Source organism: Clostridium sp. RTP31139st1_H3_RTP31139_211217, assembly GCF_040227035.1.
In the GTDB taxonomy this organism is placed as follows: domain Bacteria; phylum Bacillota; class Clostridia; order Clostridiales; family Clostridiaceae; genus Clostridium; species Clostridium saudiense.
On sequence record NZ_JBCOAB010000028.1, the window covers coordinates 1 to 50,535 of the forward strand.

The following is a 50,535-nucleotide window of genomic DNA, read 5'->3' on the forward strand; positions in this document are numbered from 1 at the left end:
GTTTCTTATATATATTTATAATGTCTTCTTTTGATAAATCAAAAATATTAGTTACAAAAGTAATTGCTTCATCATTCTCATCAAAACACATAATTTCTCTATATTTATTAAAGGTTAAATTTCCGCCGGGCGTTGAGCCCATTATTACCTCAGTATCATAAATATCTTCATTTATATTTGAGTCTAAAAATTTTTCCTCCATTACTATTGAGTTTTTGACTCCACGAGTAACAAATTTAAATCCATTTTCAGTAAGTTTATCATACCATCTATAATCGTAATATCCCCTATCAAACACATATATACAATCTTTGTCTCTAAACATATTATCAACACATTTTCTATCATTAATATTACCTTTAACTATATTTATGTGTTCAGGATATTCGCCATTAAACATTGTACTAATTTTCATTACTGATTTTTCGTCATCAAATTTAAGTGATGGAGCTAATTTTAATGCTGTTACGATTACGCTTGAATCTATGATTCTAAGCGGAGGAAAATCTTTAATTAGTTTATATTCTCCAAAACGCTTTTTAGCTTTAGATATAAGATAATAAAATATATCTTCAAAAATCCGACTATCTCTAGATGCATTCTTTCTACTAAATTGAGAAACACTTGGTATAATAATAAATTTTTTCAATTTATTATTATGAGATATTTGAGTTTGTAACTCTCTTAAACTTTTACAGTTCATAAAATTAGAATAAAGTAATGCATATAAATGTGATTTGGTATCAAAATGCTGACTTCTAAAATTTCCATCATATTTTGAAATAACTCTTTCTAGAAAAGTTCCTTGAATTTCCGCTATTAATTTATTAAAAACTAATTTATTATTAGTATTGGACATAATAAAAAACCTCCATGTGAATAGTTTATAGCAAGACTATTAAATCACATGGGGGTTTATTTTTTTAGTTGTAAATTATTCCTTAGACATAGTACATTCGTGTCAACAAGTAAGTTTTACTTAGATGCAACACTAAAAATAATTTAACACCTAATGAATATAGAAAAAAGTATGCAAAATAAGCAGCTAAAAATAGCTGCTTATCTTATCAAAACCAATTTATCTTTTATAATTCTTCACCATTGCTGCCAATTACTTTTTTGTACCAATAGAAACTCTTCTTTCTTGATCTATCTAAAGTTCCAGTACCATCATTATTCTTATCAACATAGATAAATCCATATCTCTTTTTCATTTCTCCAGTTCCTGCACTTACTAAATCAATGCATCCCCATGGAGTGTATCCCCATAATTCAACCCCATCTCCAATTGCTTCCTTCATTTGTTCAATATGAGCTTTTAAGTAATTAATTCTATAATCATCATTAATAGAACCATCAGCTTCTACTGTATCTACTGCACCTAATCCATTTTCAACAACCATCATTGGAATTTGATATCTGTTATAAATTTCATTTAAAGTAGTTCTTAATCCTACTGGGTCAATTTGCCATCCCCAATCACTAGCTTCTAAGTATGGATTCTTTAATCCCATTGATAAATTTCCACCTGTAGTTTCAACATCTGGATTGTTACTTACACAGTTTGTCATATAGTAACTAAATGTATAGAAGTCTACTGTTCCATTTTTAAGAGTTTCTAAATCGCCTTCTTCCATTTTAATTTCTACATTATTTTCTCTAAAGAAACGTTTAGCAAATCCTGAATATGCACCTCTAACTTGTACATCTCCACATAAGTAATTTGAAAACTCTTCTTGTTGTTGTGCTAATAAAACATCTTCAGGACTACAAGTATATGGATATAATTTTCCAAATGCAATCATACATCCTATTTTAAAATCTGGATTTATTGAATGTCCTAATTGAACAGCTTTAGCACTTGCAACAAATTGATGATGTAAAGCTTGGAAACATTCTTGATAGTGATTATTTTCAGATGCGCCAAATTTTAATTCTCTTATATCATCAAACATTACTCCAGCACCCATAAATGCTGCTGCAGGTCCATGAGTTAAAATATTTATTTCATTAAATGTTAACCAATACTTAACTACATCCTTATATCTATTAAATATAGTTTCACAATATCTTAAATAGCAATCTATACTTTCTCTTCCTAACCATCCATTCCATTTTTTTGTTAATCCAAATGGTGTTTCATAATGTGATATTGTTACTAATGGTTCTATATTATATTTTTTTAATTCAGCAAATACATCATCATAGAATTTTAAGCCTTCTTCATTTGGTTCTAATTCATCTCCATTAGGGAATATTCTTGTCCAATTTATAGATAATCTAAAAGTCTTGAATCCCATTTCTGCAAATAGTGCTATATCTTCTTTATATCTATGATAAAAATCAATTGCCTCATGGCTTGGATAATATGTTCCTTCTTCAAGTTCAGGAGTTATTCTTCTTGCTGTAGTATGTGTTCCTCCTGTCATAACGTCAGATGTACTTAAACCTTTTCCACCTTCTCTATATCCACCTTCAAATTGGTTTGCAGCAGTAGCTCCTCCCCATAAAAAGTTTTCTGGAAATTTAATATTACTCATAAATAATTCCTCCCTTTATTCCACTCATTAATTAATTTATTTATTCTCTACGATCTTATTTTATTCATATATTGAACTTTTGTCAATACAATAATTCACATTCAGTTCATAATAAGAATCATTTCCACACTTAGAATTCAAATGGTTCATTCTGAATTCTGAATTTATCTATACCTTATTCCCGCTAAAAAACTTATATTTCTCATATTTTTTGCACAAAAAAAAGCTGATAAATCAGCTTTTCATATTTATCTAATATATTATTTTTGCTTTTCCTTCTTCAAACTTAATTTCTGAATTTGTTATAATTGTAGCTTCTGTAAAATCACCATAGGTGTAGAATTTTCTTACATTGAACTTTGATTTATCAGCTAATATATAGCACTTATCTGATGATTTTATAACTGCCTTTTTAACTTCTCCGTCTTCTAACATCATTGTAGTAAATCCACTTCTTGCATCTATTCCCATAGTCCCTAAAAAGGCTTTATCAAAGTTCATAACACTTATCTTATTTACCATATCTTCGCCCATAATTAAGTTCTTTTCTGGCTTTGCATAACCACCTAAAATATAAGTATTTATCCCTTTTGCCATAAGCTTTTGAATATGCATTATTCCATTTGTAACAACTGTTATCTCTTTAGCTTTTATATAATCAATCATATAAAAACATGTTGATCCTGAATCTATAAATATTACATCATTATCTTGTATTAAACTTGCTGCTTTTTTAGCAATTATTATTTTATCTTCCTTATTTGCATTAAATACTTCTTGAAAATCCATTGGAAGTATTGCATCTACTTCTTCTATTGCCTCAGCTCCACCACGAACTCTCTTTAATAGCTTTTTTTCTTCCATAGCTATTAAAGTACGTCTTACTGTAGATCTTGATAATTGAAATTTTTCCATTATTTCATCTATTGAAGCATATTTTTTTTCTTTTACAAACTCTGAAATTTCTATCCATCTATCTATAAGTACCATTTTATTCACCTTACTTATTTTTTATTCAAACTGTTCACTATATGAACAAAATGGTAACATTCTTTCATTTAGATGTCAATACACTTATTGTCTATGATTTTTTAACTACTTAATAAGTACATTATACCATAGCCTTATCTTTTCAAACTTCATACTTTTGTCCTTTTAAATTAATTATTTAAATATTATTCTCTATCATATCTTAAAGATAATATAAAAATACTGCCCACATTTTATAACCGTGAACAGTATTTTATAGCTATTTACTACTTAAATCCTCATGCATCTCTATAATCTCAATAGCTAAATCCTTTATAGTTTCAGCACTAATTAATTGATCCTCAGCATGCATAATTATTAAAGAAAATTCTAATTTTTCTCCAGCTGCTTCTTTTTGTATTAAGCTTGTATGACTATGATGTCCTTGTAATAAAAACTCTTTTGCTTCTTCAATTTTTTTATTAGCCTCTTCATAATTACCTTTTCTAGCTTCTCTAATAGCTTCAATGGCCAATGATTTTCCCATTCCTACGTTACTTATTATTTCAAATGCTACTAATTCTAAACTTTCCATTTAAACTCCACTCCATTACTATAATTATTTAATTAATTCTAAAGCACTTTCAAGAACTCCTTTTCCATTCATAGTTCCATAAAATCTCATATCAATAACCTCTACTGGAATTCTTCCATTAGCCATTGCTTCTATTTGTGGCTTTTGGAATCTAACTTGTGGCCCAAGTAAAACTATATCCACTGTATCTATTACATTTTTACATTCTGCAACTGGTAAAGCTTTAATATTAACTTCCACTCCCATTCCCTTTGCTGCCTCATTCATTTTATTAACTAAAAAACTTGTTGACATTCCTGCATTACATACTAATAATATATTTTTCATTTTCAATTCCTCCATTTATCTATCAATTTAATTTAAAACCTTTTCAGCTTCAAAAGCTGCTTCTTCTTTACATAATCCTCTATCAGCCATCTTAACAAATGGTATCCATATTAAAGTTACTGTAACCAATAAAACTAATTGTAATAATGCCCCTCTAATGCTACCTGTAACTAAATACCCACTTATTATAGGTGGAGTTGTCCAAGGTAATTGTGCTAAACCTGTTGGCAGTGGTACAAGGTTTGTTACAAATGCAAAGTATGCAATAATAGTTGATATAGCTGGCGTTATTACTAATGGTATAAAATATATTGGATTTAACATAAGTGGAATACCAAATAATGTTGGCTCTCCTATATTAAACGCATATGGTACTGCTGCTATTTTACCAACTTCTCTATACTGCTTACTTTTTGCTACTATTACCAATGCTATTATTGCTCCAATAACACCAATAGATGCAAATGAATTTCTAAAACTTAAACTTATTATATTTGGAGGAACTTCTCCTGCTATTGATGCTACTCTATTTGCATCTTCTAAAACTGTCCAAATTGGATTCATAGCTCCTTGTGATACAATCGCTCCCCCATGAATTCCAAAGAACCATAAAAGTTGTTCAAATAATAATGCTATTACCATTCCTGGTAAAGTTCCACCTAATAGTAATAGTGGTTTACCTACAATTGTATTTATTACTGTAAACAAATCTGAACTCATTGTAATTTCAAGTATTAATCTAACTATATAAAATAACGTTATAGATATAAATGCTGGAATAATTGATGCAAATGGCTTTGCCACTGCTGGTGGAACTGCTGCTGGCATCTTTATAACTATTCCTTTTTGTTCTATTTTTCTATATACCTCTACTGAAACTATAGAAACAATAATTGCTAAAAACATTGCTTGTGCTCCAACTTTAGTCATTGGAATATTTCCACCATTATCCCCGAATACATATGGTGTTACTACTAAAAATGCTGCAAGCGATGTAAGTGTAGCTTGTAATTTATCAGTATTATAATATTTAGCTAAACTATACGTTGCTGCAATTAAAACATATAATGCTCCAACATCCATTGTTGCATTAGAAACATAAATAAGCTTACCTTGCCATACTCCTGCATTTTCAACATTTAATATACTAGTTATAAAATTTTCATATGCTGGAATTGGTATATATGCAATAATTAAAAATACAGATGCTATTATAGTAAATGGAACATATGCTAACATTCCGTCTTTCACTGCAGCTAAATGTCTCTGCTTACCTATTTTATCAGCTACAGGCATTAATTTACTTTCAAGAACTTCTGAAAACTTTCTAAAAAACTCTTTCATTTTATTTCCCCACTTTCCTTTTTTTGTTTAATTTATTTATTTTTTAAAATCATATAAAAGTCTCCATTGTTTCCTTCTATATAATTCGTTTGTAAAGTAATATACTTATCTGAAACTATTACTTGGCAGTTATCTACCCCTTTTGGTATACTAAAACACCATCTTATTTCATCTTTTTCTCTACTCCAACTACTTTTTATTTCTCCACTATATGATTTAAAACTGCATTCATATCTATCTATTAATTCTGAAAAATAAGGATTTAGAATTATTTTATTTGACTTTTTTGCTTCATCAAGAACCCTAATACCACCTAACCCTTCATAATACCAAGATGTATAACTAGATAGCATCGCATGATTATATGAACAGTTTTTCATATTAAATTGTTCTGAAAGTGCTGTTTTGCCACATTTAATCATATATCCTATACTCGGAAAATCATCTTTAAACAACCATTTTTCTATAACTTCGTTATATCCATATTTATTTAATACATCATAAGTCATCATTAACCCAAAAATCCCTGATGTTAAGTGATAATCATTTTTCTTTATGTTTTCTACAAACAGCCTACTTAACTTTTCTGGATTTTCGCAAATTCCCGAAAAAATAGCAAATGCATATCCACTTTGTGTTTTATCTCCATAAGTTCCATCTTGATTCCTGAACTTATCATCAATAATTTTTTTTAATTTAATTAATTCTTCTTCATATTTTTCATAAATCAAATCATCCATTAATTTTGCAAAATATATATTGTATTTTAAGAATAAAACATAAGTACAATGTGCAATTAATTTTTTATCTGGTGTTCCTACCTTAAAATTTTCATAAGTTTCAGGACTACCATGATCCCCTAAACATTTATCTTCTAAACCATCTATCCCAATATTAATTAAATAGTTCATTTGCTTTTTTAAATATTCATATTCATTAACTAATAATTCTTTATCTCCATAATATTGATAACATTTATATACTATATAAGGATAAACAAACTGCCATAATATTGGACCTTCCCCTTGTCCTGTTCCATTAGACTGAATTCCCATATAAGGTGCAGTTTCAGGTATTCCACCATTTTCAGTTTGATCCTGCCTAAAATCTAACATTATCTTTTTATAAAGATCTCTTAAGTCAAACATATATAAATTAGATGGTGCCAATGCAACTATATCACCACCATAACCTAATCTTTCCCTTGCACAATCTTCAAATATTGAATGAATATTATTTAACTTAGTTTTTTGCGCAATATCATATAAGGTATTTAGCCATTCACTTGATGTATTTATATCACCTATAATCTCTACATCTGAATAAACATAAGTTGCTTCAATATCTATTAAATCTTCTTTTGATAATCCACTTATTTCAACATATCTAAATGAATGATAAGTAAATTTATTAGTATATTGATTTAGTCCAGATATAGCTATTATTTCGTCTTGTTGAGCTGCCATTTTAGGTGCTCCAGCTCCACCAGTAAATGTTATATCTGCTTCTTTTAAATACATACCAACATGTCCAACTAATGTAGAAGTACAATCAACCTCATTGCTATCGTTTACATCTTCAGCATAAATAAGTTTAATATGTTTTCCTTCTATGCCTTTAAATGCTATATTAATGACTCCTGATAAAGTTTCTGTAAAATCAACTAGTAAATTTCCTCTACAATTTTCTATAATGCTTGTGGGTTTTAACGTTCTTTTTCTTTTTATTTTAGGAATATGACTTAAAACTAATTCACCCTTTTTGCTATTATCTATAATTGCTTGAGTCCAATCATCATCATCGAAATCAACTAAATTCCAATTTTCTTTGTATAGTCTATTATCTATTCTTTCTCCTAAATATAAGTTATTAAATATTAATGGACCATCTCCAACCTTCCAACTTTCATCAGTTGATACTATAATTTCATCTTCATTATTTTGTATGTTGGCTATTATTTTGGGTTCACCAATTCCTCTTAGTTTATCTCTCAAATTATATTTTCCAAATAACTTTAATGGTGATGGATTATACATTCCATTCCCTAACTCAATTGCTATTATATTATCTCCATTAGTTAATAAATCTGTAACGTCATACTTATCGTAATATATTGTTTTATCATATTGTGTCCAGTCTGAATTCAATTCATAATCACCAACACGCTTTCCATTAATGTATGATATATAATAACCAAGACATCCAATATTTAAATAATATCTTTTATTTTCTTTATTAAGTTTAAAAACTTTTCTTATTAATGTATTGGGATTATCTTCATAATAATCTGACGTATCTTCTTTGTATTTTCTAGGTACCTTTGAAATCCAGTCTCCTTGAAAATAAGTCTTCTCCTGCCTCATTAAATTCCTCCCATTATATACTTATTTAAAATTAAATTTCTAAATAATTTATATTTTATTTCTCTGTTCATTTATATAATATTACATATTTTACTAGTTAACTATGCTTATAAACGTCACACTAAAGGAACTATTTCTGACATATGTTATACGTTTACTATAATTCTATTTATTTTATAAAAAATAAAAGAGCATGATAAACTCTTGCTCTTTTACTCATATACCTATTATTTAAATATAAGCTCTCCATTCTCAATATTTCTTTCGTAATTTTTAAAGAAATTCCAAATATATTCTGCTTCGGGCTTGTAATTCCAATGTGCTAAATCCTTAACTGCTGCTAATTCCATTACTACTCCATTTTCATTTGATAATGTACCTGTATACATATCCTTATCCCCTAATTTGGTCCATTGCTGATTATCCAGTCCAATTCCATAATATTCATTTTTACTCATATCCATTTCAGTTACTTCTAAACCATTTATCTTTTGGTATGCTTGTAATGAACTAAAAATATGAGTATTTTCATCCTCATCCCAAACTTGATCTCCATATAAATATTGAGTTCCATATTGGCTACTTCCATCTACAGGTATCATTTGGAAGAAATCATAATCTCCACATATATATAATAGAGGTACTTCCCCACCAGTATAATTTTCTGAGATTTCTGCTACTTCCTCTGCAAATACATTAACACCTGATACAATTCCTACAGCTGCAAAAACATCACTATATTTTGCACCTAATAAAAATGATTCTGCTCCACCAATTGAAAGTCCTGTTAAATATATTCTTGAAGGATCTATTTGAGGGTATTTAACCTTTAAATCCTTAATCAAATTCATAACACCTTCCTCACCTAATCCATCACATCCAAAAAAGTTCACTTCTTTGTCTTGCCATTCAGGAGCTACCATAATAAAGTTTTCTTTAGCAGCTAATTCTGGCCAACCTGTTGAATCACCTTGTAATCTTGGGTCATTTTGATTACCATGTAAATTTACTATTAGGGGGACTGATTCATTTTCACTTTCATTTATAGAATTAGGAACATACTCAAACCATGTATATTTGCCACTCATTCCAGTAACACTTTCATCAATCATTTGATTATAAGATATATCTAAATCCTCAAATATAGGAATTTCTATTAAATCATAGCTATCAGTTACATCTCTTGCACTAAGATTATAAAATTCAGATATATCATTATGTTGACGATAATTTTGTGAAAAAATACTTTCCCATGCATTATTAAAGGCTTCAGATAAATCCTCCTCTTTACTTGATACTGCTACAGCTTGAAGTGAATTATCTTTATTTCTATAAATAGTATATTTATCACTATTTTCTTCTTCTGTCGCCTCATTTATATGCTTATAAAATGCTTGAACATTCTCATTTGAATTACTTAAATATGCTGGAACTACATCATTTTTTTCTAAATTTTCATTTATCTCTCCACCATAAAGCATCATTCCAGCTACAAAATAACATGATTGTGATATATAATTATTCACAAAAGTACTACCTTCATCTATACCAATTACTTTTACATTTTTAACTCCTATACCTACTAAATCAATAAATGCTTCCTTGTCATCATTTCCATATCCTTCTTCATTTAATGGATTTACTACATAAACTTGTGCACCCCATTGTTCTAAATTATTTATCATATTTAGTTCTTCCACAATTTTATTTGCTTCCTCTTGAGTTTTACTTCCTGCAAAAATATAATAAGTAGGTATAACTACATCTGCCCTTGTAGGTGTAAATCCATCTTCATATGCATTGTAATAATAATAGTTAGTATCTGTTCCATCCTCATTCTTTGCTAACTTTAATTTACTTCCATCATTTAATACCTGAGCCTGCTCACTACTCTCAATATTGTTTCCACTAGTATTAGTAACACTATTCCCACAACTGATTAACCCCATAGTTGTACTTGTTATAGTTGCCAATAGAATTGAAATTTTAATCCACTTTTTTATCATTTTCCTCAAACTCCCTTTATTCTAAAATTGAATTACTTAGTTTATACCCACAAAACGTTTTCACTTTTTTATATAATTAAGCATTCATTAAATTTATAATATTACATAAGAAGATAACACTCTATATTTATAACCGTCATAAAGCACAAACCTTTTCTGACATATTTTTGTAAACATTTTAATGACAAGCCTGTAAAATATATGTATTATATTTATATAATCTTAAATTTTATAAAAGGGTGATTTGGTATGAATTTAAAAGATATAAATTATTATTTACCATTAAATAATATTGAGCTTACATATAAAGATATTTTTTTTAATAATCCTAATTTTGAATTTGATAAACCTAAAATTCCCCAAACCATTGATTCATTTTTAGAAAAACTAAATTTAGATGTAAGTAAATTGAAAGATCTAATTAAAATCTCCTCTAAAAAAGAATCTATGACTGAAACTTTATTTCCTAAAGAAAATGATGTTATTATTAGTAAGCACCTTAGATACAGTCCTTGCTTCATTCATTCACATAGTTTCTTTGAAATTATATTCGTGTTAAACGGTTTCTGCAGTAATGATATAGGAAATTATAATCTAAAGCTAAAAAAGGGTGATGTATGTATAATAGCCCCTAATACTACTCATGCTCTTAGTATTTTTACTGATGATTGTATAGTTTTAAATTTACTAGTTAGGTCAAGCACTTTTGAAAAGTCATTTTTTGAACTAATTAAATCTAATGATATATTATCAGCATTTTTTTCTCACTGCTTATATTCTAGCAAATCAGAATCTTATTTATTATTTACTAATCAAGATGACATACATAGTATTAATTATGCTTTAGAAATGTATGAAGAGTTTACTAATGATTTGAGATATTCTGATAGAATGTTAACATCTATGATGTCTTCATTTTTTATAAGACTTCTTAGAACTGATCCTAAAAATATAATAGTTCCAAATCCTGTTGGAACCCATACTGATAGAAATGTAATGTATATTTTAAATTATATATTAAGTAATTATAAAGAAATATCTTTAAAGCAACTTTCAATTAAGTTTAATTATAGTGAGAGACAAATGGCACGTATATTAAAAGAGTACACTGGTAAAACATTTATAAATATAATTCAAGATATTAAGCTTCAAAATGCATGTGCTCTTTTGAAAAATCCTGATATTTCAATTAATAAAATTATTGATTCCGTAGGTTATTCTAATAGTACTCACTTCTATAAAATTTTTAAGAAGTCTTATGGAGTTACTCCTATTGATTACAGAAATAATAATATTAATTTCAATTAAAAATAAATGGATATACATCTATTATTGTATATCCATTTATAATTACACAAATTTCACAAACTTTTAATAACATTTTTTTATATTCCATTGTCATATGTTTTTATACTTTTTTTCAAATGATTTAAGCCCTCTATAGTGTTTATCTATAGTTTTAATTAACTTTGCTGGAACTCCACCAACAACAGTATTAGAATCAACATCCTTAGTAACTACCGATCCTGCTGCGATAATCGCATTCTCCCCAATAGTTACCCCTGGAACAACTGTCACACTAGCACCAATCCACACATTTTTCCCAATAATAACTGGTGCCGGTTTCATACCACTACGTAGTTCTGGTTCAAAATTATGATTAAGAGTTGTAATTACAACATTATGCCCTATTAATGTACCATCTCCAATACGAATTCCCCCCTGATCTTGGAATCTACATCCTGAGTTAATAAATACATTTTTACCAACATTAATATTCTTTCCACAATCAGTATAGAAAGGTGGAAACATAGCAAAACTATGATCCACCTGTTTACCTATTAATTTAGAAAACAATCTACGGATTTCTTGTGGTTCATGATAAGAATTGTTTAATTCACATGTAACCTTCATAGCTTCTTGACTAAGCTCTATCATATATTTATGAACTTCCGATCCACCCTCTATATTTAATCCACCATTCATATAATTTAAAAATTCATTAAGTTTCATATTTTAACTTGTAAAAATTCTATTTTTAACAATAAAATTTCTACAATGCCTCCTTATTCATTCTACTTCATCTATACACATATATTATATGACTCAACACTTATATATAACTAATACTTATATCAAATACCTATATATACTTTAATGATTATAAAATAGGTAGTAACTTTTGAACCTATTTCTATAACCGCTTTTAATATATTATTTAATTATTGTTACTATTTTAATGCATTTTTAATATCTTCAACAATTAACTCTTCTGTTAAATGATATCTTTCATATAATTCTTCCATTGATACTCTATCTGTAAATTCTTTTGTAGCACCAAAATTTAATACCTTCATATCTTTATCACCATAGAATCTAGAAATTTTTTCTCCGAAACCACCATCAAGAACTCCATCTTCTAAAGTAATTACTAATTTGTGACTCTCTAATAAATCCGTTAACATCTCCTTATCAATGCCTGTAATAAATCTAGGATTTATTAACGTTGCATTTATTCCAGTATCTACCTTTAACTTTTCTTGAACCTTTCTTCCAAGGTCATGGAATGATCCAAGTCCAATAATTGCAACTTCATTTCCTTGTATAGTTTTTTCATAAACATTTAAATCACCAAAATCAGGTTCAACACTTACTCCAGTTGTTATAACATTCCCATTTGGTACACGTATAGCTACTGGGTGATCTTTTTGTTCTATACCCCATTCAATCATTGCAAGATACTCTTCTTTATTTGTTGGTGCAAGATATACTATATTAGGTATATTAGATATTAATGGTATATCGAATATTCCTAAATGTGTAACATCTCCACCAGTTATTCCTGCCCAAGAAACCATAATAAGCGCAGGATTATTATTTATTGCAAGGTCTTGTGATAATTGATCATAAGTTCTTTGAACAAATGAACTTAAAATTGATACTACTGGCTTTCCACCTTGTGAAGCTATTCCTGATGCAAGGGCTATTGCATGTTCTTCTGCTATCCCAACATCTACATATTGTTCCTTAAGGCTTTCTTCTTGTCTGAAATAATTTAATCCAGCTGGCCCTGGAGTTGCCGCTGTTATTGCTACGATTTTTTTATCTTCTTTAGCTTTTTCAACCAAAAATTTCCCTAAAATATCTGTGTAACCTTCTGGAAATTCAATTTTATTTGATTCTTTATTTTCTAAATCAAATGGCATTACCCAATGAAAAGCTTCTTTATTTGCTTCTGCTTCTTCAAATCCTTTACCTTTAATTGTATGGATATGAACTACTACTGGATGATTAGTATCTTTAACTTTATTAAATGCTTCTATAAGATTTTCAACATTATTTCCTTCTTCTACATAAAAATATTCAAATCCTAGAGACTTAAAGAAATTATCTTCTGCAGTTCCATTAGTTTCTCTAAGTTTTGCTAAATTTTTATATAATCCACCATGGTTTTCTGCAATTGACATGTCATTATCATTTACTACTATTATTATATTTTTTCCTGATTCTGCAGCATTGTTTAAACCTTCATAGGCTTCTCCACCACTTAAAGAACCATCACCAATTACAGCTATAATATTTTCATTTTGTCCTTTAACATCTCTAGCTTTAGCTAATCCACATGCTAAACTAATTGAAGTTGAAGTATGACCTACAGTAAAGAAATCATGCTCACTTTCATGTTGTGATGTATATCCTGTAATATCAGCAAACTTTTCTGGATTAATAAAACTTTCTTTTCTTCCAGTTAAAATTTTATGTGGATATGATTGATGTGAAACATCATATACTATTTTATCTATTGGTGAATTAAAAACATAATGCATTGCAATAGTTGCTTCAATCATCCCTAAATTAGGTCCAAAATGACCACCTGTTTTACTTACTTTCTTTATTAATACATCTCTTATTTCTTGAGCTAATATATTTAATTCCTCTCCACTAAGAACTTTTAAATCTTTTGGTTCATTGACTTTACTTAAAATATTGTTACTCATAATCTTTCCTCCACTACCTTTAACTTTTTCTTATATCTTTATGTTAAATGCTGGAGTTAACTTCAAGTCAATACTTTTTTCTAAATTTTATTCTAAAATGAAAAGTTAAATTCTCGATTGCAATACTAAATTCACTTTAAAAGAGTTTAGAATTGCACTAATAGTCAATTCTAATAATATATAATAGATTTCTCTCAAAAGGAGGATTTTGATTTCTATAAAAAATTTTTAATACAACTATAACTTCTTTCATCTTTAGGTTGTTATCAATACTCAATTAATACAAAAAGGATAATTTCCTTTTCATCAGAAATTATCCTCTATACATTTCTATTTTTATAATTATTTTATTGCCCCTTTTGTTACACCATTTATAATCCATTTTTGAGCAAATAAATAGAATACTAATAATGGTAATAAAGCTAAAAGATATGAAGCAAATGCTACATTATAGTTTGTCCCAAATTTTGATTGGAATATATATTGTGCTAATGGTAATGTTGCTGAACTTTGCTCACTTAGTATTACAAGTGGCATCATTACATCATTCCATGCCCAAAGAGCTGTCATTATTCCAACTGTTGCATGCATCGGCTTTAACAAAGGGAATATAATCTTCCAAAATACAGTCCATTGTTTAGCACCATCAACATAAGCCGCCTCTTCTAATTCAAGAGGAATGTTCTTCAAATATCCAACATAAAGCAATGTATTCATTGATATACCAAATACCATATAAAGAATTATCATACCAACTTTATTATCTAAGTTAAAGAAACTTACTTGCTTAACAAGTGGTAACATTAACATTGAAAATGGTACAAACATTGCACTTACAAAATAAAAATATACAAATTTATAAAACTTTTTATGCATATTTCTTGCAATAGCATATGCAACTAATGAATTTGTAACAATAGTTACCACTACAGCTCCCGCTGTTATAAATAAACTATTCATTATTGTATGAAAGAAATTAGTCATCTCAATAGCTTGCTTAAAATTACTAAAACTCCATGACTTCGGAAGTGATAATATATTCCCCATCATTTCTGATGGTTGCTTAAATGCAATAACAATAGTTATATAAAGTGGAAATAATATTGTTAATGAACAAATAATAAGTAATATAGTAATTGGCAAATTAACTTTTCCATCTTCCTTCTTTATAAAAGATATTTTTTTTACTTTACTTCTATTATTAGATTTTAAACCTACCTCAGCCATTATAATTGAACCTCCCTCTTCTCTAATACTTTAATTTGGAATAATGATATAGCTACAATAACTATAAAATATACAACTGAATTTGCTGATTGATATCCAAATTGACTTCCACCAAATCCTGCTTTATATATAAGCATAGAAATTGATTCTGTCGATTGAGCAGGTCCCCCACCAGTTAAGGACATTATTTGATCAAATACCATTAAGAAGTTTTTCATGCATAAAACCATATTTATTGTAAAGAATGGTGCTATTAAAGGGAATGTAATCTTTCTAAATTGTAGCCATTTCCCTGCTCCATCAATTCCACTTGCTTCATAAACATCATCTGGAATTGTTTGAAGCCCCGAAATGTAAATTATAGTATTAAACGCTATCGATTGCCACGAAACTACAATTACAACAGCTATCCAGGCTAAGCTTGTACTACCAAGTATGCTTTTACTAAGAACTTCACTCCCCATAACTTCACCTAACTTTGGAAGTATAAATGTAAAAATATAATTAAATATATATCCTACAATTAATCCACCTAAAATATTAGGTAAAAAATATAATCCTCTTAATGTAGTTTTAAATTTTATTTTTGAATTTAACGCTAATGCTAATGTTAAACTTATTAAATTTACTATTATTGTTGTAACTATAGCAAATTTAAAGGTAAACATATATGAATTTAGCACCCTTGAATCAGTAAATAAATCTTTAAAATTCATTAATCCAATAAAATCAAAATCTCCAAATCCTCTAAAATTAGTAAAACTATACATTACCCCTTTTAATAACGGGAATGTGTGAAATAAGAAAAATACAACTATCATTGGTATTATTGTACACAAGAAAAATCTATCTCTTTTTTTCATTTCTATTCACCCCTTCATACTATTCTTTAATATACTGTCTATTTGCCTTTAACCATTCCTTTTGAAAATTATTTAAGAACTTGTTCTTATCCCCATCTAAAAGATATGTTTGTATCATATCAGATGCTGGTAATTCTGCTGGATAATAATGATCTTGGAAGTCAACAACCCTTGAATTTTCAAAGAATTCATCAAATACTTCAAATTTTGAATCTTCTTGCACTACCCCCTTAACTGCTGAGAATGCACTTTGTTCATCTATATAAGTTTTCGCATTTTCTTCTTCTAATAAAAAGTTTATAAACCTTATACTTTCCTCTTTATTCTTAGAATCTTTAGTAATAGCAAAATATACATCTACACCAGAAACTAATTTATTTTCCTCTTCATTATTAGATGCAGGTAACGGAAACATTCCTAGATTTAAATCTGGATTTACAGTTAAAATTGCAGGAATTGCATAACTACCTTGTAAATACATTGCAGACTCCCCGTTAGCAAATGCTGTATTACCATCATTATAACCAACACCAAAGTTGTCAGAATGTCCATATTTCATTAACTTCATAATCTTATCTGTTGTTTCAGAATAAATTTCATTAAATGTAGTTTCCTTACTATTTACCTTCTTAAAAGAATCACTACTAACTAAAGTACTTGCTATAGTGTTCCATGCAGGTAAAGAAGTCCATGACTCCTTTAATGTAAAGTAAAACGGTGTTATACCATTATCTTGTACAGTTTGAGCTAGCCCTAAAAATTCATCCCATGTTTTAGGTATTGATAACCCTAATTCCTCAAATATATCTTTATTATATATAACTCCACTTGCATTTAATGCATATGGCACACCGTAAATTCCATCTACACTTTCAATTTCCAACGCCTTTAGCATTTGATTATAAATCGGATCAATAACACTAAAATCTATTTTCCCACTTAAATCTTCTAATATATTAGCATCTACAAAATCTGCAAAACTTCTATCTGCTGATAGTGAAATAATATCTGGTGCATCACCTTTTACTAATCTAGTCTTTAATACAGTTGTTGCATCTGGTGGTGCACTAACAACTACATCTATATCTGGATTTTCGGCTTCAAATTTTTCTACAAGTTTATTATAGGTATCTACAGCTTCTATCTTATTACTAAAGAACACTATCTGCTTTTTACTATTACCAATCCTAATACTACTTGTACAACCTGTTAATAATGTTGTTGCCATTGATATTGATACTAAAATTGTTGCTATCACCTTTTTCTTTCCCATTATCTCATTCCCCTCTTTTTATATCGTTTACATAATTATATTTTAAAACTTTTTATAATAATTCTAAATAGATTAATGTAATTAAAACATGTCTAAATGTTAGTTTTATTATTTGAAGTATATCTTTTAATTAATATATATTGCAATATATATCCTTCTAATTTAAAATTTATATATCGGTTTAATAAGCACATGTCTAAATGTTAGATTTAGGAGGATTTATGTTAGATATATACTTTTTAGAAAATACTAATCGAAGTTTTAATGATTTATATCTCTGTTACTGCGGATTAGAAAAATGTGTTCCTTTATATTCATTTGGTCCAGCTGTTCGCCCAAATTATTTAATTCATTATGTATTGGATGGAGAAGGCTATTATTATGTAAATGACAATAAATATAAAGTTAGAAAAAATCAAGGTTTCTTAATCGAACCTAATGTTGTTACATTTTATCAAGCTGATAAAGATAATCCTTGGACATATCTTTGGATTGGTATCGATGGTGATAAAGCTAAACTTTATCTCAATTCTGTTGGATTAGATTCTGAACATTTAATTTTTACTTATGAAAAAGATGATGCTTTAAAAGAATATGTATTAGAAATGTTAAAACATCATACAATGTCTGATTCTGATGCTTTTAAAATTGAAGGATTATTATACTTATTCTTCTCAAAACTGTGTGAAGATCATAAAGAAACCTCATCATTAACAAGGGAGGAAAATACTAATAATTACATAAATAAAGCAATTGAATTTATTCAAAATAATTATCATAATTCTATAAAGGTAACAGACATTGCTGATTATATTTGTTTAAATAGAAGTTATTTAACTTCCATTTTTCAAAGCAATTTAAATATGTCTCCTCAAAAATTCTTAATGAAATTTAGAATAACTAAAGCTGCTGAATTATTATATAATACTGACCTTCCAATTGCTAATATAGCATACTCCTGTGGCTATAGTGACCCTCTAGCCTTTTCTAAAACATTTAAAAAAATTAAAGGAGTTAGCCCTAAACAATATAGAGATACAAAAAAAGAAACAACTAAAAAATTTCTTTTATCTCAATAAAACAAAACTGGTTTGTATTTTTTTATTACAAACCAGTTTTTATTTATATTTACATTTTTATAAATTATGCTGTTTCTAAAGGCTCATCTTTATTTAAATCTTCAAGTATCGCTTCATATTCTTTTTCAGTTAAATTATATCTTCTTAAAGATATAATACTACATACCGCAATTATTCCTGGTATTATTGAATACATTATATGTATTCCATTTAATGTATTTACGGTTTGTGCTACATTTGCTTCATATCCAACAAATGCTAATACATATCCACATAAAGCCCCACCTATTGCACTTGCAAGTTTTGTTTTAAATATATTTGAAGAGAATATCATTCCCTCTGATCTTTTACCTGTTTTCCATTCCCCATATTCAACACAATCTGCAACCATTGATGCTAAAGATATATTAGCTGCCCCTTCAGCAAGCCCCATAAAAGCATTTATCACTAACATCATTTTTAAGTTTGAATATTTTAATAAAAATATTGATAAAAAGCCAATAGCATTAATTGCTATTCCAAATAAGGCTGTTTTTCTTTTTCCCAGTATTTTTGTTATACTAGGTGTACAAATTCCACCAAGCATTCCTGTTGTTATACTAATTCCAGTTACTAAAGGAATATATAATTCTGCATTGAAATTATACTTTATATAATATATTGAAAACCCATTTCTTAGAGCATAAGTTATTTCTAACATTAACATAGATATTAATACAATTCTTAAAGGTCTATTTGTTTTAAAAAGTTCTTTTAATTGCTTAATTCCTTGTTTTTGTGGCTTTCTATTTGTATTTATTTCTCTAACTCCCCATACAGTAACCCAAGTACAAATTGCAGCTGTTATAGAATATACTATTGCTACTATCGTCCAATTTCCAAACTTAGCTACTAAGGGAAGAGTAAATACTGAAACAACTAAACTCCCTCCAAAGGCAATGGTTCTAGCTGATGTTATAATTTTAGTTCTTCCTTGTGCTGATTGAGTTATATTAGCAGATAATGACCAATAAGGTGTATCCATAGCTGTAAAACATATACCCCATAGTATATAAGATATATATACCCAAACTATTTTTCCTGTATCACTTAAATTTGGTGATGAAAAACACATTATCGTCGCTATTCCCATGAATATTGGAACAAATAAAAGATATGGTCTACTCTTCCCCATCTTAGACTTTGTATTATCAACAATCATTCCCATAATAGGATCTGTAATTGCATCGATTATTCTTGCAACCAAAAACAATGTACCTACAGCAGCTGCACTTATCCCAAAGCTATCCGTTAAATAAATTGTTAAATATGTACCTATCATTGCACATATAATATTATTGCCTAAACTCCCCATTCCAAAAGAAATTAACGTTTTCATAGAAACGTCACTTTCATTCCTATTTACTTTCTCTAATACTTCCATATTTAATACCTCTCTTTTTATTACTTTTTTTGCTACAATTGTTTTATTATCACTATTATGTTTGTTTCTACATTTTAATTATAATCATCGCTATTGCTCTCGAAAACGTATTAATGTTTTTAAAATATGGTTAAATGTTAGATATACTATTAAAATTCTAAAAAAGATAGCATAAAACTACTATTTAAATTTATGCTATCTTAATATTTATATTATAAATTTTTAATCAACTTTTCTTAAAGTCCAGTTCTTAGCTTGATAGTCTCCCATAAGTTCTCCAATTTCAAGCCCTATATACATAAGTTCATCTCCACCAAATACTTCTCCAGTTTCAATTACTTCATATAATGAATTTTCATCTAAAGCCTTAACTTTTAATCTTCTTGGTATTACATTAGCTTCAGCATACTTCTTAACATAACTTACTACTACTTCTTTGCCGTCTTTAGATAAATTCATCCAAGCTGCTTCATTACTATCAAATGAGCTTTTCAATCTATACAAATCTCCAAATTGAACAGTACTTCTAATATTTTTATAAAACTCAACTTGCTTTTTAACTTCTTCTTTTTCTTCTTCATTCATTTTAGTTACATCTAATTCATAACCAAAGCTTCCTGCCATTGCTACTACTCCCCTTGTATTAAGTGGTGTAATTCTATGAACTTGATGATTCGGTACAGCGGATACATGGCTTCCCATCGAACTGGTTGGATATACTAATGACGTTCCCTCTTGAATCATTAATCTTTCTATTGCATCTGTATCATCACTTGTCCAAGTTTGTGGCATATAGTATAACATTCCACCATCAAATCTTCCACCGCCACCAGAGCAACTTTCGAATAGTATATTAGGGAAATTAGAAGTTATATTTTCTAATATTTTATATAAACCTAACATGTATCTATGAGCAATTTCCTTTTGTTTTTTTGCAGGCCATGCTGTTGATCCTATTTCTGTCATATTTCTATTCATATCCCATTTAACATATGATATAGGTGCTGATTTCAACACATCTGTAAGCATTTTTATTACAGCTTCACAAACTTCATCTCTAGATAAATCTAATATAAGCTGTTTTCTTGCTTCGGATCTTATTCTTCCATCAATATGAATACACCAATCTGGATGTTCTTCATATAACTTACTTTTTGGTGAAATCATTTCTGGTTCAAACCATAAACCAAATTGCATTCCCATTTTATTAATATCTGTAGCTAAAGAATTTAATCCTCCTTTAAGCTTTTCCTCGTTTACAAACCAATCTCCAAGTGAGCAATCATCATTATTTCTTTCTCCAAACCAACCATCATCTAAAACAAATAATTCTATCCCAAGCTTACTAGATTCCTTAGCAATCTCTTTAATTTTTTCATTATTAAAATCAAAATATGTTGCTTCCCAATTATTTATAAGTATTGGTCTTTCCTTATCTCTATGAGCTCCTCTACATAATCTTTCTCTATATAAATCATGATAAATATGAGACATTCCTGTTAATCCATTAGGTGAATATACCATAACAACTTCTGGTGTTTGGAATGATTGTCCTGATTCTAAATTCCAAGTAAAATCAAATGGATTTATACCAATTTGTGTTCTTGCATTACTATGCATATCTACTTCAACACTAGCTAAAAAGTTTCCACTATAAATTAAATTAAATCCATAAACCTCTCCTTTATCTTCTGTTGCATCTTTACTTACTAATGCTATAAATGGATTTTGAGCATGACTACTTGCTCCTCTTCTACTTTCAATACATTGTCCACCACTTCTTAAAGCTGTTCTTACTATATGTCTTTCCCTAGCCCAAGAACCTGATAATTGAATTAAATCAAACTCACTATGTGTAAAATCAACATTCGCACTTAAAGCTCTTAATATATCAACTTCATCATTACTATCATTTATAACTTTACAACTTCTTGTTATTGAATCATAATTTTCAAATACAGTATAAGATAATATAACTCTTAAGTTAGCTACTTCATCTTTTAATGTTATTTCTAAACTCTCTACTTCATCTTCTTTTTCAGCATAAGTTGCAGGTAATCCTTCAAGTTTTTTCTTTCCTCTGTAAATTTCATGACTCTCATACCTAAAATCTGTTACTGTAGTTCCATTTGCTAGCTTTACTTGAATTGCAGGTGAACGCAAATCTGGATTTCCATAGCTTGGATATTCTTGTGCTATAACTTCTAAGTGCAATGCATCTATATTGTCTAAATCCGCTAAAAAGCTTCCACACGCCCTCTTTTTAACTACATAATTTATTTTATTAGAATTAATTTTTCTTCCCCAATATAGATTAATTAAATGTCCTGTTTCTAAAACACTTAAAATATAACTAGTCCTTTTTGATTGAATGTGAAATAATTTATTATCTTCATTAAATACAATTCCCATATTATCCTCCTACTTATATATGTTTCCATTTCTATACAACGTTTTCATGCTATAGTTATATTATACTTTTAGATATAATTTAAAACTATGACCATATGTCATTAATATATGTCTAAATGTTGTATAATAAAAATATAGTATGATGAGCATACTTAGGGATAGTTAATAAAGATATAGTTGTAGATATTTATTTTAGCAAAAATTTATTTAGAAAATATAAAAATATCTTTTTCCAGTATAGAATTAGCTTGTATACTCAATTCACAAAAAATGGTTTCTATAATCACTTATTTCTACTTCAATAGAAGCAAAAGGCTCATGTGCAACTAGTCTCATTCCATAAGAATTATATATTAATGTATATAAAGCAATTCCAGTTTCCCCCTATAAGCCTTAGAAACCCAACTATCTATGACCACAAATTACCTTCAAGGTCAAGTTAAATATTTAATTGACCCTAAAGGTAACTACACTTTTCTTATCTTTTTTTTAAAATGGTAACTTTCCTTTACCAACAAATTTAATAACTACTTTATCAATATCTAGTCCACTTGCTCCAAAGTATAATTTAATATAATGATTTACCCCAAAAACAAATCCAAGCTCCCTACTTTCAGTAACCCATTTACCTTCCGTTCCTCTAATAGTAATAGTTTCCTTTAATGCATTATCATAATAAATAGAAAGCGGTAACTGTGCTAATGGACCTTGTTCTGATTTCATTGTTACTTCAATGTTATAAAGTCCAAGTTCATTTAAAGTTATTCCAAACACTTCTGAATTACCTTTTTTATTATTAAAACTGCTTGCATCTATAATAATATCATTGCTATCCTTATCTGCATAATAATAAACAATATCCCCTAGTGAAATATTCCCATCATCATCTTGTGCATTAATTTCTTCTAAATCTTCTTTACTTATTAAATTTAGCTCATGTAACATTGCTTGTGATTTCATAATAAATTTTAATATATTTTTAGCATTTCTTTGCAAATCACTTCTTGTAACTTCTCCAGCTTCAAACCTTTCCTTAACATTGTCATTTTCAGGATTTTCTAATGAATTTGATACACACATATATAAATCATTTTGTGCTAGTACCATAGGAGCTTTATTTCCTCTTGTAGACTTTTCACCTTCAGTATTTGCTTCTGCCCACCAATCTGTCATTACTATACCATCAAATCCCCATTCTTTTCGTAAAATAGTAGTACATAAATCATAACTTCCTGCTGTCCATATCCCATTTACAGGGTTATAAGTAGTCATAACAGAGCGTGCTTTACCTTCTTTAACTGCAATTTCAAATCCTTTTAAATAAATTTCACGAAGTGCTCTTTCTGATACTATTGAATCTACAAAACGCCTTGAAGCCTCTTGATTATTGGCACAAAAATGTTTAATTGTTGCTGTAGATCCAGCTTCTTGAATACCAATAACTTGAGCTGCACCTATCTTTCCAGTTAGTATTGGATCTTCTGATACGTACTCAAAGTTTCTTCCGTTTAATGGGTTTCTATGAATATTCATTCCAGGTCCTAAAAGAGAATCTATCCTATTTCTACATAACTCTATTCCAGTCATTTTATAAAGTTTTTTAACTAAATCAACATTAAACGTACATCCTAATGCTGTCCCATTTGGCAGTGAAAATGCCTTTGTTCCACAATCCATTCTTATACCTGATGGACCATCAGCACAACATGCAACAGGTATTCCAAAGTTTCTTAATGATTCAGTAATTCCACCAAATGCAGCTGCTGTTCCTGGAGTAACCTTAGGACTACACATTCCCTCTCCTCTAAACATACAAATTAAATCATTGTAACTTAACTGTGCTACAAAATCATCTAACTTTACTTTATTTTCAAATACATCAGCAAGCTTATAGCCTCTATCCCCTGTATAAATTATTTCTTCATCACGATTTTTAAACATTCTCTCTTTAGGATTTATTCTTCTCACAGGAACTTCTTCATTTTCTATATTAAATTTATTATTTTCATCTAATACAGGCTTAATTCTTTTAAAATAAACTATTGGTGCACAAGCCTCTTCTAAACTTTCTACTATTGTAAATTTTTCATCGTATTGCCCTGATTCTTCAGCATTTCTAACATCTGATCCTATATAAATCTTATATAAACCTTCTTCTAAGACATAACAAGATTTATATCCGTCTACACCCCTATCATCATAAGATGCTATATAACTTTTAGGTATATTTATTATTAACTTTTCACATTCACCGGGTTTAATAATACCTGTCTTCTTAAATCCGACAAGAGCTCTTACTGGCTTTCCAAGTTTACCTTGTGGCGCTTCTATATAAACTTGTACAACTTCTTTCCCTGACATATTGCCATTGTTAGTTACATTTGCTTCAACAACTATTTCCTCATGTGTTGATTCAAGTAATTTCCCCTTAATATCAAAACTTGTATATGATAATCCATATCCAAAAGGATACATAACCTTTTCTTTTGCAAAAGTTTCAAAATATCTATACCCTACATAAATATCCTCTTCATAATAATTTCTCTCTGGATCTCCGAAATTTTTAGTAGATGGATAATCTTCTATATTTTTTGCAATAGTATCAGTTAACTTTCCACATGGATTTACCCTTCCAGTTAAAACATCAACAACTCCATTTCCACCTTCTTGCCCACCTTGCCAAGCATAAAGTACTGCTGATGGGTTATACTCATCTACCCATTTCATATCTATAATATTACCAACATTTAAAACTACTACAGTTCTCTTAAATGCTTGGCTCACTTTTTTTATCATATCTTTTTCAACATCTGTTAAAAGATAACTTCCAGCCTCATTTTTACTATCTTGATCCTCACCTGCAGTACGGCCTATCATAACTAATGCAATATCATTTTCCTTAGCTACTCTTACTATATAATCTTCTAATTTCATTTCTTTTTGAGACCAAGGTACAGTTCCCCATCCATGTCCTTCATCATATGGATTTTCTTTAATCCACTCACTATATATTTCTAATAAATCTTCATCTAAAACAATATCCTTTTCATTCCTTAAAGCATCTAATATACTTACTACATATCTTGTATTTACAAGTCCTCCAGAACCTAATCCACTTTTATAATAATTAAAAGCACTTCGACCAAAAACTGCTACCTTATCTCCTTTTTTTAGTGGAAGTGTATTATTATCATTTTTTAATAATACACAGCTTTCAGCTGCAACTTCTCTAGCAAGCCTTGCATATTCCTTTAAATCTAAGCTATATTTCCCCATAATATCCTCCTTAAATTATTCTCACCCTTTATCATTCATATATATTTTTATTATCTCCTTATATTATACCATCTATGTTTTTGTAAAATTATCCATATTTTTAAACTTAAAAAAATTAATTTTATATGTCAAGCGATTGACATATTAGTAAATAATATCTATACTCTAGTTATAGAAAACTATTTGGAGGTAACAATGTTTAATTTTAGTAATACTATACAATTCCAAGATAAAATAAATGACGTATTTACAATTGGGGAAATTTTAGTAGATATGATTTCTGATGATTATGATACTAATTTCAACTCCAATAAATATTCAAGATTTTTTGGTGGTTCACCGGCTAATATAACTATGAATATAAAAAGACTTGGTGGTAATCCTATTATAACAGCTTGCGTTGGAAATGACGGATTAGGTAAGTTTTTAATTAATCACTTAAAAAACAATAACATTGACACAAACTTAATTAACTCAGTAAATCATTCTACAAGTATGGTACTTGTAACTAAGAGCAAAGAAACTCCACTACCAATTTTCTATCGTAGTGCAGATTACAACTTAGAATATAATTCAGACATAGATTCAACATTAAAAAATAGTAAAATAGTTCATTTTTCTTGCTGGCCTATTTCTCAATCAAAATCAAGAAAAATGATTGAAAGGGTTATTGAAGAAGCTAGAAAAAATAATGTTCTTATAGGATTTGATCCAAATTATCACGAAATGATTTGGGAAGAAGGACATGATGGAATAGAATATATAAAAAACCTTATAGGTAAAGTAGATATTATAAAGCCTTCTGAAGTTGATGCTGAAAGAATTTTTGGACCTGATACTCCTGAAAATCATGTAAACAAATTTATAGAGTGTGGTGCAAAGCTTGTAATAATGACCTTAGGTAAATATGGTGCAATAGTTTCTGACGGAACTAAAACTATCAAATTCAATACTTTAGCTACTGAAGTTATTGATACAACTGGTGCTGGAGATGCTTTCTGGGGTGGATTCTACACAGCTATAACTAGCAATTACACTTTAAAAGAAGCTTTAAATATAGGTTTTGCAACAAGTGCCTTCAAACTTAAACATGTAGGAGCAATTGCTAAATTGCCTTCAATAGAAGAATTAAAAACAATTTATAATATATAATTAATTAAGAGGAGATATAAAAATGGCAGTTAAAAATAAAGTTCAACTTATAACTTATCCTGATTCTCTTGGTGGAGATTTAAAAACATTAAATAATGTTCTTACAAAATATTTTCCAAAAACATTTAAAGGTGGTATTCATATACTTCCTCCATTCCCATCATCAGGAGATAGGGGATTCGCGCCACTAACTTACTTAGAAATAGAACCTCAATTTGGTACTTGGGAAGATATTCGTAAATTAGCTGAAAACTATGATATCCTTCTTGATCTAATGGTTAATCATATTTCTAAAAACTCTGTATTTTTCCAAGATTTCTTAAAGAATGGGCGAGATTCAAAATATGCAAATTTATTTATAACATTAGATAAAATATGGTCCGATGGCAAACCAGTTCAGGAAGATATAAATAAGATGTTCTTACGTAGACAAGTTCCTTATTCAACATTTAATATAAAAGGTGAAGAAGTTTCTGTTTGGACTACTTTTGGTAAAGAAACACCTTCAGAACAAATTGATTTAGACATAAATTCTGAAGCTGTACGAGCCTTATTAAAGGAATTCTTTGAAAACTTCCACAAAAACAATGTTAAAATTGTAAGACTTGATGCTGTTGGATATGTAATAAAGAAACTTGGAACTAGTTGTTTCTTCGTTGAACCTGAAATATATAAGTTCTTAGACTGGGTATCTGATTTAGCTAAATCTTTAGATATTGATTTATTACCTGAAGTTCATTCCCACTATACTACTCAATATAAGTTAGCTAAATACGGTAACTATATATATGACTTTATATTACCATATACTATACTTAGCACATTAGTTAACAAATCAAGTTCAGCACTTACTGACTACTTAAAAAACAGACCAACTAATCAATTTACAATGTTAGATTGCCATGATGGTATTCCTGTAAAACCTGATCTTGATGATTTAGTATCTACAGCTGATGCTAGAAAGATTGTTGATCATTGCTTAAATCATGGTGCAAATTTAAGCTTAGTTCATTCTGATGCTCATAAGAGCCCAGATGGATTTGATGTTCATCAAATAAGATGTTCTTACTATTCAGTTTTAGGATGCAATGATGATGCATACTTAAGCGCAAGAGCAATTCAATTCTTTGCCCCTGGTATTCCACAAGTTTATTATGTTGGGTTATTAGCTGGCGAAAATGATGTTGAAAATGTTACTCGTACTGGAGAAGGTCGTGAAATTAATAGACATAACTTTACTTTAGAAGAAATTGATAAAGCATATAGTCAAGAGGTAGTTCAAAGATTACTTAAGCTAATTGACTTTAGAAATGATTATCCTGCATTTGATGGAGACTTCACTGTTGAACCTTCAAGTGATACTGAAATCATCCTAACATGGAAAAAAGATAATAAATATTGTACTTTAAATGTTGATTTAACTACTAGCAAATCTACAATTAAATATATAAATGATGATGGTATTGTTGAAAGATACACTATTTAATGATATGGTATTTTAACTTAATAATAATAGATAATTCTATTCATTCTCTTAAGTTTAAATATATAAATAATGAACGATACATCATAGCACACTTAAAACTCCCCCTGGTAAATCCACCTGGGGTAGTTTTTTTATATTAAAATACTCCATAGATAATTTTATTTATTCACTGTACTCTCTCTAATAATTAACTTAATTGGTAATATAGTTTTTTCATTTACCTCTATATTATTATATTTAGCATCAATTAATTCAATTGAAAGCCTTGCCATTTCTTTGATTGGCTGATGTACAGTAGTTATCCTCGGTGTTGTTAATTGTGATATATCAACATCATCAAAGCCAACTAATTTAATATCTTCCGGTATCCTAATTTTTATTTCATTACAAACTTGAATAACCTGTGCAGCTATTAAATCACTACTTGCAAATATTCCATCAACACCTTCTATTTCATTTAGTGCTGCTTTTATATAATCGTAATAATTCATTTGATTATATGTATCTATATCATATTTCTTTATAAAATACTCAATCTCATTTTTACTACATACATCTATAAAAGCTTTTTCTCTATTATCAGCAGGCATTTCTTCATCTATTACTCCACTAAGGTGTAATATTTTTTTGCATCCACATTCTATTAAATGCTCTGTTGCAAGCTTTCCACCTTGATAATTATCACATTGAATTCCAAGCTTACCTTCTTCAAAATTTTTCTCTAATAATACTACTGGAATACCTCCTGTATTAATCTTATTAGATTCAACATTTCCACTACATATAATTATCCCTGCAACTCTATTACTTTTACACATATCTAAATATTGCTTTTCTTTTTCAGCTTTTTCTTTACTATTACATAATATTATCTTGTAATCTTTTTTAGCTGCTTCATTTTCTAAATTACTTATTAATTTTGCAAAGTATGGGTGAGATATATGAGGTACTATAACTCCAATTGTATTACTTTTTTGTTTTGTTAAGGAACGTGCTATTTCATTAGGCTGATATCCCAGTTCATCCATAGCTTCATGAACCCTTTTCTTTGTTTTTTCACTAATATATCCTCTATTATTAATAACACGTGATACAGTGGTTGGAGTAACACCTGCTAACCTTGCAACATCTACTATCGTAGCCATCTATTTATTCACCTATCTCATTAAAATATTGTTTATAAATCATTTATTAAATCAACTTTAAGTATATCATATTTATATACCATATATTAATAGTAAGCAAATATATTATTTATCATATCAACATAAATTACTAAAAAAAATTAACTGTATTGAAACTATTTGTAATTTCTTTATTTCAATACAGTTCATATATCTTTTTATACCTTATAAATTTTTTATCGCATCTGATATTACATCAGCTAAATCTTCAGCCTGAGGAACAAATCCTAACTTATCAATAAATGCATGAGTCATACCTTTATATCTATAGCAAGTAACATCAACGCCGGCATCTTGAAGCTGCTTTGCATAAAATTCTGTTTGAATACGAAGTCCATCAAATTCTGCACCTACTAAAATTGCTTTTGGTAAGTTAGCATGTGATTTTGCCATCATAGGACTCACGTATGGATCATTAACTAAATCAAAGCTAGGTAAATAGCTTGCCAACATTGGATCACTTAAGTCTTTGCTAGGTCTTCCTAAACCAGTCAATGGTCTCACCTTTTCTTCTAATTCTGTAGCAATCTCTATCATATCTTCTGACCACTTATATCCTTGAACACATGCATTTCCTATTGCTACTGCTGGATAAATTAAGACTTGTAATGCAATCATAGGTACTTCTTCATCTCTTGATTTTAATGATATGGCTGCAGCATAGTTACCACCAGCACTATCCCCTGCTACTGCAATTTTACTTTTATCTATTCTATATTTTTCAGCATTATCATATATATGCTTTACTGCATAATAATTATCATTTAATCCATTTGGATATGGCTTTTCTGGAGCTAGTGAATAATCTACATTAAAGACTACACAGTTAGCTTTTTCTGCAATCAATTTGCAGAAATTTTCTACTACATATGTAGTTCCTCCAATCCATCCACCACCATGGAAAAACACTAATGCTTTATTATTTTTATTTCTATCTAAATTTCTTGGATAGTAACGCCATAATCCTACTTCATTTCCACTATCAGTAATAGTTTCAAACTTTGTATAAATTTCAACTGTATTTAAGTTATAATTAGGGAATCCCATACTATCTCTAATCGTCGAAATTACCATATCTAATGTAGTCATTTCATCATTTTCCATAGATTTATCTACATTTTCTTTTACATCTTTCTGATTCTCTTCTTTATCATTGCTTTTACTTGCCCAATGTCCATCCATTATTTCCTTTTCACATGGATCTAAGTAACCATCTCTTTTTTCTCCAGGGCTTGGTTTAAATATTATCTTAACCCCATTACTCTCTATTATATTTACTTCATTTTTTAACACTTCTAAATATTTTTCTGGATATTTTCTCATAAATACTCCCTCCTACCTTTATCACTTTTATTATACCATTAACGTTTACATAGTTCTAAATATTTATATTTTAATAATATAGTTTATATATGTAAAAAAACTGGACCACAAAGGTCCAGTGTACTACATTATCTAACTTCATTTAAGAATTTTTCAATTCTCTTTAAAGCTTCCATTATATTTTCCATAGATGATGCATAGCATGCTCTAATAAATCCTTCACCACATTCACCAAATGCATTACCTGGAACTGCTAGTACTTTTTCTTGTAGCAATAACTTTTCACAGAACTCATCAGATGTCATTCCTGTTGACTTAATACATGGGAATACATAAAAAGCTCCTAATGGTTCAAAACAATCTAATCCAAGTTTTCTAAATCCATCAACCAAGACCCTTCTTCTTCTATTATATTCCTTCACCATCTTACTAACACTTTCATCGCCATTCTTTAATGCTTCGATTGCTGCAAATTGTGCTGTTGTTGGTGAACACATTATTGCATATTGATGAATTTTCTTCATAGCATCTAAAAGAATGTGATGTCCACATACATATCCCAGTCTCCATCCTGTCATAGCATAAGATTTTGAAAATCCATTTATAACAAGTGTTTTATCCTTAATTTCTGGGAAACTTGCTATAGATACATGTGGCTTATCATAAGATAATTCTGCATAAATTTCATCAGAAATAACTATTACATCCTTATCTTTTAATACTTCCACTAACGGAGCTAATTCTTCTCTTGTCATTATTGCCCCTGTTGGATTATTGGGGAATGGAATTATAACTACCTTTGTTTTTTCAGTAATTGCCTCTTCTAATTCTTGTGCTGTTAACTTAAAGTCATTTTCTGCTTTAAGATTTATTATCTTTGCAGTTGCTCCAGTAAATGCAGTACATCCTTTATATGCAACAAAGCTTGGTTCTGGAATAATTACTTCATCTCCAGGTCCTGTTAATGCTCTTAATGCAATATCAATACCTTCACTACCACCAACAGTAACTAAAATCTCATCCTTAGGATTATACTTTAAATCAAATTTTCTATATAAATACTTAGCTATTTCTTCTCTAAGTTCTATAAATCCAGCATTAGAAGAATAGTGAGTATCACCTTGCTCTAAAGAATATATTCCCGCTTCTCTAACATTCCAAGGTGTAACAAAATCTGGCTCTCCTACCCCTAAAGATATTACATCTTCCATTTCATTTACTATGTCAAAATATTTTCTTATACCTGAAGGAGGCATTTCTCTAACTTCTTTTCTTATCATATTTTCTAGCATCATATAAATATTACCTCCCTATTAGAAGCTTTCTTTTCTTTAAATATAGTTCCATGATCTTTATATTTCTTTAATACAAAATGAGTTGCTGTACCTATTACATTATCTTGAACTGCTAATTTTTCTGATACAAACATTGCAACTTCTTTCATTGTTTTTCCTTCTACTATAACCGTTAAATCAAATCCTCCTGAAGACATTAAATAACAGGCTTTAACTTGATCAAAGTTATATATTCTTTCAGCTACCTTATCAAATCCTTCTCCTCTTTGAGGCGTTATCTTAACTTCAATTAATGCAGTAACTGTTTCTTTTCCTGTATTTTCCCAGTTTATTAATGTTGTATATCCCGCAATTATGCTTTTTTCTTCATAATCTCTAATTGCTTCTCTAACTTCTTCTACTGTTTTACCTGCCATAACAGCTATTTGTTCATCAGTATATCTACTGTTTTGCTCTAAAATCTCTAAAATTTCTTCCATGATAAACCCTCCTTAAATAGTTAGTAATTTAGAGTTATTAGTTAATGTTAAAACTCCTTAAAAAGTTTTTTAATATATTTTAAAATCTGCATTAGCTGATTTTATTCCTTTACTTCTAACTATTAATTATTAACTCATAACTAAAAAAAGCCTCGTCCTTCTATAAAATAGAAGGGACGAAGCTATAAAATTCCGCGGTACCACCCTAATAAGTAAATTGCTTTACTCACTCAGTAAAATATAAATTAATTAAGCTCTTTTCTATCAATAAGTGAGCTGTACATTCGTCTTGCCAAATTTCATATATAACTTTCAGTAAAACTTGGAGACACATTCATATTTTATTCCTTATAACGTTAGGAAATACGACTTTGCCTACATTAAGAAAATTCTTAGTTCTCAACAAAGCGATTCAAAGGCTGCTTCTTAAAAGTATTATTACTAAGTTTCACCATACCTTAGCTCTCTAAAAATAATAGCTTAAAATACTCTTCCTTATCATAATCTTTAACTCTAATATTAAATAATATTTTACTAAAAGTTTAAGAACTTCTTAAAGAAAATCAAGAATTTTCAATTTAAGAAATTAAATTTTCTCTTTTATCTAAAATATTAAGATGTTTCTTTATAATATTATCTATTATATCCTTTTTTAAGTCAATAATAAAACTCTATAATTCACTTTAAATTTTACCATTTACTAACTTCCCCTAACTTTCTTTATAATAGTTCACCCCTTCATATCCTAGTCTTTCTTCTTGCATTTCTAATCTCATTTTATATTCTTCCCAATTTCTATTTTCTTTAGGAGTCCAACCTATTTCTGCATATCCAAGAAGTCTTGGATATATCATATAGTCCATTTGTTCTTGTGTAGAAATTGTTTCAGTCCATAAAGGTGCTTCTAATCCTAAAGCCAAATTCTTTGGTGCATAATCTGTTACATCCCATTTATATGCTGTTTCTACTGGAATATACCCTGCCCAATCAAGTCCATATGGTGTTTTTTCATTATATTTCATATCTAAATAAGCTTTACTTGCAATTGATACTATTATTTTCATATTCTTTTTTACAGCTTCTTCATTAGAATCTTTCCAATTTTGTAGTATTACACTTGAATTTATTTCTGGGGATGTATCTATTGGATCCCAACCTATTGGTATCTTCCCATACTTTTGAGCTATTTTAGCAACTCTTCCTACAAAATAATCATAATCTTCTTTTTTAGTATTAAGTGCTTCATCTCCACCTATTTGAATATATTTAGAAGGTGAAATTTGAACAACTTCTTTTATTACATCCTCTATAAATTCATAAGTTTTTTCACTATGCGCCATAAATGAGCTAAATCCTACATCAGTTCCTGTATATAAAGGAGCCTTTTTACCATTAGGATTTAAAAATCCATAAGAAGCTAGCGCTGCATTAGTATGTCCTGGCATATCAAACTCAGGAACTATTTCAACATATCTTTGCATAGCATAACTAACAATATCCTTAAATTGTTCTTGTGTATAATATCCTCCTGGACCTCCACCAACTTCTGTACTTCCACCTATAAGGGTTAATTCTGGATATTTTTTAATTTCTAATCTCCATCCTTGATCATCACTTAAATGTAAATGTACTCTATTTATCTTATATTGTGCTGCTAAATCTATCTGTCTCTTAATTTCATCTACAGTAAAAAAGTGCCTTGCTACATCAATCATTAAGCCCCTATAGCTATACACTGGCTTATCATTAATAATTGATGCTGGAACAGTCCATTCTACATTATTAACTACTGTACTATTAGCAATTTGTGCTGGTAGCATTTGTCTTAATGTTTGTACTCCTCTTGCTATTCCCTCTGGTTTATATGCTGATATTTTAACTATTTTAGGAGTGGATAATATATTATATCCCTCTATTCCTAGTTCAGGATTTGTATTAATTGTAGTTAAGTAAATACTACCTTCTGGTGGCTTATCCCCTTTTATAATATTTAACTCAAACCCAGTAGCTGCACTTAACTTTTCTCTAAGAAAATCAGCTATCCATCGTATCTCTTCTGTTTCTTCATCAGTAATTCCCTTGACATAAATTGAAGTATCATTAGTTAAAATAAATCTTCCTTCATTAGTTTCAATACTTATTGGTTTTGGAATAATACTAATTTTACCTTCACTTCCTTCTGCATTAAATGTCTCTTTAACTAAATATTTTTCATTATCTAAATCTTCTTCCATTTTCATTGTACCAAAAGTGGTAACTGTTATTATTACTATAAGAACTAATGCAATATAAAAATGAGGAATTTTTTTTCTTTTCATCATTTGTTCACATCCTTAAATAAAATTCTAAATTTCACCAAAAGGAACATATTTAATTTAGTTTATCAAAACTATTTAAAGTCTTTAATTTATCTAGTTTAATTTACATTCAATGTACTTCTTGGAAGAATATTAGAATAGTTTTCTTTTAATTAATAGCTTTCATAAATTTTATTATTTGCCATTTTTTTAATATTAATTCTTATAACTAAAAAAAACTGCTAATATCATATTAAATATTAGCAGTCTCTTAGTCTATAACAGATTTTTTGCAAATTCCATGTTATTAAATTCATTTCTCTTTATATATGCTAAAGCATCAATTAAAAATACTTTATGATGTTCTATAGTCTTTGAAAACACTTGTATAAACCCAACTATTTTCTCTTTATTATTATCCTCCCCATTTAAATATAATCCTACTAAATAAAATTTGATAAAAGCTACTCTCATCAATAACATTATATAACTATCAAATGGTGTTAATACCTCATTAAATGGGAACATATTATTATAAATAAAATTAACTAAGTAATTTTCAAATATATAATTATATTCATTTTCTATAATTTCCTCATATTCATCAAAAGCTTTTATATATAAAAGTGCATTTTCATTTATGGATTTATCACTTTCAATCTTATATCCTTCTAGCATTTCTTTTGTATACTTTTTAAATGTAATACTTTCAACTTCTTTATCTACCTTTAAAATCTTAAGCATCTTTATAAAGAAATTCATTTGTATAATATAATTCATATTATCATTTCCTAGTAGTGAATTTATATCATCACTTGAATATTCTTTAGCTGCTCTCTTAATATCATATGTACTTATAAATTTAGCTATGTCCCCTAAATTACTATTAAACTTATCTTCAAGCTTATTTATAAAATCCCCTAAAATATATAATCTTTCATTTAGCTTAAAATCTCTATTTTGAATTATATCTATACAAAAATCTCTTATTTCTCTAAAATATCTTAAAGGTGAATTTTGAACTTCTTTAATTTTGCTATCTATTTGTGCTGATATTATATGTTTGCCAATCGATTCTTCTTTACTAACAAATTTTATGCCTTCTTTATTTAATAAAATAAGTCTTGCTGCCTCTGGACATGCTACATCAAGAGACATTTCATAAGTATCATCTATTTTATTAGTTACTCTTGGAAAACATGTGCAAACATTTGAAAGATAATCTTCACCTAAATTTGAATGAATGACACAATAATTTTCTTCATCTAAAAACGGACATCTCTTATCTTTTTTCAATTTAACTATTCCATAATCAATATCTTCACTACTACATCTTTCATTGTTTTGAACATTCTTTTGAAACATTCTCTTCATTTCTGGATCTTTAACTTTAAAATATTTTTTAAATGTTATTTTATCTATATCAATATTCCAACCAATACAGCAACTATCCTCACATTTTCCTCCTATACATTTGAACTCTTCAAAATATCTTGGATATATTTTTTTAATATTTTTCACCATTGTTTACTTCCTTTAAACTTTCTCTATAATAATCTCGTTATAAAGTTAATTAATATTTTCTTACATGCTTTTTTATTATTAATTAAGTTATTTCCAATATTAACACCATTATATCAAACTTTTTATAGTTATCTATAAATTATCCTAACCTAACATTTATCTTATAATAAAAAGGAGTGAATAACTTATACTTTAAATTACACACCCATTAAATTTATTAATTAAATATATTCATCCCTATAAATTTCATAAGGCCTTGATGAATATACCCTGTAAACTACTTGTCCATCAAAATCTATCATATCCTTAGCCCTTTCCTTTATCCAAGGCTCCCTTATCATATCTAGAACTATATCTTTACTAAACCACCCAACCTCAGTACTTTCTTCACTTTCTCTCAATTCTCCTGAAACCTTTACTGCCAAAAAATCAAATATCACCTTAGTAGGTACAAATGTTTTATTATCCCACCCTATATATGATTTTGTGTTAGAATAAACCCCAGCAAGCTTCTTAACACTAATTTTTATTCCTGATTCTTCAAATACCTCTCTAGTTATGCCTTCAATTAAATCTTCTCCATTTTCAACTTGTCCACCTGGGAACTCCCATCCCCTATGTGGATTCTTGACCAATAAAACCTCATCCTTTTCATTAGTAACCAATGCTCCTGCTGCTACTATATGTGTTGGAAATACCATTCCCTATACCTCCATATTGTTTAATTTTATTAATAACCTAATAAATCATTAAAATTTTATTATCTTTTATAAATATATTATATAACTACTAACTAAAATATTTTTGTACAAAATTTATACAATATCTTTTTTACTATTATCGCTGTTGGTATTGCTGTTGCAAAAACAGCAGCTGCAAATACATAACCACTAACACTACCTTGCATCATTCCACTCATCATATGTCCACTAGTACATCCATCAGCCATTCTAGCACCATAAAGTAATATAAATCCTCCAATAAAGCTTGGAGCATATTTACCTAGAAATCCTTTTTTATTATCATCTAGTGTACAATATTCTATATCTCTACTAGCATCTTCTTCACCATTTTTCCTTTTGTTTTTAGATAACATATACCCTAATAGTCCACCGATTGGTATAGATAATACAAATATAAAGTCGTAGTTTATAGGATTTTTTATAGCTTTAGCTAATTTTCCTTCTGATTTATCATAATATGCATTTGAACTTGCGTAACCACTTTCTCTATTTGAATCTTCAACTATTACATCACTATCTATTGTGCTATGTATAATTCCTGACAATACAGAAAATTGAGTTGATACTCCTATTGGTTTTACAAGAAAAATGGCTATAAAAAATGATAACCCTAATATCATTGCACCTTTTATCCAATTATTTTTATTCATCTTATATTCCTCCAAAAATTTTATTTCTAATTCGTTTATACTATACAATTAAAAACAAATATTTAAAGTGATATAATCACATAATAAAAATCTTAAATTTACATATATATTATATATTTTGTATTTAATGAAATATTATGTCATTACTTAAAAATATAATTACTTATTATTTTGCTTTATCAAAAAAAATAGTAAATAAGCTAGTATAAAACAATATAATGTAGAAACTATCCACATATAATCTGACCAATGCTTCTTATTTTTTATTTTCTTTTTCACATTAATTTTATTTTTGCTATCACTCACTTCTATAGGTTTAATTTCTATCGCATTTGCAGGACATGCCTTTGCACATTTACCACACCCTACACACTTATTAATATCTACTTTTGAAATAATACCTTTATAAATAGATATTGCACTAAATGGACATTCTTTCTCACATCTTCCACAAGCAACACAATATCTTTCATCAACATTAGCCTTTTTCTTTATTATTTTATTTTCCACCTCATTAATCCTCCATTAAATAATAACTAACTTTAACTACAGTATATATACTGAATTCGTAACTGTACGTGACTTAATCACCCAAAATTTGTATTATGTGACTAAGTCACTTAAAATATATAATAATCATATAAAATATTAGATAAGATAATTATTATAAAACTGGAGGATTTAAATGAAAGTTATTAATAATAGAAATTATTATATAAAAGAACTTTATAAAGCTTATCCAATTTTGGAGCAAATAGATAATTATAATAAAGGTGCTTTAGTTGAAAGAGCTCTATTTAAGGAATTGTTAGCAGATGAATTGCTAAATACTACTGAAGATAAATGTGTAGGATTTCTATTTGTTATAAGTGGAACTATAAAAATTCAAAAGATTAATGAAAAAGGTGAAGAAACTAATCTTTATAACATAGAAAAAGGACAAATATGTCATGAAGCATTAAGTTGTTTTCTAAATTGCACTTCATTAAATATTATAGGAAGAGCTATGCAAAATTCTAAAATATGTATCATCCCTTTTGATATTGTGAATACTTATTTGCTTAATAATACTTTATTTTTACAATATATATACAAAGATTTATATAGTAAATTTAATGTAATAATCAATGTTAAAGAAGAAGTTAAGCATGAACCATTAACAAATAGATTAATTAAATTACTTATATCTAAAAACAGTAAAAATATTTATGTAACTCATAATGATTTGGCATTTGAATTAGATTCAGCTAGGGAAGTAATTAGTAGAAAATTAAAGCAGCTAGAAAAAATGGGATATTTAAAACTAAGCCGAGGAAAAATACAGATAGAAAAAGATTTAAATGAGTTGTTAAAGTGATATAGTCACAAACTAAATTAACCTTAACAGCTATTATATAAGCATAAAGTAATTATAAATTTAAATGTTTTTAAATTTAATGGAGGATAATATGTTTGGATTTTTTAATAAAAATAATGGCAAAGTAATTAATGTTAATGATATTGATAATTTAATAGGTAAAATTGAACTAATAGATATAAGAGAAGTTAATGAATATAATAGAGGTTCTATAAAAAGCGCAAAAAATATACCGATGCAAACACTTTTAGGTAATCCTGATAAATACCTAAAAAAAGATAAAGAATATTATCTAGTATGTCAATCTGGTGGAAGAAGTTCTATGGCTTGTAATAGTCTTAGACAAAAAGGCTTTAATGTAATAAATGTTGCAGGTGGCGTTGGCTCTTATTTAGGTAAACATAGAAGTTAAAATTAACTGTAACAATTTAATCATTAGATATTGAAATCTTAATAATTAACTATATCCAAATGAGGTGTATAAATTTATGAAAAAAAGAGTTTTAATTGTTGGTGGAGTTGCTGGTGGTGCATCAGCTGCTGCAAGACTTAGAAGAAATAGCGAAGAATATGAAATTGTAATGTTTGAAAAAGGTCCACATGTGTCATTTTCAAACTGTGCGCTTCCATATCGTTTAAGTGGAACAATACAAAGTGCAAATAGATTAGTATTAATGAGTCCTGAAAAATTCAAATCGCAATACAATATAGAAGCAAGAGTTAGTAGTGAAGTTTTATCAATAGATAAATATAATAAAGAAGTTAAAGTTAAAAATTTATTAACTGGTGAAATTTACAAAGAAAAATATGATAAACTTATTCTTTCTCCAGGGGCAAGACCTATTATTCCTAATATTCCTGGTATAGAAAACGTTAATGTTTTTACTATAAGAAATGTTGTTGATATAGATAATTTAAATAAATTTATACAGAAATTGCAAGCTAAAGATATTGCCGTTATTGGTGGTGGATTTATTGGAGTTGAAGCAGCAGAAAATTTAATTGAAGGTGGATATAATACTTCTTTAATAGAAGCTACACCTCAAATATTAAAACCTTTTGATTATGATATGGTTCAAATACTTCATAAAGAAATGACAGATCACGATGTTAATTTAATTGTAGATGATAAAGTTACTAAATTTGAAAAAGACACAGTAGTTTTAGCCTCCGGCACAAAAATTAAAGCTAATGCTGTTGTTATGGCAATAGGAGTAACACCTGAAATAGAACTTGCAAAAAATGCAGGCCTTGAAATTGGTCAAACTGGGGCTATAAAAGTTGACGGTAACTATAAAACTAGTGATAATGATATTTATGCTGTTGGAGATGCTATTGAAGTATATAATGCATTAACTCATAGTTTTACTAAATTATCGTTAGCAGGTCCTGCTCAAAAAGCAGCAAGAAGTGTTGCTGATAATATAAGTGGACAGGTAACTACAAATAAAGGTTATATTGGATCAAGTGCAATTAAAGTATTTGATTATAATGCAGCATCAACAGGTTTAAACGAATCTTTAATTAATTCATTAGGAATGAATATTAACTATGATATAGTGAGAATCTCAACAAATGATAAAGTTGGTATAATGCCAAATTCTGCACCTTTACACTTTAAACTTCTATTTGAAGTTCCAACCGGAAAAGTTTTGGGCGCACAAGCTATTGGTAAAGGTGATGCAGTTAAAAGAATTGATGTAATTGCAACTGCTATTAAGTTTGGAGCTACTGCTTACGATTTAAAAGACTTGGAATTATGTTATGCACCACCATTTGGAACTGCTAAAGATGTAGTAAATTATGCTGGCTATGTTGCTTCGAATCTTTTAAATGGTTCATTTAAACAAATTAACGTTGATAAAGTAAGAGAATTAGTTGAATCTGGTGCTTATATAGTAGATGTAAGAGAAAGAGCAGAATTTGAAAATGGTCATATTAAAGGTGCTATTAATATTCCTTTAAGTGAGCTAAGGGAAAGAGTAAATGAAATTCCAAAGGATAAAACAGTTTATCTTCATTGTAGAACTGGGCAAAGAAGCTATAATGCAGTCCTAGCATTACAACATTTAGGCTTTAATAATGTAGTAAATATAACTGGAAGCTTTTTAGGTTTATCCTTCTATGAAGCTTATAATGATAAATTAAAAAATAGAGAAAGTATATTAACAAATTATAATTTTAAATAATATTTTCATTTTAAAAAGAGATAGGACTTGATTCCTATCTCTTCTATATCAATAAGAAGTCCACCTTAAAAATACCTAATTGGAATGGTGAAATACTAAAATAAATTACGTATTGAACACACTCTTCCTTGTAACTCAACTAGAATATTAATTCTTAATATTGCTTCTAAATTAGTACTCATTTCATTTTATGCATGAGATAATACTGGAAACATTAGATAATTCTCTCTAAAAATATTTTCTGTATCCTTCAAAATAAATAAAGTATTATTATCATCAGTCAATATACTTTTCTCATATCCATTTGTATCAATAGGTGTAAATCCTAAATTTACTTTTTTAGTTTTACTGTCCATTAAAACATTTATTACTTTATCTAAATCAAAATTTCTATCACAAAATATACCATTAATATTTAATACATCCTCTTCATACTCACAAATAGCAACTGAGTTATATTCTTTAATATAATAAATACATTCTTTTAAAAATCCTAAACAGTAAAACATAATTAAATTCTTATTATCTTCAACATAAAGCTTTGAATTTACTATACTGTTATCAAGAATACTTTCTAATATTTTTTTATCTTCTTTATTATCTATATTTAATTTTCTCTTCTTAATATTAGTAGCTTCTTTAATTTTACTTATTGAATACTTATATTCATTAACTTTTTCAAATCCAAACTTAGGATAAAAATTTAATACTGTATCATTTGCTGATAAATAAATACAATCACTCTTTTCTTTATATTCACTAATTATTTTTTCAATTAAATATCTTGATAAACCTTTATTTCTATACTCATTATCAGTCATTACTGTTCCTATTTGAATATAGTTTTTCTTTTTACCTAAAACATTCATTTTCATAATACTTACAGATGCATTTGCTATTAATTTATCTCCATCTAATAATGAATATGGAATATATACTTCTTCCCAATAACCAGCTTCATACCATTCTTTAAAGTTAAATCCATAGGTTTTATCAGTTAAATCATTTAATCTTGTTCTTAAGTTTTTATCATCTCTATAATCTTTTACAAAAGTATATTCTTTATTATTAATTAATACTTTCTCATTCATTTTCTCACTCCCCTAACATATCCCCTATAAGTATTTTATTTTAATATTATTCATAAGCATATCTATATTACTTTTAATAATATAAGTTGAGCCATAAACTTAATCATTATTCAACCTTATCACTATATTATATATTCTTCTTTAAAATGCTTTAAAAATACTGCTTGTCTTATCTGATATTGATACCTTTTCAATCTTATATCCTTTTTCATCAAGTACATTAAAAGCCATATAATCTTTCATATCAACAGTTTCACCATTAAGTTCTAGTTTATATGAAACCTCATACTCAAAATGAATATATCCATCATTTTCTGTTTCACTAGTTTTTGTAAAATTAATATCTGTAACAGCACTTGCTTCTGATATAACACTGCTATATCTAGTAAATATTCTATTAGCCATTAATAAATCAAAAGCATCATCAGTAATATATTCACCAAATATTGATTTACAATCTTCAATGAATCGTCCTGACTCTTCAAGACTTGATATATCTTTATAAGTATCATATGATACTAACTTTCTAATAAAACTTTCTACATTTTGCTCTTTTGACGAATTAGTACATCCCACTAATAATCCTATTGTTACAATACATAAAAATAAATATTTAATTCTTTTTCTCATTTTTCTCCTACCCCCAATATAGTATTTCATCTATAATTTTTATTCTAAAAAAATCGAGCCATAAACTCCATTATGACTCAAAATTATATCCTATCTAATTGATTTAGCTTAATTCAGTATTATATTATATTATATTATATTATATTATATTATATATCTTTCTTTATTTATCATTTAATTCCTTATCTAAATTTTTAACTTCATTCATTGCTTCTTCATACTTCTTTGCCTTAGCATTTGGATTTCTTCGTAATATTTTTATTGATTTTATATACACATTATTTTCAGTATTATGAATTCTACTTTCATGCATTCTTAATTTATTAATATACTCTTTAAATTCTAACTTTAAATGCTCAGTATCTTCTGAACCCCTGAAAGGCACACCCTCAAGTTTATCCATATACAATGATATTTTTTCAGATAAGCCTCTGATTTTTTCTTCAGTTATAGATAAATTCTTTCTTATAATAGCTTCTATATGCATTGCTTTTTTTGTCTTTTTCTCACTCTTCCTTTCTTGTTGGATTTCAAGTTTATCAAGTATTCTTCCTTGTAAATCCTTGATATCTTCATTAATAAAAGCTTCAACAATTTCTAATCTCTTTTTTATAACACTTACAGTTTCATTTCTTTCAGTTATTTTAACTAATACATTCTTTAAATTAATTGCTTCATTAAATGATTGGACTGCATCAACGGTAATAAAAATAGTAGCTAGATAAGCTATTATCTCAGAAACTTGATTTGGTATCATTACAACTAAATTAGCTATTTTAGGATTAGCTATCTTTACTAAAAGCACCGAAAATATTCCCCAAGCCAAAGATGATAATAAACATATATGTCCATTAATATTAAATGGCTTATCACTATAATCCCAATATCTAACATGGAATATCCTTTCCATTAACTCTCCAGTAATATACTCTAATATAGTTGCTGCAATCATTCCTATAATAAATATTAAAAAAGTATTATTTTGCACCATTATAGTTGAAACTAATACGACTATTGCTCCTGAACCATAAATAGGTAGTAGAGGGCCTTTTAAAAAACCTCTATTTATCCATTTACGCTTTTTTAATGAAACATAGCATGATTCCCATATCCATCCTGCAAAGCAATATAAATAAAATAATAAAAGCCATTGGTGTATTGTATACAATATGCCTCCTCCTCTTTCCTTTTTATACCATATTAACATATATTGTATTATATTAAAAATAAAAAAATTGCCTATAGTATAAATCTAACTCTTTAGTTTATACTATAGGCATTTAAAAAACTTATATTACTTAATTCTATACATTATAGCTTCATATGGTCTCAAAGTTAAATTTTCTAATAAAGTACTTGAATCCTTGTAATTGCTTAATAAGATTTCAGAATGATTGAAATCTCCCTCAAAATTAAAATCAACTTCTTTATCATAGAAATTGCAAACAACTAATATTTTATCACCATTTAATTCTCTAACATATGCAAATATATTATTATCATCCTCACATAATAAAGTGTAATCTCCGTAGATTATAGTATCATTATGCTTTCTTATATTTATAAGCTTTCTATAATGATGGAAAATTGAATTTTCATCTTCTAGGCATTGTTTTGCATTTATAACTTCATAATTTTCATTTATAGAAAGCCAAGGCTTTCCTGTTGTAAATCCAGCATTTTCTGAATTATCCCACTGCATTGGAGTTCTTGCATTATCTCTTCCCTTAGCATAAATAGACTCCATTATTTCTTCATGAGTATATCCCTTTGAAATTCTATCTTTATACATATTTAAAGATTCAATGTCATTATACTCATTAATATCTTCAAATCTTACATTAGTCATTCCTAGTTCTTCACCTTGATATATATAAGGAGTTCCTTTCATTCCATGAAGAAGTGTAGCAAGCATTTTAGCACTTAGAACTCTATATTCCTTATCATTTCCCCACCTTGAAACTATTCTAGGAAGGTCATGATTATTCCAGAAAAGACTGTTCCAACCTTGTCCTTCAAGTTCTGTTTGCCACTTAGATAAAACTTTCTTTAATTCAAGTAATTCTAATGGTTTAAGATCCCACTTTTCTTTTCCTTCAATTTGATCTAATCCTATATGTTCAAATTGGAATACCATACTTAATTCATGTCTCTCTGGATTTGAGTACAGCTTTGCAACTTCTGGAGTAGCTCCCCATGTTTCCCCTACAGTTAACAAATCATTACCTTCTAAAGCTGCTTTATTCATTTCTTGTAGATAATCATGAAGTTTTGGTCCATTTCCTGTTATCATCTTATCTGGAACTTTACCTATAAGATCTATAACATCCATTCTAAATCCACCAATTCCTTTATCAACCCAGAAATTCATCATTTTATAAACTTCATTTCTTACTTTTTCATTTTCCCAATTTAAATCAGGTTGCTTCTTACTGAATAAATGTAAATAGTATTGACCTGTTGTTTCATCATATTGCCATGCACTTCCACTAAAACAAGATCCTAATTCATTTGGCTCATGTCCTTCTACTGGATCTCTCCATATATAATAATCTCTATATTCATTATCTTTAGATTTTTTTGCTTCAATAAACCATTTGTGCTCATCAGAAGTATGGTTAACAACTAAATCCATAAGAATCTTTATTCCTTTTTCATTAGCTTCTTTTAAAAGGTTGTCCATATCTTCCATTGTTCCAAATTCATCCATGATATCACAATAATCACTTATATCATACCCATTATCATCATTTGGAGATTTATAAACTGGACTAAGCCAAATAACATCTATACCAAGTTCCTTTAGATAATCTAATTTTTCTCTAATCCCATTGATATCACCTATTCCATCACCGTTACTATCGTTAAAGCTTCTTGGATATATTTGATACACTACTGAGCTATGCCACCATTGTCTTTCCATATTTGTTACCTCCACATTATAAAAACTCAATTCTTTTTCTTACATATTAATTTATCTAATAGCTAGCCATTGTAATATTCCCACCTCATTTAATTAAAAGATAACAACTTGCAAGCCTTTAGATACCAAATTCTAACTTAATGTGTAAATAACATCAATATTAAGCTAAGAATTCAGTTTATAATGTGATTATACATAATAATATTACTATTTTTCTTGCAAAATATAGGCTTTTTTTAACACAATAATGCTATTTACTTCATCTTCTCTTTCTTTTCCAACATTTCTATAACTTTCTCTAATCTTTTCTTTTTTGTATCTTCTTTGTTATTAAATTAAATTTTTTCATTTGTTAATTACCTCACTAAAATAAGTTTATCTAAAAAGGTTATTTACTAAATCTTTATTAATAATATCAATGTTCCAACTACAATTAATACTAACCCAACTATTGATTTTTTTGATAATTTTTCTTTTAAAAACACATAAGCAAATAATATAGTTACTAAAATACTAAGCTTATCTATTGGAACAACTATAGAAGCTAGTCCATCTTGTAATGCCTTATAATAACATAACCATGATGCTCCTGTTGCTATTCCTGACAATATTAAAAATAACAAACTTTTCTTATCTATCTTTTTTACATCACTTTGTTTTTTAGTAACAAAAACAATAATCCATGCCATTATAAGTACGACTATTGTCCTAATTGCCGTTCCTAAATTTGACTCTACATTTTCTATCCCAACTTTACCTAATATAGAAGTTAATGAAGCAAATATAGCCGATAATAATGCATATACTAACCAAGCTTTTCCTTTAACTACTTTTTCTATGCTTTCTTTTTTTTGAATCATCAAATAAGTACCAATACCTATACCAATCATCCCAACTACCATGTTTATAGTTATATTTTCCCCTAGAAAAATAAAGGCTAATACCATTGTTAAGATTATACTACTTTTATCAATAGGTACTACCTTATTTACATCACCCAATTGCAATGCTTTAAAATAACATAACCATGATGCTCCTGTTGCAAATCCCGATAATATTAAGAATGTCAATGTTTTTCCACTTATATTTCCTATAGTTCCTTGTGATCCTACTATAAATACCATAATCCATGAAAAAATCAATACTACTATAGTTCTTATTGCAGTAGCAACATGAGAATCAATATCCTTAACCCCTATCTTAGCTAAAATTGATGTTGCACCAGCAAAAAATGCAGATCCAAATGCATATAATATCCACATATTTTTTATTTCCTTTCTTTGCATAATTCTTATTATAACATTACATTAATCTTATTCTTAACTAAAATTAAAAGAAGTGATATGAAAATTTAACTATACCACTTCTTTGCTTCATTTATATTCTATTATCATTTAAAATTCTTAAAATATCTTTCTTATTAGTTGCCACCCTTGGAATTTTAATTTGACTTTTTGAAACTCCTTTTGAGATTAAAAATTTCTTTATATTATCAAATGTATTCTTTCTAACAATATTAATGCTTATACATGATAATTTATTATTCTTTCTAAATCTTCCATAAGCTAAATTAGCTTTTTGAAGTTCTAAATCTAAAACCCTTTCAATCTCTTTTATCTTATCTTTAGATATTTCTTTATTTAATTCAAAATAAAAAACATATCTCCCAGGTGTTATTGTATTATCTGCTAATGTTGTATAATCAATTAATGATAACTTAAGTTCTTTCATAGTTTTATCTATTGAAGATCTTAAATGTTCTTCTGTTGTTTTTTCAGAAACCATATTAATAACTTGATTTTTTCTATATAAAAATTCAATTTCTGGTGAATTATTATAATAATCAACTACCTTTATTACATCACCTAATCTATATCTATAAAGTCCAGCATAGTTAGTTACTATAACCTCATACATTTCATCTACCTTTAATTCATCTATACAATAAGTTTTAGGATTGTCTTTATTACCTTCTCCTATTGGCATAAATTCATAAAATACTGTATCTGGTATTACTACATATCTTATTTTAGATATATAAGGATTAACTCCTATCATAGCTTCAGTAGCTGCATATGCTGGAGAATAAATTGGTAATGATTCAGTATAATAATCTACCATATCATCATATATTGAAAAATTAGCACCTGTTACAGCTGCGATATAAGTTATCTTTGGCCAAAGCCTCCTACATATCCCTCTAAACCCCTTTGAAAATTCTTTTTCTATTTCATCAGCTCTTCCTGCATTTGCTTTTAAATAACTATTTAAATTTTTTCTTGTTTCATCATCAATATTTAAATTCCTATTAATGCTTCCCCTTCTAATATCTTTTACCAATAACTCATTTTTATCTTCTAGAATCCTTAATGCATCTAAAACATTTGAAATAAATACACCACTTATATAAGTTAAATTTCTATCTTCAAGAGCAAATAATAGATGTAAATATAATGCTGCATTTTTATCTTTTATTTTCATTACTTCATATGGAGAAGTATATATCTTAGGCAGTATATTTTTTATTGATTCCATCCCACCTGACGTTGCAGAACATATAGGTACCCCTCCATCAGAGTAAGTAGTCATAACAGTATCTGCTAACATCAACCCTCGTCCATAATTCCATTGTTTTTTTAAATTATTATAGGCAAACCTTTCTATTAAAAGAGCCATATACTTACTTCCAACTTCTCTTGATTTTTTAGTGACAGGTATTAATTTTTGTTTACCTGTTGTTCCTGATGTATGTCCAAAATATTCAACCTCATCACTAATCAATATATTTTTTTCTCCCTTTAACATTTCATTTATATATTGCTCATAAGCTGAGTAATCTGTAATTGGCACTTTTTCTTTATATTCATTTATAGATTTTATTGAACTAAAATTATATTTTTCTCCATATTTACACTTCTTATTTTTATTTATTATTTTAAATAATACTTCTTCATTTACACTTTTTGAGTTTAATGTATATTTATTAAACTTTTTTTCTAGAATTCCTCCTGCTGAAATCATAGTACGATATAACACTTTACTTATTATGCTCATAATAAAGCACTTCCTATATATTTTTGTCATAAATAATATATGAAAGTGCTTTATAAATTGCTTATATATTTCAAACTCATTTTATTATTATATAATTTAAACTACTTTTTATGCTTAACTCTATCTCCAACAAATGTTAAAATACTTGCTAATATTATTGAAACAACAGCAGCAATTAAAACTGAAATCTTTGATACACTTAGCTCAATTTCTCTTCCTTTAAATGCTATCTCTGATACAAATAAGGACATTGTAAATCCTATTCCTGCAAGTATTGAAACCTCCAATACATCATACCAAGATGCATCTGTAGGCTTTTTAGTTATGCCTATTAAGCTTCCTAAATATCCAAAAATCATAATTCCTAATGGTTTTCCAATAACCAATCCTAATATTATTCCAATCATTAAAGGGTAATCCTTTGCTAAATTCAAACTTCCTCCTAGAGTTATCCCTGTATTAGCAAAAGCAAATAAAGGAAGTATTACAAAATTTGAAAACGGCTCAAACTTATGCTCAATCTTATAACTTAAATCCTTATCCCTATCCTTTTCATGTAAAACAGGTATACTAAATGCTAATATTACTCCGCTTAAAGTAGAATGAATTCCACTATAAAATATAGCTATCCATAATGCTAATCCTAATATTAAATATGGATATAATCTATTTCTTTTATTAAAAAATCTAACACAAAATAAAGCTGCTATTAAAATCAATGAAATAATTATTCCAGAAATTCTTATATGAGAAGAATAAAAAACACCTATTATAACTATTGATAGCAAATCATCTACTACAGCTAAGGTAAGCAAAAATAATTTTAGTGAAAACTTCAGCTTACTTTCAAGAATTGAAAAAATACCTATTGCAAATGCTATATCTGTTGATAGTGGTATCCCTGCCCCAATTTCAAATCCACTTTTAAAATTAAATAAAGTAAATATTAATGCAGGTACGAGCATCCCCCCTATAGCAGCTAACACTGGAAATGATGCTTCTTTTATATTTGAAAGTTTTCCATATACAATCTCTCTTTTAATTTCACATCCTACAACTAAGAAAAATATAGCCATTAAAAAATCATTTATGAAAACATGTAAATTAAATTCTTCTCCAATTTTCAAATCATATAAAATATAATTATAATATCTATCTAATTCAGTATTTGCTAATATTAATGCTAATATTGTAGCTCCTAATAGCAATATTCCTGGAAATGCTTCTGAACTTACTATACTTTTATAATCTTTTTTACTATCTTCCATAACTGTGCTCCTAATACATTCTTATTTTTCCTTACTGTTATATTTTGCACAGTTCTTTTCTTTTTATCCTTTGCGTAACACTTGTGATTGTGATATTGGATATGATTAAATAAAAAAAGAAGCTGTCGCAATAGCGGGTAAAAAAATCCGCTAGCGATAGCTCTTTTTCTATATTTTCAAAAAAATAATTGTACA

40 protein-coding genes and 1 other annotated feature are annotated in these 50,535 nt (G+C 28.1%); of the genes, 7 read left to right on the plus strand and 33 right to left on the minus strand.

The annotated features are described in order from the left end of the window. From ABUA17_RS12005 to ABUA17_RS12040, 8 genes are all read right to left on the minus strand, one after another. Positions 1-859, minus strand: an 859-nt coding sequence (locus tag ABUA17_RS12005; RefSeq protein WP_349819617.1) for an IS4 family transposase, incomplete at its 3' end; no start/stop codon positions are given. Between the two features lie 226 nt (positions 860-1,085). Beyond that, entirely contained in the window at positions 1,086-2,540 is a 1,455-nt protein-coding gene (locus ABUA17_RS12010) for a glycoside hydrolase family 1 protein (protein ID WP_042397727.1), read from the minus strand. A gap of 252 nt (positions 2,541-2,792) precedes the next feature. Next, entirely contained in the window at positions 2,793-3,530 is a 738-nt protein-coding gene (locus ABUA17_RS12015; RefSeq protein ID WP_055291255.1) for a DeoR/GlpR family DNA-binding transcription regulator, read from the minus strand. Between the two features lie 259 nt (positions 3,531-3,789). Beyond that, a complete protein-coding gene (locus ABUA17_RS12020) occupies positions 3,790-4,104 on the minus strand; it encodes a PTS sugar transporter subunit IIA (RefSeq protein ID WP_042397734.1) in 315 nt (104 codons plus the stop codon). Between the two features lie 24 nt (positions 4,105-4,128). After that, a complete protein-coding gene (locus ABUA17_RS12025; RefSeq protein WP_042397737.1) occupies positions 4,129-4,431 on the minus strand; it encodes a PTS sugar transporter subunit IIB in 303 nt (100 codons plus the stop codon). Between the two features lie 27 nt (positions 4,432-4,458). Further along, positions 4,459-5,775: a PTS sugar transporter subunit IIC gene (locus tag ABUA17_RS12030; RefSeq protein ID WP_055291257.1), complete on the minus strand. Its 1,317-nt coding sequence runs from the start codon at positions 5,773-5,775 to the stop codon at positions 4,459-4,461. 32 nt (positions 5,776-5,807) lie between these two features. Beyond that, positions 5,808-8,138: a family 78 glycoside hydrolase catalytic domain gene (locus tag ABUA17_RS12035; protein WP_055291259.1), complete on the minus strand. Its 2,331-nt coding sequence runs from the start codon at positions 8,136-8,138 to the stop codon at positions 5,808-5,810. A 227-nt stretch (positions 8,139-8,365) separates the two neighbouring features. After that, entirely contained in the window at positions 8,366-10,144 is a 1,779-nt protein-coding gene (locus ABUA17_RS12040) for a CE1 family esterase (RefSeq protein ID WP_207743374.1), read from the minus strand. Between the two features lie 249 nt (positions 10,145-10,393). Between ABUA17_RS12040 and ABUA17_RS12045 the strand changes: the two genes are divergently transcribed. Further along, positions 10,394-11,452 carry an AraC family transcriptional regulator gene (locus ABUA17_RS12045; RefSeq protein WP_055291263.1) on the plus strand — a complete coding sequence of 353 codons (1,059 nt, stop codon included), beginning with the start codon at positions 10,394-10,396 and terminating at the stop codon, positions 11,450-11,452. 90 nt (positions 11,453-11,542) lie between these two features. Here ABUA17_RS12045 and ABUA17_RS12050 read toward each other — a convergent pair whose 3' ends face one another. From ABUA17_RS12050 to ABUA17_RS12070, 5 genes are all read right to left on the minus strand, one after another. Continuing rightward, entirely contained in the window at positions 11,543-12,157 is a 615-nt protein-coding gene (locus ABUA17_RS12050; RefSeq protein ID WP_055291265.1) for a sugar O-acetyltransferase, read from the minus strand. Positions 12,158-12,375: 218 nt separating this feature from the next. Beyond that, a complete protein-coding gene (locus ABUA17_RS12055) occupies positions 12,376-14,142 on the minus strand; it encodes a 1-deoxy-D-xylulose-5-phosphate synthase (protein ID WP_195951078.1) in 1,767 nt (588 codons plus the stop codon). A gap of 342 nt (positions 14,143-14,484) precedes the next feature. Beyond that, a complete protein-coding gene (locus ABUA17_RS12060) occupies positions 14,485-15,369 on the minus strand; it encodes a carbohydrate ABC transporter permease (RefSeq protein WP_042397752.1) in 885 nt (294 codons plus the stop codon). After that, positions 15,369-16,232 carry a carbohydrate ABC transporter permease gene (locus ABUA17_RS12065; protein ID WP_042397755.1) on the minus strand — a complete coding sequence of 288 codons (864 nt, stop codon included), beginning with the start codon at positions 16,230-16,232 and terminating at the stop codon, positions 15,369-15,371. Before ABUA17_RS12065 ends, ABUA17_RS12060 begins: the two co-directional genes overlap by 1 nt. Positions 16,233-16,251: 19 nt before the next feature. Further along, positions 16,252-17,505, minus strand: a complete 1,254-nt coding sequence (locus ABUA17_RS12070) for an ABC transporter substrate-binding protein (protein ID WP_070098832.1) — start codon at positions 17,503-17,505, stop codon at positions 16,252-16,254. A gap of 221 nt (positions 17,506-17,726) precedes the next feature. On the opposite strand from ABUA17_RS12070, the gene ABUA17_RS12075 reads away from it, so the two are divergent. Beyond that, a complete protein-coding gene (locus ABUA17_RS12075) occupies positions 17,727-18,584 on the plus strand; it encodes an AraC family transcriptional regulator (RefSeq protein ID WP_055275038.1) in 858 nt (285 codons plus the stop codon). A 64-nt stretch (positions 18,585-18,648) separates the two neighbouring features. Here the strand turns inward: ABUA17_RS12075 and ABUA17_RS12080 are convergent, their stop codons facing one another. The 4 genes from ABUA17_RS12080 to ABUA17_RS12095 form a co-directional block, all read right to left on the minus strand. Beyond that, positions 18,649-20,007, minus strand: coding sequence for an MFS transporter (locus ABUA17_RS12080; RefSeq protein ID WP_055275035.1), 1,359 nt, complete (start codon positions 20,005-20,007; stop codon positions 18,649-18,651). Positions 20,008-20,229: 222 nt separating this feature from the next. Further along, on the minus strand, positions 20,230-22,419 hold the full coding sequence (locus ABUA17_RS12085) for an alpha-galactosidase (protein WP_042397767.1): 2,190 nt from the start codon (positions 22,417-22,419) through the stop codon (positions 20,230-20,232). A gap of 261 nt (positions 22,420-22,680) precedes the next feature. Continuing rightward, complete coding sequence (locus tag ABUA17_RS18820; protein ID WP_242858424.1) at positions 22,681-22,755, minus strand: hypothetical protein; 75 nt, start codon at positions 22,753-22,755, stop codon at positions 22,681-22,683. A 153-nt stretch (positions 22,756-22,908) separates the two neighbouring features. After that, complete coding sequence (locus tag ABUA17_RS12095; protein ID WP_055291268.1) at positions 22,909-25,695, minus strand: glycoside hydrolase family 3 protein; 2,787 nt, start codon at positions 25,693-25,695, stop codon at positions 22,909-22,911. A gap of 195 nt (positions 25,696-25,890) precedes the next feature. On the opposite strand from ABUA17_RS12095, the gene ABUA17_RS12100 reads away from it, so the two are divergent. Further along, positions 25,891-26,847: a carbohydrate kinase family protein gene (locus ABUA17_RS12100; protein ID WP_042397774.1), complete on the plus strand. Its 957-nt coding sequence runs from the start codon at positions 25,891-25,893 to the stop codon at positions 26,845-26,847. 22 nt (positions 26,848-26,869) lie between these two features. After that, positions 26,870-28,333: a sucrose phosphorylase gene (gene gtfA, locus ABUA17_RS12105; RefSeq protein WP_042397777.1), complete on the plus strand. Its 1,464-nt coding sequence runs from the start codon at positions 26,870-26,872 to the stop codon at positions 28,331-28,333. Between the two features lie 158 nt (positions 28,334-28,491). On the opposite strand, the gene ABUA17_RS12110 is transcribed toward gtfA, so the two are convergent. From ABUA17_RS12110 to ABUA17_RS12150, 9 genes are all read right to left on the minus strand, one after another. Further along, a complete protein-coding gene (locus tag ABUA17_RS12110) occupies positions 28,492-29,478 on the minus strand; it encodes a LacI family DNA-binding transcriptional regulator (RefSeq protein WP_042397781.1) in 987 nt (328 codons plus the stop codon). A 204-nt stretch (positions 29,479-29,682) separates the two neighbouring features. After that, the gene (locus ABUA17_RS12115; protein ID WP_195951077.1) at positions 29,683-30,840 is read right to left on the minus strand and encodes an alpha/beta hydrolase; all 1,158 of its coding nucleotides are present in this window, start codon (positions 30,838-30,840) and stop codon (positions 29,683-29,685) included. Positions 30,841-30,968: 128 nt separating this feature from the next. Continuing rightward, positions 30,969-32,135 (minus strand): aminotransferase class I/II-fold pyridoxal phosphate-dependent enzyme, encoded by a 1,167-nt coding sequence (locus ABUA17_RS12120; protein ID WP_154820639.1) that lies wholly within the window; start codon positions 32,133-32,135, stop codon positions 30,969-30,971. Further along, a complete protein-coding gene (locus ABUA17_RS12125) occupies positions 32,132-32,614 on the minus strand; it encodes an Lrp/AsnC family transcriptional regulator (RefSeq protein WP_042397789.1) in 483 nt (160 codons plus the stop codon). Before ABUA17_RS12125 ends, ABUA17_RS12120 begins: the two co-directional genes overlap by 4 nt. A 169-nt stretch (positions 32,615-32,783) precedes the next feature. Beyond that, positions 32,784-33,125 (minus strand) — a binding site (T-box leader). Positions 33,126-33,324: 199 nt separating this feature from the next. Further along, positions 33,325-34,932, minus strand: coding sequence for a beta-N-acetylhexosaminidase (locus ABUA17_RS12130; RefSeq protein ID WP_042397916.1), 1,608 nt, complete (start codon positions 34,930-34,932; stop codon positions 33,325-33,327). Between the two features lie 255 nt (positions 34,933-35,187). After that, positions 35,188-36,435 (minus strand): flagellin lysine-N-methylase, encoded by a 1,248-nt coding sequence (fliB, locus tag ABUA17_RS12135; protein ID WP_042397791.1) that lies wholly within the window; start codon positions 36,433-36,435, stop codon positions 35,188-35,190. Between the two features lie 221 nt (positions 36,436-36,656). Then, positions 36,657-37,136, minus strand: coding sequence for an NUDIX hydrolase (locus tag ABUA17_RS12140; protein WP_055275018.1), 480 nt, complete (start codon positions 37,134-37,136; stop codon positions 36,657-36,659). Between the two features lie 92 nt (positions 37,137-37,228). Beyond that, positions 37,229-37,876, minus strand: a complete 648-nt coding sequence (locus ABUA17_RS12145) for a YeeE/YedE thiosulfate transporter family protein (RefSeq protein ID WP_316320681.1) — start codon at positions 37,874-37,876, stop codon at positions 37,229-37,231. Between the two features lie 111 nt (positions 37,877-37,987). Continuing rightward, entirely contained in the window at positions 37,988-38,338 is a 351-nt protein-coding gene (locus tag ABUA17_RS12150; protein WP_195951076.1) for a 4Fe-4S binding protein, read from the minus strand. Positions 38,339-38,513: 175 nt separating this feature from the next. Here ABUA17_RS12150 and ABUA17_RS12155 point away from each other — a divergent pair, with 175 nt between their 5' ends. From ABUA17_RS12155 to ABUA17_RS12165, 3 genes are all read left to right on the plus strand, one after another. Beyond that, on the plus strand, positions 38,514-39,185 hold the full coding sequence (locus tag ABUA17_RS12155) for a Crp/Fnr family transcriptional regulator (RefSeq protein ID WP_042397800.1): 672 nt from the start codon (positions 38,514-38,516) through the stop codon (positions 39,183-39,185). A gap of 91 nt (positions 39,186-39,276) precedes the next feature. Continuing rightward, positions 39,277-39,597: a rhodanese-like domain-containing protein gene (locus ABUA17_RS12160; protein ID WP_042397803.1), complete on the plus strand. Its 321-nt coding sequence runs from the start codon at positions 39,277-39,279 to the stop codon at positions 39,595-39,597. A 76-nt stretch (positions 39,598-39,673) separates the two neighbouring features. Then, the gene (locus ABUA17_RS12165; protein WP_055291276.1) at positions 39,674-41,374 is read left to right on the plus strand and encodes an FAD-dependent oxidoreductase; all 1,701 of its coding nucleotides are present in this window, start codon (positions 39,674-39,676) and stop codon (positions 41,372-41,374) included. Positions 41,375-41,562: 188 nt separating this feature from the next. Here ABUA17_RS12165 and ABUA17_RS12170 read toward each other — a convergent pair whose 3' ends face one another. The 7 genes from ABUA17_RS12170 to nhaA form a co-directional block, all read right to left on the minus strand. Next, positions 41,563-42,465 (minus strand): GNAT family N-acetyltransferase, encoded by a 903-nt coding sequence (locus ABUA17_RS12170; RefSeq protein WP_055275005.1) that lies wholly within the window; start codon positions 42,463-42,465, stop codon positions 41,563-41,565. 141 nt (positions 42,466-42,606) lie between these two features. After that, complete coding sequence (locus ABUA17_RS12175; RefSeq protein ID WP_042397818.1) at positions 42,607-43,095, minus strand: hypothetical protein; 489 nt, start codon at positions 43,093-43,095, stop codon at positions 42,607-42,609. Positions 43,096-43,258: 163 nt separating this feature from the next. After that, complete coding sequence (locus tag ABUA17_RS12180; RefSeq protein ID WP_052330649.1) at positions 43,259-44,263, minus strand: putative ABC transporter permease; 1,005 nt, start codon at positions 44,261-44,263, stop codon at positions 43,259-43,261. A gap of 126 nt (positions 44,264-44,389) precedes the next feature. Beyond that, positions 44,390-46,018, minus strand: a complete 1,629-nt coding sequence (locus ABUA17_RS12185; RefSeq protein ID WP_042397822.1) for a glycoside hydrolase family 13 protein — start codon at positions 46,016-46,018, stop codon at positions 44,390-44,392. 395 nt (positions 46,019-46,413) lie between these two features. After that, positions 46,414-47,280 carry an EamA family transporter gene (locus tag ABUA17_RS12190; protein WP_195951075.1) on the minus strand — a complete coding sequence of 289 codons (867 nt, stop codon included), beginning with the start codon at positions 47,278-47,280 and terminating at the stop codon, positions 46,414-46,416. Positions 47,281-47,395: 115 nt separating this feature from the next. Then, complete coding sequence (locus ABUA17_RS12195; protein ID WP_154820644.1) at positions 47,396-49,072, minus strand: GH3 auxin-responsive promoter family protein; 1,677 nt, start codon at positions 49,070-49,072, stop codon at positions 47,396-47,398. A 101-nt stretch (positions 49,073-49,173) separates the two neighbouring features. Beyond that, positions 49,174-50,340, minus strand: coding sequence for a Na+/H+ antiporter NhaA (nhaA, locus tag ABUA17_RS12200; RefSeq protein WP_042397827.1), 1,167 nt, complete (start codon positions 50,338-50,340; stop codon positions 49,174-49,176). Positions 50,341-50,535 lie beyond the last annotated feature (195 nt).

Excerpts from the sequence above, each read along its gene's own strand:
- ABUA17_RS12165 (WP_055291276.1), top strand. The coding sequence starts at position 39,674 with ATGAAAAAAAGAGTTTTAATTGTTGGTGGAGTTGCTGGTGGTGCATCA.
- ABUA17_RS12125 (WP_042397789.1), bottom strand. The coding sequence starts at position 32,614 with ATGGAAGAAATTTTAGAGATTTTAGAGCAAAACAGTAGATATACTGAT.
- ABUA17_RS12130 (WP_042397916.1), bottom strand. The coding sequence starts at position 34,932 with ATGAAAAGAAAAAAAATTCCTCATTTTTATATTGCATTAGTTCTTATA.
- ABUA17_RS12060 (WP_042397752.1), bottom strand. The coding sequence starts at position 15,369 with ATGGCTGAGGTAGGTTTAAAATCTAATAATAGAAGTAAAGTAAAAAAA.
- ABUA17_RS12045 (WP_055291263.1), top strand. The coding sequence starts at position 10,394 with ATGAATTTAAAAGATATAAATTATTATTTACCATTAAATAATATTGAG.
- ABUA17_RS12120 (WP_154820639.1), bottom strand. The coding sequence starts at position 32,135 with ATGATGCTAGAAAATATGATAAGAAAAGAAGTTAGAGAAATGCCTCCT.
- fliB (WP_042397791.1), bottom strand. The coding sequence starts at position 36,435 with ATGGTGAAAAATATTAAAAAAATATATCCAAGATATTTTGAAGAGTTC.
- ABUA17_RS12075 (WP_055275038.1), top strand. The coding sequence starts at position 17,727 with ATGTTAGATATATACTTTTTAGAAAATACTAATCGAAGTTTTAATGAT.
- ABUA17_RS12015 (WP_055291255.1), bottom strand. The coding sequence starts at position 3,530 with ATGGTACTTATAGATAGATGGATAGAAATTTCAGAGTTTGTAAAAGAA.
- ABUA17_RS12155 (WP_042397800.1), top strand. The coding sequence starts at position 38,514 with ATGAAAGTTATTAATAATAGAAATTATTATATAAAAGAACTTTATAAA.
- nhaA (WP_042397827.1), bottom strand. The coding sequence starts at position 50,340 with ATGGAAGATAGTAAAAAAGATTATAAAAGTATAGTAAGTTCAGAAGCA.
- ABUA17_RS12010 (WP_042397727.1), bottom strand. The coding sequence starts at position 2,540 with ATGAGTAATATTAAATTTCCAGAAAACTTTTTATGGGGAGGAGCTACT.
- ABUA17_RS12110 (WP_042397781.1), bottom strand. The coding sequence starts at position 29,478 with ATGGCTACGATAGTAGATGTTGCAAGGTTAGCAGGTGTTACTCCAACC.
- ABUA17_RS12030 (WP_055291257.1), bottom strand. The coding sequence starts at position 5,775 with ATGAAAGAGTTTTTTAGAAAGTTTTCAGAAGTTCTTGAAAGTAAATTA.
- ABUA17_RS12025 (WP_042397737.1), bottom strand. The coding sequence starts at position 4,431 with ATGAAAAATATATTATTAGTATGTAATGCAGGAATGTCAACAAGTTTT.
- gtfA (WP_042397777.1), top strand. The coding sequence starts at position 26,870 with ATGGCAGTTAAAAATAAAGTTCAACTTATAACTTATCCTGATTCTCTT.
- ABUA17_RS12195 (WP_154820644.1), bottom strand. The coding sequence starts at position 49,072 with ATGAGCATAATAAGTAAAGTGTTATATCGTACTATGATTTCAGCAGGA.
- ABUA17_RS12055 (WP_195951078.1), bottom strand. The coding sequence starts at position 14,142 with ATGAGTAACAATATTTTAAGTAAAGTCAATGAACCAAAAGATTTAAAA.
- ABUA17_RS12020 (WP_042397734.1), bottom strand. The coding sequence starts at position 4,104 with ATGGAAAGTTTAGAATTAGTAGCATTTGAAATAATAAGTAACGTAGGA.
- ABUA17_RS12190 (WP_195951075.1), bottom strand. The coding sequence starts at position 47,280 with ATGTGGATATTATATGCATTTGGATCTGCATTTTTTGCTGGTGCAACA.
- ABUA17_RS12160 (WP_042397803.1), top strand. The coding sequence starts at position 39,277 with ATGTTTGGATTTTTTAATAAAAATAATGGCAAAGTAATTAATGTTAAT.
- ABUA17_RS12035 (WP_055291259.1), bottom strand. The coding sequence starts at position 8,138 with ATGAGGCAGGAGAAGACTTATTTTCAAGGAGACTGGATTTCAAAGGTA.
- ABUA17_RS12170 (WP_055275005.1), bottom strand. The coding sequence starts at position 42,465 with ATGAATGAGAAAGTATTAATTAATAATAAAGAATATACTTTTGTAAAA.
- ABUA17_RS12050 (WP_055291265.1), bottom strand. The coding sequence starts at position 12,157 with ATGAAACTTAATGAATTTTTAAATTATATGAATGGTGGATTAAATATA.
- ABUA17_RS12140 (WP_055275018.1), bottom strand. The coding sequence starts at position 37,136 with ATGGTATTTCCAACACATATAGTAGCAGCAGGAGCATTGGTTACTAAT.
- ABUA17_RS12085 (WP_042397767.1), bottom strand. The coding sequence starts at position 22,419 with ATGGGAATTGTATTTAATGAAGATAATAAATTATTTCACATTCAATCA.
- ABUA17_RS12115 (WP_195951077.1), bottom strand. The coding sequence starts at position 30,840 with ATGAGAAAATATCCAGAAAAATATTTAGAAGTGTTAAAAAATGAAGTA.
- ABUA17_RS12185 (WP_042397822.1), bottom strand. The coding sequence starts at position 46,018 with ATGGAAAGACAATGGTGGCATAGCTCAGTAGTGTATCAAATATATCCA.
- ABUA17_RS12040 (WP_207743374.1), bottom strand. The coding sequence starts at position 10,144 with ATGATAAAAAAGTGGATTAAAATTTCAATTCTATTGGCAACTATAACA.
- ABUA17_RS12095 (WP_055291268.1), bottom strand. The coding sequence starts at position 25,695 with ATGGGGAAATATAGCTTAGATTTAAAGGAATATGCAAGGCTTGCTAGA.
- ABUA17_RS12070 (WP_070098832.1), bottom strand. The coding sequence starts at position 17,505 with ATGGGAAAGAAAAAGGTGATAGCAACAATTTTAGTATCAATATCAATG.
- ABUA17_RS12080 (WP_055275035.1), bottom strand. The coding sequence starts at position 20,007 with ATGGAAGTATTAGAGAAAGTAAATAGGAATGAAAGTGACGTTTCTATG.
- ABUA17_RS12100 (WP_042397774.1), top strand. The coding sequence starts at position 25,891 with ATGTTTAATTTTAGTAATACTATACAATTCCAAGATAAAATAAATGAC.
- ABUA17_RS12065 (WP_042397755.1), bottom strand. The coding sequence starts at position 16,232 with ATGAAAAAAAGAGATAGATTTTTCTTGTGTACAATAATACCAATGATA.
- ABUA17_RS12175 (WP_042397818.1), bottom strand. The coding sequence starts at position 43,095 with ATGAGAAAAAGAATTAAATATTTATTTTTATGTATTGTAACAATAGGA.